Consider the following 52,529-nt stretch of genomic DNA (forward strand, 5'->3'; position numbering starts at 1 on the left):
CGACCTTGAATTTGGTGATACCGGGCAATTCGCCGATCGAATCGTTGCCAAGCCGGAAGCTGACATTCAGGAATTTGCCGAGGGGATTGTCCGGCAGGGTGGCGGTCACGTTGAAGCGCAGCTTGTGGTCTTTCAGTTGAATATGGACCGCACTTTTCCAGTACCGATTCAGCAGGTAATTGGCGGCCAGATTCAGATCGCTTTCGGTTAATTCGATGGTATCGAGCTCGTCCGGTTTGACTTGCGCACCTTCGTGCAGAATCTTTTTCGCGCGCGCAATGTCGTTATGGGTCAGCTCCCAGCCGAGTCCGATCACGTCGGGTTTATTGCCGACGCCGAACAGCACGATCGCCACGCACAACGCCAGGACCGTGAAGAGGCTATAAACGGCCAGGCGCAGTATGAGCTTCATGAGGCTTCAGGAAAAATCCAGTTTGAAACCGCTCTGTTTCAGAAAATCGGCTTCCTGCATCAGATCGGCATGCGTTAATGGGGATTCGTTCAGCCAGTTTTTCGGAAAGGTCAGCCGGATTTTGGTCTTTTCGATCGCAATCTCGAATTCCGGCAGGTCTGCATCGAAGCGGTTGCGGCGCAGCAGGACCGCAAGCCGCAAAATGATGCTCAGGTAAGGCGCCAGATCTTTCCAAGGGGCCGGCAGGGCGGCGAATAAGGAGCGGACGAACTTGCGCCGGTGCGTTCTGACCAGGATGGCCAACAGAATTTGATCCTGCCTTGAGAATCCGGCCAGATCGCCGTTCTCGATGATGTAGGCGCTGTGTTTGTGATAGCCGCTGTGTGCGATGTCGCGGCCGATTTCGTGCAAATCGGCGGCCCAGTTCAGGAATTGGGTAATCGTATCGTTGTCGATCGGATTCTTTTCATTGCTCAATTGCGGCAGCATATAAGCGATCGTTTGCTTGATACGCGCCGCGTGGGGCTTGTCGGTGTGGAAGCGTTCGGCCCAATTTTCCACGGTGGCGGAACGAATATCCTGATCGAATATTCGTCCCATCAGGTCCTGGATCAGTCCTTCCCGCAAGGCGCCCTCGGAGACAACCATTTGATTGATTCCGAGGATTTTGAAAGTCGCATACACGATGGCGACGCCGCCCGGAAAAACCGGCAGGCGGTTAGGGTTCAGGTCGGGCAGCTTCAAGTCGTTGATGTGGCCGCAGTGTCCGATATGCGCGACCAATTGCTCCAACCCTTCCAGGGTAATGCCGTCATGGCTCCAGTTTTTCAGTTTCAGCACTTTGTCGATCGCACGCAATGTTCCCGAGGCGCCGATCGCCTTGTCCCATTTGTTCCGGCGGAATGTCTGCTGAAACGGTTCCAGTTGCTGCTCGGCGAACAACACCGCTTGGCCAAAGGCGCTTTTGGAGAGTTTTCCGTTTTTGAAGAATTGATCGCTGAGCGTTACGCAGCCCATGTGCAAGCTTTCTTTTTCGCAGGGAGAATCGCCTGTTCCAAGGATATACTCGGTGCTGCCGCCGCCGATATCCATCACCAGTCGGGTGTCGCCGTCGCTTCCCAGGCTGTAGGAAACCCCCAAATAGATCAGGCGGGCTTCTTCGATTCCGGAAATGATGTCGATCGGGTGGTTGAGCGCCTTTTCCGCTTTGCTCAGGAACTCCTGTGCATTATTCGCAATCCGCAACGTATTCGTGCCGACCGCGCGCACGCTGCCGGGCGGAAAATGACGTACCCGTTGGCCGAACCGTTCGAGGCAGGCGAGCGCTCGGGCTTGGGTTTCGGCATCGATCTCATCGTTTTTGTCCAAACCGGAGGCCAATCTGACCATTTCGCGTATCCGGTCCTGAATTTGCAGTTTGCCGTCTTTGAGAGTGCAGACGATCATATGAAAGCTGTTGGAGCCGAGATCGACGGCGGCAACGACTTCGGGTAATTTTTTTGGCACGGTTGATCCGGTTAAGGCAACAGAATGGTTTTAATTCTGATAAAATTGGACGGTTTTTTGCTTGTGGTTTTGTTCGGTTGAAATTGTTCCACCGCTTAATTTAACTGATTTGAAGGATTTCGTTAAGTAAATAGTTTCTTATGAATGCATTATCTCTACGCAATCTTCGGAAAACCTACAGCAACGGGTTCGAGGCCCTGAAAGGCATTGATCTGGACGTCGAAGCGGGCGATTTTTTTGCGCTGCTGGGGCCGAACGGCGCAGGCAAGTCCACCGCAATCGGGATCATCTGTTCGCTGGTTAATGCAAGCAGCGGAACGGTGACGGTCTTCGGGCACGATTTGCGGAGGGAGAGGGACAAGGCGAAAAACTGCATCGGCGTGGTGCCTCAGGAAATCAATTTCAACCAGTTCGAAACGGTCAGCAGCATTCTGCTCAATCAGGCCGGTTATTACGGGGTGCCGCGCAAACTGGCGCTGCAGCGATCGGAAAAATGCCTGACGCAGATGGAGCTTTGGGACATGCGCAATACCGTATCGCGGCGTCTCTCCGGCGGCATGAAGCGTCGGGTGATGATCGCGCGGGCGATGATGCATGAGCCGAAACTGCTGATTCTGGACGAGCCGACAGCCGGCGTCGATATCGAGATTCGCCGTTCGATGTGGAAACTGATGCGTGAGGTCAACGGGCAGGGCACGACGATCATATTGACCACCCACTATCTGGAGGAGGCAGAAAGCCTGTGCCGGAACATTGCAATCATCGATCAGGGCCGAATTGTCGAACATTCCGACATGAAGAGTCTTTTAGCGCGCCTGAACATCGATCATTTTCTGCTCGACCTGGCCGATCCGGTCGCAGCGGCGCCCGTAATCGAGGGGGTGCATATCGAGCGGGCTTCCGATCGGGTTCTGGATGTCAGCGTGCCGAAAACGTTCGGGCTTAACCAGTTGTTCAGCCGGTTGAGCGAGCAGGGGATCAAGGTGATCAGTCTGAGGAACAAATCCAACCGTCTGGAGCAGCTGTTTCTGGACCTGATCGACGCGAAAGCGTCGGGAGCAGCCCGATGAATTCCGGCATTGCTTTTCGTACGATTGCCGTTAAGGAAATCCACCGGTTTTTCCGGATCTGGCCGCAGACGCTGCTGCCGCCGGCAATCACCACCGCCCTGTATTTCCTGATTTTCGGCAAATTGATCGGCGGCAGGATCGGCTCGGTGGGCGGGGCGAGCTATATCGACTACATCGTGCCGGGCATTATCCTGATGTCGGTAATCAGCCATTCGTACTCGAACGTGGTATCGTCCTTTTATTCGACCAAATTTCAACGCCATATCGAAGAACTCCTGGTTGCGCCGGTACCGAACTGGGTGATTCTGGGCGGCTATGTGACCGGGGGGATCGTGCGCGGATTGGCGGTCGGCGGCGTGGTCGCGCTGATTTCGCTGATATTTGCGCCAGTCAGTGTCCATCATGCGGGGATCTGTCTCTCGATCGTGCTATTGACCGCGACACTGTTTTCGCTGGCCGGATTTATCAATGCGGTGTTTGCGGAAAGCTTCGACGATATCTCGATCATCCCGAATTTCATCCTGACGCCGCTCAGTTATCTCGGGGGCGTGTTTTTTTCGGTCGACATGCTGTCCGGCCACTGGCAAACGATCGCGATGGGGAATCCGATTCTTTACATGGTCAATGCCTTCCGTTACGGAATGATCGGAGCAACCGATATCGATGTCGCCCTGGCATTCGGAATTACCGGAGGGTTTGTCATCCTGCTGACTTTATTCAGCCTTTATCTGCTGCACAAAGGGGTGGGCATCAAAAATTGACGGCCGGGCCGTTGGATGAAATCGCGGAGATGAGCAGTTCACTGTTTCACGCGCAGCTGCGGTTAATTTAGGGATTTGCTCATCTTTAATTTGTTTAGAGGCAGGGTTTTAGGGATAATGCAGTCCAAATGACTACAGTTTTTGATATGGGTAAGGCTTTATGGCGGAACTGATGAGCAGCGGTGTCGAATTGATGATTGTCGGCATGGGTATCGTCTTTTTATTTTTAGCATTATTGGTCGTAGCGATCAATACGATGTCTTCGCTGATCCAGCGTTTTTTTCCCGAGCCGCCTAAAGCCGCCAAAACCGTCAAAATCGAAACGGATCAAGCGACCGTCGCGGCAATTACGGCAGCCGTGCACCAATACCGAAGCAAAAACAGGTGAAACGAAGCCCATTTGCTCAATCATTTGCTGATGGCCCGTTGAGGCCATGAAACCAACTTTTTAAGGATTTTGGAGAAAATTTAAGAATGGCGAAAGAGAAGATCAAGCCTTTGGCGATCACAGAAGTCGCGTTGCGTGATGCGCACCAGTCGATTTTTGCGACCCGGATGCGTATCGAAGACATGCTGCCGATTTGCGAAAAACTTGATCAGGTAGGCTATTGGTCGATCGAGTCCTGGGGCGGGGCGACTTTCGACGCCTGCATCCGGTACCTCGGTGAAGACCCGTGGGAAAGATTGCGTTTATTGAAGGCCGCGATGCCGAAAACCCGCCAGCAAATGCTGCTGCGCGGGCAGAACTTGCTCGGTTACCGGCACTTCGCCGATGACGTGGTCGACAAATTCATCGAACGCAGCGCAGTCAACGGGATCGATGTATTCCGGATTTTCGACGCGATGAACGACATGCGCAATATCGAACACGCGGTCAAGGCGGTACTTAGAACCGATGCCCACGCCCAGGGTACCATCTCTTACACGACCAGTCCCGTGCATACCCCGGATTCATGGGTCGATCTCGGCAAGCAGATCGAAGATATGGGCGCCCACTCGATTTGCATCAAGGATATGGCCGGGCTCTTGAAGCCTTATGAAGCGTTCGAACTGGTTTCGCGCCTGAAAAAGAGCACCTCGCTGCCGATCCATCTGCATTGCCATGCAACGACCGGATTGAGCATTCCGAGCTTGGTCAAGGCAGCCGAAGCGGGCGTCGATATGGTCGATACGGCTATTTCGCCGCTCAGCATGACCTACAGCCACAGCCCGACCGAAACGATCGTGGCAAGTCTCGAAGGAACCGATCGGGAAACCGGTCTGGACTTGGCCAAGCTCGAAGAAATCGCCGAGTACTTCCGGGGGATCCGCAAAAAATACGCGCAGTTTGAAGGCAGTTTGAAAGGTGTCGATAGCCGTATTCTGATCGCGCAGGTGCCCGGCGGCATGCTGACCAACATGGAAAACCAGTTGAAAGAACAGGGGGCTGCCGATAAATTCGATGAAGTGATGCACGAAATTCCGCGTGTGCGCGAAGATTTGGGCTTCATTCCGCTGGTCACCCCGACTTCGCAGATTGTCGGTACGCAGGCGGTGCTCAACGTCATCAGCGGCGAACGCTATAAAACGATTACTAAGGAAACGGCCGGCCTTCTGAAAGGCGAATACGGAGAGACTCCGGCGCCGGTTAACAAACAACTGCAGGAACGTGTGCTCGAAGGCGGGGCGCCGATTACCTGCCGGCCGGCCGATCTGATTGCCCCGGAAATGGACAAGTTGGTCGCCGAATTAAAGGAAAAGGCCAGGAAAGAAGGCATTAAGCTGGCACAAAATGTCGAAGAGGACGTTTTGATCAATGCGATGTTCAACCAGGTCGGTTGGAAGTTTCTGGTTAACCGCGGCAATCCTTCCGCATTTGAAGCTCCACCGGCCGGTGAAACGGCTGGAGCGCCCGTAAAAGCGCAGGGACAGGCTACGCAGGCGGTCGAGTCTTATGTGGTCAATGTCGATGGCCGAAACTTCAATGTGGTCGTGGGGCCGGGCGGGGCAGGCCTGACGATCGAGCCTGCCGCCCAGCCGATCGTGGTCCCGCAGCCGGGCACCGGCGGTGCGGTCATCGAAGCGCCGATGGCCGGCAATATTTTGAAGATTCTGGTCGAGCCAGGCAGTGTGGTAGCGGCCGGCGAGGTGGTTGTGATCATGGAAGCGATGAAGATGGAGACCGAAGTGCGCTCCAAATTCGCAGGCGTCGTCAGCGCCGTCCACGTCAAGGAAGGCGGAGGCGTAGCAGGCGGCGATGCCCTGATTACTTTATAAGGCTATTGGCTATACCGCACAAGGGGAGTATTTTGCCGCGGGCAAAAGGACAGTTGCAGTAACATCATCTCATTTCACGATCATCCATGGAAAACGTAATTTCACTTTGGCAGAGCACCGGCCTTTACAATATGAGCAGCGGCCAGGCTTTCATGATGCTGGTCGGCTTCGTGCTATTGTATCTGGCGATCAAAAAAGGATTCGAGCCTTTGCTGCTCTTGCCGATCGGCTTCGGCGCGGTGCTTAGCAATATTCCGGTTGCCGGTATCTCGGAGGAGGGCGGGCTGCTTTACTATCTCTACTTCGGCATTAAAGCCGGCATCTTTCCTTTGTTGATTTTCATGGGCGTCGGCGCGATGACCGATTTCGGGCCGATGATCGCGAATCCGAAAACCCTGCTGCTCGGCGCCGCCGCACAGTTGGGCATCTTCGCGTCTTTGCTGGGCGCCTTGGCGCTGAACGTCGTGCCGGGGCTCGAGTTCTCGCTCCGGGATGCGGCTGCGATCGGGATCATCGGCGGCGCCGACGGACCCACCGCAATTTATGTCGCTTCCCGGCTCGCACCCGACTTGCTCGGGGCGATCGCGGTCGCCGCCTATTCCTATATGGCGCTGGTGCCGCTGATTCAGCCGCCGATCATGCGTGCGCTGACGACCGAGGAAGAACGTAAAATCGAGATGCAGCAATTGCGCGCCGTCAGTAAAACCGAAAAAATCGTGTTTCCGCTGATGTTATTGACGCTTTGTATTCTGGTGCTTCCTTCCGCTGCGCCGTTGGTCGGCATGTTTGCGTTGGGCAATTTGATGAATGCATGCGGCGTGGTCGAGCGCTTGAGCCAGACCGCGCAGAATGAGCTGATCAATATTGTCACGATCTTTTTGGGTCTGTCGGTCGGATCGAAGCTCAGCGCGGAAGCTTTCCTGCAATATAAAACGCTCGGCATTCTGGCGCTGGGGGCGGCCGCGTTCGCGATCGGTACAGCCGGCGGCGTGATTATGGCGAAGATCATGAACCGGTTCAGCAGCACCCAGATCAATCCATTGATCGGGGCTGCCGGAGTTTCCGCAGTACCGATGGCCGCCCGCGTTGCGAATAAATTGGGCCTCGAAAGCAATCCCCACAATTTCCTGCTGATGCATGCGATGGGACCGAACGTAGCCGGCGTAATCGGTTCGGCGGTGGCGGCGGGTGTGTTGTTGAGCCTGGTCAAATAACCTCCGTGATAGCTGTTCACAGAGACAATCAAGGCGGTAGCCGGCTGGGCTACCCCTGCTAAGTTATTGAAATAAGAGAATTATCTCATAGTCTTGTGATGGTCGCCTCTAAGGCGGCCGGTAAACCACGGCCCGAATACTGTTGCCCGAAGGCAGATGGCTGCCTCAGCTTTGTCTGTTTCTCTGCGCCCGTTCCGTTTCAGGGGTACTTCCAGTCTTTCCTTACTGCCTGATAGTCCGCGTTTGTCCGGTCCGAGAGGCGCCGGTTCCTATTCCGTCAGGCACTGCCCCTAAGGCTTGTTTTTTGCTAACCATTACCCGGGCGGGGCGTTTGCGCCTATCTGTTCGCGTAAGCTGGTTTGCGGCAGACAGTACTTGAGTAAAAATCGGGGGCGATAAAAAAAGCCGCTCCGGTTTTCCCAGTTGTGGGGAATGGCCGGAGCGGCCTTGGGGGTGCGCAATACCGGACGGATCGAAGTGTCCGTCCGGAGTCGCGAAGAACGCCGGGTTCTAGCGGATAACCTTCAGTTCGACGCGGCGGTTGTTCGCGCGGCCTTCTTCGGTATCGTTGGTATCGATAGGGTGAGTCAGGCCGTAACCGACCGGCGTTAATGCTGCGTTGCTGCCGACATGCTTGCTCAGGTAATTGGCCACTGCTGTCGCACGCCGTTCGGAAAGTTTTTGGTTGTACTCGGCCGAGGCGGTATTGCTGGTATGGCCTTGTACTTCGATCGTCACGCCCGGATTATTGTTGATGACCTGAGCCGCCCTGTCCAGTTCTTCGTGGTACTCAGGCTTGATATTGCTTTTGTCATTGTCGAATTTGACGTCGACAATCCAGCAGCCGAATTGATTGACATGAGCACCTTTCAGCGTATCGGGGCAGCGGTCGTTGCAATCGTTGACGCCGTCGCCGTCGCTGTCGAGCGATTCACAGCCGGGAGCGGCCGCGGGAGCCGCCGGCTTCAGGAAAACATTCTTGACGAATTCCGCCATGCCGTCCGGCGTTGCGATGTTTTCCGCATCGGCGCGGAAACCGCAGCCGGCGATATCGGACAAGCTGTTCAGCAATAATTTGCCGTTCTCTTCGTGTTTGTTGCCGACCCAGACCGAGTAAACGCAAAGCCGGTCGCCGTATTGCTGCTTCAGGGCCTGCACGGCGGGAACCGGGCTGGCCTGGAGCTCGTATCCATCGCTGAGGATCAGCAAGGCGATACGGCCCGAGGTTCCGGAAAGGTCGGAAGCTGCGGCCTCGACCGCTGCGTGCATTGGAGATCCGCCGCTTGCGCAGGCCAGGGCATCGATCCCCGTGTTGAAGGCGGATTTGGAATAAGCGGTCAGCGGCAGATTATAAAGTGTGCTTTCCCATCCGCTGCAAGGGCCGAAACCGAAGCTGCGGATGCCGGAGGTCAATTTCAGGTCGGGAATGGTCTGGTTTACTCGGGAAAGAATGGCTTTTTCAACCGAAAGTTTTGCGGGTGCATGGCCGGACGAGAAACCGGAGCCGAGATACTCTTCGCTCATCGAAGAGGAAGAATCGTTAATTACATAAAAGTTATCGGTTTTTTGTTGATACTGCCCGGAGGTCAGCAATTCGTTCAGATCCCTGGCCGAAAAAGGCTCGGTCGTGCTTATGGGAGTCGATGCGCAACCGGAAAGGAATAAGGCCCCCAGCGACGCGGCGGCAATGAGTGATTTATTCATTGAAAATCTCCTTGTTACAAAACGATGAGATAAAGTTATTGCACAGTATCAGCAACAGTCCCGGATTCTAACATTGTCGATATGTTTTGAGTAGTTTATTTTGAGGCGGGTTGAACTTTTAAGATATTTTTCATACAGATTCGCCCTCTGCAGCAAAACGGATAATTCATCGGGTTCGGGAGCCGAAAAAAGAAGGTTTTCCGGGAATTGTAGCCAATGCCCGATAAAGGCTAAAATAACAGGTTAAATACCTTCATTTCACCATGGAATTCAATGACAATTACTACACGTTTTGCCCCGAGTCCCACCGGATACCTCCATATCGGCGGTGCCCGTACCGCGCTTTTTTCCTGGCTTTATGCCCGTAAACACGGCGGCGACTTTATCTTGCGCATCGAAGATACGGACCTCGAACGATCAACGCAGGAGTCGGTCAACGCGATTCTCGAAGGCATGACCTGGCTTGGTCTTGAATACGATAAAGGACCGTTCTATCAAACGCATCATTTCGATCGTTACAAGGAGATTATTCAGCAACTACTGGCTCAGGGTGATGCTTATTATTGTTGCTGCAGCAAGGAAGAGCTGGAAGCGGTGCGTAACGAGCAGATGGCCAATAAAGAAAAACCCCGTTACAACGGCAAATGCCGGGATAAAGGCTATAAAGGCGACGACGGACGCGATTACGTGGTCCGTTTTAAAAATCCGCTCGACGGCGTCGTTACGATCAACGATGTGGTCAAAGGCGAGATTGTGGTTGCCAATAAGGAATTGGATGATCTGGTGATTGCGCGGACGGACGGTTCGCCCACTTACAATCTGACTGTCGTGGTCGACGACATGGATATGAAAGTTACACACGTGATCCGCGGCGACGACCATATCAACAATACCCCCCGGCAGATGAACATTCTGGAAGCGTTGGGAGCTCCTTTGCCGTTATATGCGCATTTGCCGATGATTCTCGGTCCGGACGGCGCGCGGCTGTCCAAGCGGCATGGTGCGGTTAGCGTGATGCAATTCCGCGACGACGGTTATTTGCCGGAAGCCCTGCTGAACTATCTGGTGCGCCTCGGCTGGTCGCACGGCGATCAGGAGGTTTTTTCGGTCGACGAGATGGTCGAATATTTTGAACTGGAGAACGTGAATGTTTCCGCTTCGACGTTCAATACTAAAAAGCTGCTGTGGCTGAACCATCACTACATCATGAACAGTGACCCGGCGCATATCGCACGCCATTTGAGCTGGCATATCGGTCAACTGGGCATCGATCCTTCGGAGGGACCGGCCTTGGTCGAAGTAGTAAAAGCACAAAGGGAGCGCAGCCAGACTTTGGTTGAGATGGCGCGGGCGAGTGCTTTTTTCTACCGCGATTTTGAGGGGTACGATGAAAAAGCGGTTAAAAAGAACTTCAGCGCCGAAGCCGGGGAGGTCTTGGCCGCATTGTATGACCGGTTTGCCGAAACCGACGACTGGCAGAAAGAGGCGCTGCATCAGGTAATCGTCGATCTGGCTGAAGCGAAAGCATTGGGCATGGGCAAGGTGGCGCAGCCGCTGCGCGTGGCGGTGACCGGTACGGCAGTATCGCCGGCGATCGACGTGACCCTGGCGCTGCTCGGCAAGGGTAAGACCTTGTCCAGAATACGAAAAGCGATCGAGATGATAAAAAGTTTAAATTAAAGTTGGACAGAAGCAGTAATTACTGTATAATGGCCTTTCTTAACTGATGGGGCCATAGCTCAGCTGGGAGAGCGCTTGCATGGCATGCAAGAGGTCAGCGGTTCGATCCCGCTTGGCTCCACCAAATCAGTCGGATTGAAGCTTAATTTGTTGTCCCCATCGTCTAGCGGCCTAGGACACTGCCCTTTCACGGCGGTAACAGGGGTTCGAACCCCCTTGGGGACGCCATTAAACACTAGATCGCCTATTGTTTAATGTTAGACACTGATTAGGTGGATATCAGGCCGGCATTTTAGCTTGTTTGATAGCATGATGCCAGACAGATCCAATTCTGTCCCCATCGTCTAGCGGCCTAGGACACTGCCCTTTCACGGCGGTAACAGGGGTTCGAACCCCCTTGGGGACGCCATCTTTGAAGGGCTATCCGAATGAGGATAGCCCTTTTTTATTGCCTGCGATTTAGTGATGTTGACATTTCGTCGCAATCCTACAAAACCTAGTCCATTTTGAGTGAAGACGTTCTGCAGAACGGGATTGAGTGATGAGTACTGAAAACTGCTTTGAGCCCTTCTGCTATAACATGAACGCGTTGATGGGGCTTCCATAGATGCTGAACCGGCAGCAGCTTACCATGACGTTGATTGCCGGTCGGATATTCCGGCAATAGCCTATCTGCTGATCCTATTTTTTAATCGACTATGAAAATCGGCATTCAAACCTGGGGTTCCAACGGTGACGTCCGGCCCATGCTGGCGCTGGCCGATGGCCTGCGGAAAGCCGGCCATCAGGTCACGTTGGCGGTCAGCAGTATCGACAATCAAAGTTACCGATCGATCTGCGAGCAGATGCGGATTGGCTACCGGCAAATACCCGAGCGTTTCGCTTTCGATATGGAAGATTTTGCCGAGCGCTCGTTTCGGATGAATCCTTTGCAGTGGCTGAAGGCATTGCTGGATGAAGCCTTCTTTCCGGTCGAACCGTTAATCTATCAAGCCGCGCAGTCATTAGTGGCAGAAAACGATTGCGTGATCGGTCATCACTTTCTTTACCCGTTAAAACTGGCGGCGACGCTGCAAGATAAGCCATTTTTCAGCGTAACGCTCTGTCATGCGGCCGTTCCTGCTTCCGCTTTGCCGCCGTTCGGATTTCCGGATTTAGGCAAGCACCTCAATCCGATCAGTTGGAAACTGTTGGATGCGATTTTCAACTGGGCTTTGAAGCAACCTTTGACCCGGCTATGGCGAGAGGCCGGTCTGATGCCGCCCGCCCATATGCTCAGCGAACTCCTGACTTCGCAGCAGTTGAACCTGGTGGCGGTCGATCCGGTGTTTTGCCAGGGCAGAGAGGATTGGCCCGCATTTCATCAAGCTTGCGGATTTCTCAACTTGACCGAAGATACCCGGCGCTGGCAGTGGCCTGAATCGTTGCTGGCTTTTCTGGAAACAGGGCCGGCACCGGCGTACATGACCTTCGGCAGTCTGCAGCAGGCGGTCCCGGAATGGAGTATGGAGCTATTTTTACAGGCGGCGGAAAAATCCGGCTGCCGAGCTATCGTCCAGAGCAGTTCCCCGCGTTATCCGGCGGGCAGCCAACAAGGCAATGTCTATTTTATCGGCAAACATCCCCATCAGCCGGTCTTTGGCCGTTGTGCGGCGGTCGTGCATCACGGCGGCGCGGGCACGACGCAGGCGGCGACGCGCGCCGGCTGCCCTTCCGTGGCGGTACCGTTCATGGAAGAGCAGCTATTTTGGGCAACGCAGCTTCAGAGAATGGGGTTGGCGGGCAAACCGCTGCCGGCGAAAAGGGTTAACGCCGATGCGTTGGCGCAGGCCGTTGCGAACATTATCTCGGACCCTGGATATGGCAGCCGCGCCCAACGCATCGGCGAACAAATGCGAGCGCACGATGGCGTTGCCGAAGCCGTCGAGTTACTGACGGTAAAATTTCGATCCGTTATTTAAGAAAGGAGCATAAAGTGAATATTCTGTTTGACGCGCTCAAAGTCGGCGACCTCGAGTTGCCCAACCGCATCGTGATGGCGCCATTGACCCGCTGCCGCGCCGGCGTAGGCAGAGTGCCCAATGCGCTGATGGCGGAGTATTATGCGCAACGAGCCACTGCCGGATTGATTTTAAGCGAGGCGACCTGTGTTTCCCCGCACGGCGTCGGCTATCCCGACACGCCGGGTATCTGGTCGCACGAACAAGTCGAGGGCTGGAAACAAGTCACTCGAGCTGTGCATGACGCAGGCGGGAGGATTTTCTTACAGTTATGGCATGTCGGCAGGGTCTCGCATCCGGATTTCCTGAACGGAGAATTGCCCGTGGCGCCGAGCGCGATTGCGCCTGCGGGTCAGGTGAGCTTGTTGCGTCCCCAGCGCGAGTTTGTGACGCCGAGGGCATTGGAAGCGGCTGAAATTCCCGGCATCGTCGAAGCCTACCGGAAAGGCGCAGAAAATGCCGAACGGGCCGGGTTCGACGGGGTGGAAATCCACGGTGCTAACGGTTATCTGCTCGACCAGTTCCTGCAGGACAGCACCAACCATCGCGAAGACGAGTATGGCGGCTCCATAGAAAATCGGGCCCGACTGCTGCTGCAAGTTACCGATGCGGCTATCTCCGTCTGGGGCAGGGGCCGGGTCGGAGTCCATCTTGCGCCCCGAGGCGATGCGCATTCGATGGGCGATTCGCAGCCTTTGCAGACGTTCGGTTATGTCGCAGAGCAACTGGGCAGGCGCGGCATCGCCTTTATATTTACGCGGGAGTCTCTGGGAGCCGACCGCATCAGCCCGGCATTGAAAAAACGTTTCGGCGGTGTTTTGATTGCGAATGAAGGATTCAACCGCGATACGGCCGAGCAAGTGATCGTTGCAGGCGAAGCGGATGCCGTTTCGTTTGGCAAAGACTTCATTGCCAATTCTGATTTGGTGCGCCGTCTGCAACTGAATGTGGCGTTAAACCCTTACGATACTGCGACATTCTACGGCTACGGGCTGCCCGATTCGAAAGTCGGCTATACGGATTATCCTTGTTGGGACTCGGCCAAAGGGGCAGAAAAGATCAGCTAATAGATTGCTAAAGCATCGAAGCTTCCCACTGCTACACACTCTTTCTTTTGGAGCCAAATGGGGCTATCGGGATGCAATGGCGATAGGCATGAAATTCCGCTTTTTGCGCCTAATTCAGCCGAATCGCATTTTGACCGAGACTCGGCCTTAAACTAATCGATAATTCCTTGGCCAATTGTTCGAGGCCGGATCTCGCGATGAATATCAGCCGGCCACATCGGTCTTGATCGGCGCGTATCGGTAGATTGACCGGCGGATATAAACGGCCTGCTGCGGCATGAATGGCCCAGGCTTCGGTCGGCTCCGGCGAATAGACGATGCCTTTGATTCTGAGTAACTCGTCCGGATACCGAGCGAGTAATGCCTGCAATACGGATTGTAAGTGAGGCAGGTTGGGCGCATGGTCCAGGTAAAGCGATAAGCTTCGGAAGTTGTGCTCCGGCGATGACGCTTCGCTGGGCAGCCGGCGCAAGGGAAGCGGTCCAACGCTTAGCAAGCCTGCTGCATCGAAGGAGTCGAGCGTCGCAACCATTGTCGGCGTTGTCGGAGCAAGGGTTTTCAAATGCGTGGAGAGTTCTGCAATTTGCGAATCCTCGGCCCAATCGGCATGGGTCAACAGCAGCGCATCTGCCCAAGCGACTTGAGCCCGCGCCTCGGCGTGGCGGTCGAGTTGGGTACAAGCCGATGGAATGGCCAGCGTTGCTATGGTCTGCTGTAAGGCGTAGCGCTTGGCGATCCAGGGTTCGCGCAGCAGCGTATCCAGGAGCGGTTCCGGGCTGGCGACGCCGCTGGCCTCGATAATCAGGCGCGCGAAGGGTTTTTCCGCCGCACCGTTCCAGGCCATCCACAAATTCTTCAAGGTGGGTGCCAAGGTGCCTTTGATTTGGCAACACAAACACCCGCCCGACAACACCGTCATCGGGATGGACTGGTCCTTCAATAAATCCTGATCAACCGGCGTGCTGCCGAATTCGTTGATAATGACGGCCGTTTTGATGCCGTCCGTCAGCAATCGATTCAGCAGCGTGGTCTTGCCGCTGCCCAGGAAGCCGGTCAGGACGATGATTGGGATTCTGCTCGGGGTTATCATTTTTTCAGGCCCTGACGGCTCGTCATTGAAAAAATCGTATGATCGGGCTGACGTCGAATTAACGGGGCAGATTGATATTACACGTCATTCACACGTTGAAAACGAAATTTCATCGCTCGTTTTCTTTATCTTACTGGTAACGTCTTGCCATCTCGCGCAAGGGCACGACTTTGATTTTGCCGGCATGCCCTGCCGAGCCGAAGGCCTCGTAACGGGCCTGACACAATGCTTGCATCGCCTCTCTGGCCGCTTGGTAAATCTTGCGGGCATCCAGGTCGGGTGCATGTTCAGGCTGGGCGACATAGCGCCGGATGGCTCCGGTCGACGCCATACGTAAATCGGTATCGATATTGACTTTACGGACCCCGTATTTAATCCCTTCGACAATTTCAGCCACCGGCACGCCATAGGTTTGCGGAATGTCGCCGCCGTACTCATTGATGATTTCCAGCCAATCCTGCGGGACTGAACTGGAGCCGTGCATCACGAAGTGGGTATTCGGCAAACGTTGCTGCAAGGTTTTCAAGCGGCTGATCACCAGCACTTCGCCGGTCGGCGGCTTGCTGAATTTATAAGCGCCGTGGCTGGTGCCGATCGCGACGGCCAACGCATCGATTTGCGTTTGCCTGACAAATTCAACCGCTTCGTCCGGGTCGGTCAGCAATCGGCTGTGGTCCGGGTGGCCTGGCGACTTTGGGTTTGCCGCATCGCCTTGGGTTTCCAGCGAGCCTAGGCAGCCGATTTCGCCCTCCACGGAGACCCCGCAGGCATGGGCCATGTTGACTACGGTACGCGTGACTTCGACGTTATACTCGAAAGAGGCCGGGGTTTTCATGTCTTCCAAGAGCGATCCGTCCATCATCACCGAGCTGAAGCCGGATTGAACGGCTTGCGCGCAGATAGCTGGAGTAGGCGCATGATCCCGGTGCATCACGACCGGAATATGCGGATATTGCTCGACCGCGGCCAGAATCAAATGGCGCAAAAACACCTCGCCTGCATAGCGGTTAGCGCCGGCCGAGCCTTGCATGATCACCGGGCTGTCGCAGGCATCCGCTGCCTGCATGATGGCCTGAACCTGTTCCATGTTGCTGACGTTGAAGGCGGGAACGGCAAAGCCATGCTCCGCCGCATAATCCAAAACTTGTCGCAATGACGCTAAAGCCATGCTCGGCGCTCCTTACTGGGTTTGATTTTTTGGTTTTACTATCACCTGAGGATCACCTTGGGCAGGTGATGGGTGAGGAAAGGGGAGTAGTATGTTGGGTTATGATGCGATGTGCAATATAGAAACGTATTCCTGCGCCGCAGGGTCATCATGAGTCTGAATGACTTATTTAGCGAAGCGTTTACAGGAATAAAAGCGGATGCTGACCTATGGGGCGGCGTTACAGCAAACCAAAGATTGCTGACCAACATTCCCATCAACAACTTTCGAGAGAATTCGGAAAAGCTACTTTACTGGGAAAATTGAAGACGCTTCGCAATTTTTCAACCTCCGCTCAAAATTTCCCCCCCCTTTCTTGGTTGGGCGATAGCCGTAACCGAGCATTTTTTAGCCTCGATATGCCGGGTTACGGTGCGTCAATTCATACGAAAGGTGTAAAACGATAAGGGCTTAAACTGTGCAGAGGCAGGAGACGTACGGAAAAATCATTCCTCGATACCGAGTTCCTTGATTTTCCGGGTCAGGGTGTTTCGGCCGTAGCCCAGCAAGATGGCCGCTTCGTGGCGTTTGCCGTGAGTATGGTTCAATGCGGCCTTGATCAAAATCGTTTCGACGGCGGGGATCGTCTGTTTGGCGACTTCGTGTTCCTTGGTCATCAGTTGGCGGTCGATCCAGCTTCTGAGCATCGTTTCCCAGCTTCCGCTCTCCGTTTCGCGTTCGTGCGGTTTGTTCAGGAGTTCCGGCGGCAGGTCGTGCAGATGGATTTCGCGTCCGGAAGCCATGACGGTCAGCCAGCGGCAGCAGTTTTCGAGCTGGCGGACGTTACCGGGCCAGTCGAGGCTGCTCAGATAACTTTCCGCGTCGGGCCTTAGGGTTTTGACTTCGGTATTCAGTTCCTGCGCGGCCTGGGTCAGAAAGTGGCGGAGCAAGAGCGGAATGTCCTGTTTGCGGTCGCGCAGCGGCGGAATGTGTATTCGTATTACGTTCAGGCGATGGAACAGGTCTTCACGGAAGCGGCCTTGTTCGACCAATGCTTCGAGATTTTGATGGGTCGCGGCGATGATGCGCACGTCGACCTTGACCGAGAGATGGGCGCCGACCGGATAAAATTCACCGTCTGCAAGTACGCGTAACAGGCGCGTTTGTAGTTCGGCCGGCATGTCGCCGATCTCGTCGAGGAACAGCGTGCCGCCGTTGGCCTGTTCGAAGCGGCCCGCCCGACGGGCTTGGGCACCGGTAAAAGCGCCTTTTTCATGGCCGAACAGTTCCGATTCCATCAGGTCTTTCGGAATCGCGGCCATGTTCAGTGCGATGAACGGATTTTTGGCACGCGGGCTGTGTTTATGCAGAGCTTTCGCGACCAGTTCCTTGCCGGTGCCGGATTCGCCGTTGATCAGTACGGTGATGTTGGAGCGGGCCAGACGGCCGATCGCGCGGAACACTTCCTGCATTGCCGGTGCGGCGCCGATGATTTCGGGCGGCGATTCGAGCGCGGAGGCTTCTTTCTGGCTCTCCTGCTGCCGGCGGCTGTGCGTGCAGGCGCGGTGGGCCAGTTCGACCACTTCGTTGATGTCGAACGGTTTGGGCAGGTATTCGAAGGCGCCGCCGTGAAAAGCCGAGACCGCGCTTTCGAGATCCGAATGCGCGGTCATGATGATCACCGGCAGTCCCGGATAATTTTTTTGCACGCGGTCCAACAGCTCAAAGCCGTCCATGCCGGGCATCCGGATGTCGGTCAGGAGCGCGTCGGGGACCTCGTGCTGCAACGCATTCAGGAGTTCTTTCGCGTTTGCAAAAGTCATCGTTTGCATTTTGGCTTTTTGCAAGGCTTTTTCGACGACCCAACGGATCGATTTGTCGTCGTCTACGATCCAGACGGTTTCAGGTTTAGTCATTGCCAGATTCTATCGGTAGCAGAATGGTGAAAGTGGTATTGCCGGGTTCGCTCTGGCATTCGATCAGGCCGTTATGCTGGCTGATCAGGGAATGCGCGATCGACAGCCCGAGGCCGGTGCCTTCCGGGCGGCCGGTTATCATCGGGTAAAAAATCTGGTTCATCATCTCCGCGTCGATGCCGGGGCCGTTGTCGGTAATGTCGATTTTGACTGTCAATTTGTGGCATTTGCGCCCAATTGTGACATTCCGCTTGATCCGCGTCTTCAGTCGGATCACGCCAGCGTCATCAAGGGCCTGAACCGCGTTGCGCACGATGTTCAATACGGCCTGAATCAGCTGGTCCTTGTCCGCCCTCAAGTCGGGAATGCTCGGATCGTAGTCGCACAGGATCAAGATATTGCCGTTGGCCTCGGCTTCGACCAGTTGCCTGACCCGTTCCAGCACCTCATGAATATTCAACGGTTTTTTGTTCGGCAGTTTGTTCGGGCCCAGCATCTTGTCCATCAACCCTTGCAGCCGGTCCGATTCGGCAATGATGATGCCGGTATATTCTTTCAAATCGGGATCGACCAGTTCCAGGTCCAGAAGCTGCGCTGCCCCGCGGAGCCCGCCTAGCGGATTTTTGATTTCGTGCGCGAGCCCTCTCACCAGCAGCCTTGCGGTATTTTGCTGCGACAGCAGCTGTTCTTCTTTCGATATGCGCAGGTGATTGTCGACCTGCAGCAATTCGACCAGGACTTCGGGCTGGCCTTTTTCATTGATAAGAGGCGTGGCGCTGAAAGTGATCGTAATGCTCTGGCCGATCCGGTTCAAAGTGAGCGCGCGATCGAGCAGGGGCTCGGCCATTGCCAGCGATAGTTTCAAATTGGCGAGCAGTGCCGGTTCTGAGGTCTTGAACAATTCAGAGGCATTCATGCCGAGCAATTGATTGGCGCTGTCCGCCAGCAACACTTCACCGGAGGTATTGATATAGGCCAGGTTCAAGTCCCGGTCGAACAGTAAAATCGCGGAATTTAGGTGATCCAGTATCCTTTTATGCATGGCTGCCTTTAAAATCTAACTCATATTCTATGAGCGTTATTGTTAGCAATTTACAGACCAATGCACAAAAATGTGCGAAAAAATGCGGGGTTAGACGAAGTTGAGCATTTGAAGGGAATTATTATAGGGCAGAGCGAAAAAAAACGCCCCAAAATGGGGCGTTTTTGTGGAGCAAGGAAGCGATGTAAAAAATTTTACAAGCTGTAGTACATGTCGTATTCGACAGGGTGGGTGCTCATGCGCAGACGGGTGACCTCGGCCATCTTCAGATCGATGTAGCCGTCGATTACGTCGTCGGTGAAGACGCCGCCGCGGGTCAGGAACTCGCGGTCTTTATCGAGTGCTTCCAGCGCCTGGTCGAATGCATGGCAGACTTGCGGAATGCTTTTCGCTTCTTCTGCAGGCAGGTCGTACAGGTCCTTGTCCATCGCATCGCCCGGATGGATTTTGTTTTGAATACCGTCGAGGCCGGCCATCAGCATCGCCGAGAACGCCAGGTATGGGTTCGCGGTGGAATCCGGGAAGCGGACTTCGATGCGGCGGGCTTTCGGGTTGTTTACGAAAGGAATACGGATCGAAGCGGAACGGTTGCGTGCGGAGTAAGCCAGCATGACCGGTGCTTCGAAGCCTGGAACCAGACGCTTGTAGCTGTTTGTGGATGCGTTGGTGAACGCGTTCAGGGCTCTCGCGTGCTTGATGATGCCCCCGATGTAGTAGAGTGCAAGCTCAGACAGGCCGCCGTACTGGTCGCCGGTGAACAGGTTTACGCCGCCTTTCGAGAGAGACTGGTGAACGTGCATACCGCTGCCGTTGTCGCCGACCATCGGTTTCGGCATGAAGGTGGCGGTTTTGCCGTACGCGTGCGCGATATTCGCGACGACGTATTTCAGTTCCAGCACTTCATCGGCTTTTTTAACCAGCGTGTTGAATTTTACGCCGATTTCGCATTGGCCTGCGGTTGCCACTTCGTGATGGTGCACTTCGGTTCTCATGCCCATTTCGCCCAGAACTTGGCACATCGCGGAACGCATGTCCTGCAGGGAGTCGACCGGTGGCACCGGGAAGTAGCCGCCTTTTACGCTTGGGCGGTGGCCGATGTTGCCGTCAGGATAGACTTTTTCGGAGTTCCAGCCCGCTTCTTCGGAATCGATCTTGAAAAAAGCCCCGCTCATGTCCGCGCCCCAGCGCACGTCGTCGAAAATGAAGAATTCGTTTTCCGGGCCAAACAAAGCGGTATCCGCAATGCCGGTGGACTGCAGATAAGCTTCCGCGCGTTTCGCGATCGAACGCGGGTCGCGCTCGTAGCCTTGCATGTTTTTCGGTTCGATGATGTCGCAACGCAGAATCAGCGTCGCATCGTCATAAAATGGATCCATGACCGCAGTGGCCGGATCGGGCATTAAAATCATGTCCGATTCGTTGATATGCTTCCAGCCGGCGATCGAAGAACCGTCGAACATATTACCTTCTTCGAAAGTATCTTCGCTGATGGTGTGCGCTGGGAAAGTGACGTGTTGTTCCTTGCCGCGGGTATCGCAAAAACGGAAATCGACGAATTTTACGTCGTTATCCTTAATCATTTTTAATACATTTTCTACAGACATCTAATTAGTCTCCTGAGATCGGTTTGTGTCAAATGGTTTAGCCAAACTGGACTACGATAACATTTTTTTTGTCGAATGATCTACAAAAAAAAATTGAACTTATTTTGCTTAAAACTAAAACGGCTGATGAGCGAGGGAATGGATTTCCTTAAAAAAAGCCTAGTTATGGTGCGAGTAAAAGAAAAATGCACAAATGTGGTGCGTAATATTTTGCCTTCTTTAGACTGCGGGACTGGTTCATGCATACCAATATCATGAATTTATGTTGTATTTTGGCAAAAAATATTGCTGCAAAGCAACTGGCATTAATATTGCTTATACATTTTCAGGTGCATCACGCGCTAATGATTGGTCCCAATGCTGGGCAATCGGATTGTTTAGCCGTAATGTTCATTGACAGACCAAGATAATCTAATGCAGGGCTATCACCATGAAAAAATATCAAAGCAATGATCGCGCCAGTTTTAAACCTTTGGCGTTAGGAATGGCACTTTACTCGGCCGTGGGCGCGATCAACGCCGCTACATTGACCGAGGCGGAACGGCTCCTGGAAGCAGCAGGCGATCCGAATGGCAGTTCCTTCATGAAAAAGTACGGGCTTACGGTAGGCGGTTGGGCGAATGCCGGCATTACTTATAATTCGATCAGTCCGGAAAACAATTTTAACGGGCCGGTGACGTTCGGTGACCGCTCGGGGGAATTTCAATTGAATCAGTTGAATTTATTCCTCCAACGCGCAGTTGCGACAGAAGGCGACAGCTTTGATTTGGGTTTTCGTTTCGACGTGATGTTCGGCACCGACGCGATCTTTACCCAGGCCTACGGTGTGCCGGCATTCGACGTAAATTCCGGGCTGCCTTTGAACAGAAACCACTGGGATTTGAATTTAATCAACAGCAATGACAACCGCTTCTACGATCTGGCATTTCCGCAAGCTTACCTGGAAGCGTATCTGCCGATCGGCAACGGCTTGAATATTAAGGCAGGCCACTTCTACACTCCGATCGGCTATGAAACGGTGCCGGCGCCGGATAACTTTTTCTACACGCACGCTTACACGATGCAGTACGGCGAGCCGTTTACCCATACCGGTATTCTCGGCAGCTATACGATCGACGATCATTGGTCCGTGGTCGGCGGCGCGGTGACCGGCAGCGCGACCGGCGGCTGGGACGGCGGCTGGGACAAGCATTTGGGTAACTGGGCGGGCATTGCCGGCGCAACCTGGACCAACGCGGATTCGGGAACCTCTTTGAATGTGACCGGTACCTATGGCGGAACGTCGGAACAAAGCAGCAAGGGCTGGGGCATGTACAGCGTGGTGTTGAAGCAGGATATCGGCGACAAGACCCACTGGGTGCTGCAGCACGATCACGGATACGCCAACGGCGTCTTAACCGCGAAGGGTGTGGAAGATGCGGAATGGTACGGCATCAACACGCATTTGTACTATGACATCAGCGATACCTTGACTGCGGGCATTCGCGGCGAATGGTTTCGCGATCAGAACGGATTTAGAGTCTTTTCTCCTGGACGGGTAGGGGCGGCAACCGACGGCAGCGGCAACAGTTTCGCAGCAGCAGGCAATTTCCTGTCGACCAGCGCGCCTTCCAGTTATTATGCCGTGACGGCAGGCATCAACTGGAAACCGCTCAAATGGCTGAATTTGCGTCCGAACGTGCGTTACGACTGGGCCGATGGTGCCCGGCCTTTCGGCGATACCGGCGCAACGACCGGCAAACTGGATCAGTTCCTATTTTCAACGGATTTTACGATCAGCTTCTAGCCATACGCAATTTAAAAGCTAAACCAAGATGCGCCTAAGGGCGCATTTTGTTTTGGGGATAAGTAACTGAACACGCTTTTTTCTAAATTTCCTGTGCGTTGGAAACTGTATATATCCCGGATTAAAAATGCACCAGGATGAATGGCACAGATTCTCCCTGTGCTAAAAATAAAGATTTAGGTACATTTTGCGGACTTAATAGGTACATGATTTATCCATTAAGTTCTTTATAAGCACCAATATGGGGCGTTTAAGGATGAAACGGACGGAAACGGTGCGCTAATTTTTGGTAGCCGGTCTTGGTATCGGAAATGAAGACCGCCTTTTCCCTTGGCTATTCGTAATAGGGCGAGCCAAGTTAGGGATCATAAGCCTTCTGTTGATGGTCATGCAGGAGGCGATATCCATTGTAGAAGATGGGCAAAGAGGGGCTGACTTTTCGGTCCCTACTTAATGAGAACTGTGCCTGATCAGCCCGCTGTCCGGAGGAACTGCCGACGTATCGGCTTACGATCATCAGATATTGGCATAATCATTGCTTTGGATTGATGCGGAATCATTTTTTTATTCAGCAAGAGGCAATTTATGAAACTGATCACAGCAATCGTTAAACCCTTCAAACTGGACGACGTCCGCGAGGCGCTTTCAGAGATCGGGGTTACCGGCGTCACCGTCACTGAAGTCAAAGGGTTCGGTCGCCAGAAAGGGCATACCGAGTTGTATCGCGGCGCTGAATATGTCGTAGACTTTTTGCCGAAAACCAAAGTGGAAGTGGCGGTTTCCGCTGCGCTGCTCGATCAGGCACTCGAAGCGATCACCAAAGCGGCGGGAACCGGCAAGATTGGCGACGGCAAGATTTTCGTGACGGAGTTGGAACAGGTTATTCGAATCCGTACCGGCGAAACGGGCGAAGAAGCTCTCTAGAGATTAAAAGCCGATAATTATATAAGGTGGATTTTCTATGAAAAAACTGACACTGATTTTACCCCTGTTACTGCTGCTGGGTTTTGCGGGGATCTCTTTTGCCGAGCCTGCGGCCGACGTCGTGCAAACGACTACTTTGGCCGACCCGGCCCAACCGGTCACCGAAGCGCTGCCTGCGGCCGTGCCTGCCGCAGCGCCCGCAGCCGATAAAGGCGATACCGCCTGGATGATCGTCGCGACCGTGCTGGTCATCCTGATGGTGATTCCGGGGCTGGCGCTTTTTTACGGCGGCATGGTGCGTGCGAAGAACATGCTGTCGATCTTGATGCAGGTATTCGTGATTTTTTCGCTGATGGCGGTGCTCTGGGCGATCTACGGCTACAGCGTCGCGTTTACCGAAGGAAACGCCTTTTTCGGCGGTTTCAGCAAAATGTTCCTGATCGGCATCACGCCCGATTCGCTGGCTGCAACATTCAGCAAAGGCGTATATGTGCCGGAGTTCATTTATGTCGCGTTTCAGCTGACCTTCTCGGCGATTACGCCCGCACTGATTATCGGCGCGCTTGCCGAGCGGGTTAAGTTCTCCGCGGTGCTGCTGTTTGTATTTCTCTGGTTTAGCTTTGCTTATTTGCCGATGGCGCACATGGTCTGGTTCTGGGCCGGTCCCGATGCCTATACCGATGCCAAGGCAGCGGAAGCGGCCGGCGCGACTGCCGGGTTCCTGTTTCAAAAAGGCGCGCTGGATTTCGCCGGCGGTACCGTCGTCCATATCAATTCGGGCATTGCCGGTCTGGTCGGCTGCATTCTGGTGGGTAAACGTATTGGCCTCAGGAAAGAATTTGTGGGCCCGCACAGCGTGACGATGACGATGATCGGCGCTTCATTGCTGTGGGTGGGCTGGTTCGGTTTCAACGTCGGTTCGAATCTGGAAGCGAACGGTCTGGCTGCGCTGGTCTTCGTGAACACGCTGCTGGCCAGTGCGGCCGCCACGCTGTCATGGATCGCTGCGGAATGGCTGCTGCGCGGTAAAGCCAGCATGTTGGGTGCGGCTTCCGGTTCGATCGCCGGGCTGGTGGCGATTACTCCGGCTTGCGGATGGGCGGGGCCTGTGGGTTCGATTTTTCTCGGCCTGGTTGTTGGCGCGGCCTGCTTCTGGGCGGTGACCGGATTGAAAGCGAAGTTCGGCTATGACGATGCGCTGGATGCATTCGGCGTGCATGGGGTAGGAGGCATTATCGGGGCTTTGGGCACCGCGATTGTCGCTAATCCTGCCATGGGCGGAACTGGTGTTTGGGACTACGTCGCGAACGGTGTCGCCGAATATAGCCTGAGCGGACAGCTGATCAGTCAGCTTTGGGGCGTAGGCGTATGCATTATCTGGTCTGGCCTCGTTTCGTTCATTGCCTTCAAATTCGTGGACATGATTATCGGGCTTCGCGTTACCGAAGAAGTCGAGCGCGTCGGGCTCGATGTGTCGGAGCATGGCGAGACGGCATACCATATATAAGGTAATAGAGTTTTAAGCGTCATTTTCGCAAGCCGCCAGCCGATTCGATCGGCTGGCGGCTTGCGGTTTTTTCATCAGGGGAACAATAACAATAACTTTATCGGAGGTCGGCCCGCGAAATGATAAAAATGGCTTCTGGTCTGGGGAAGCTGAACAATGCCCCTTTTTGTGTTACGGCCCTCTTCAGGGCTGTTTGTATTAGGGAGGAATTGTAAATCAAAAAGGATTGTGTATGATTGCAAAATTTCCGAAGTCAATTTTTCGTTACTTGTGACAGAGAGACATTATGAAATTAATAACAGCAATAATTAAACCGTTCAAACTCGATGATGTCAGGGAAGCCCTGTCCGAGATCGGCGTCGCGGGTGTCACCGCGACAGAGGTAAAAGGTTTTGGCCGGCAGAAAGGTCACACCGAGTTGTATCGGGGTGCGGAATATGTGGTCGATTTTTTACCGAAGGTGAAGCTCGAAATCGCGGTGTCGGACGACGTACTCGACAAAGCGGTCGAAACGATCGTGAAGGCGGCGAATACGGGCAAGATCGGCGACGGTAAAATTTTTGTGACCAATCTAGAACAAATCATCCGAATAAGAACCGGCGAAACCGGCGAGGATGCCATTTAAATAGTGAAGAGAATGCAACCCAAACGACTCTTTTTTAGCTTACTCTTGTTACCGTTCGCGGCGGAGGCGGACCCGATCAACCAGGCCAATACGGCATGGATTCTAACCTCGACCGGCCTGGTTTTGTTTATGACGCTGCCGGGCTTGTCGCTGTTTTATGCGGGCCTGGTGCGCAGCAAAAACGTGCTGTCGGTGCTGATGCAGTGCTTTGCGATTACCTGCCTGGTTTCGATCTTGTGGCTGGCCGGCGTGTACAGTTTGATTTTCGCCAACGGCGGCGATTATCAGAAGCTGATCGGCGGTTTCTCGAAAGCGTTTTTGCCCGGAATCAGCACCGCTTCGCAAGTCGGCGATTTGCCCGAAACCGTTTACTTCATGTTTCAGATGACCTTTGCGATCATTACCCCGGCACTGATCGTGGGCAGTTTCGCCGAAAGGATGAAATTCTCGGCGATGCTCTGGTTCAGTGGCCTGTGGCTGTGCCTGGTCTATGTCCCGATTTGCCACTGGATCTGGGGCGGCGGCTGGCTGGCGGAGCTGGGCGTTCTCGATTTTGCCGGAGGTATCGTGATTCATGTAAACGCCGGCGTCGCTTCGTTGGTCGCGGCGCTGGTCATCGGTCGCCGGCGCGGTTTTCCGACCACGGCGATGCCGCCGCACAACATGACCATGGCGGTGACCGGCGCGGGTATGCTTTGGGTCGGCTGGTTCGGTTTTAATGCAGGCAGCGCGCTGACCGCGGACGGCCGTGCCGGCATGGCGCTGCTGGTAACCCATGTCGGTGCGGCTGCCGGGGCGTTGACCTGGATGGTGATCGAATGGCGGCGTTTCGGCAAGCCGAGCGTATTGGGCATCGTGACCGGGATGGTCGCAGGTCTCGGTACGATCACGCCGGCTTCGGGCTACGTCGGCCCTTTCGGTGCGCTGGTGATCGGCGTCGTGGCTGGCGCGGTCTGTTTCTTTGCGACGCAGTATGTCAAACGCACGTTGAAGATCGACGATTCATTGGACGTATTTCCGGTACATGGCGTCGGCGGGATCACGGGGTCCTTGCTGACCGGCGTTTTTGCTTCCGGCAGTTTTGGCGGCTTGGGACTGGCCGAAGGCGTCACGATCGGCAGCCAGGTCGGCGTGCAGGCGCTGGCGATTTTAGTAACGATGGCCTGGAGCGCGTTTTTCAGTTTTCTGTTGTTGAAATTGATCGACAAATTCGTCGGCTTGCGCGTAACCGCCGATGAAGAAGTGCAGGGCCTCGATCAAGTGTTGCACGAAGAAACCGGCTACGTGAATTTATAGTCCGGAGACGTTTCGATAAAGTAAAAAGGCGGCTTACGAGTCGCCTTTTTTATTGGCAAGGGCTATGCTAATCTACGAAAAATTGAAGGACTCGTATGAAGGCTCGAACCTTGTTGACCAAGATTTTAAAAGGATTGGCTATTGCTGCAAGCATCGTGCTTTTATATGCGCTGGCCGGCTTTTATGCGGTGCCTTATCTGGTTAAGTCCAAGGCGCCGACAATGATCAAGGAGTTGACCGGCCGGGGGGCATCGATCGCGAAGGTCGAGCTGAATCCTTTTTCATTCCGGATGTCCGTTCAGGGTTTCGCGCTGCAGGAAAAGAACGGCCAGTTGTTTGCGGGTTTCGAACGCTTCGCCGCCAACCTCGAACTCTGGCGTTCTCTAAAGGAATCTGCGCTCACGATCGACGATGTGCAATTGCTCAAACCCTCCGTCCGTTTGGCCCGGTTTAAAAACGGCCAATTCAATTTCGCCGATTTATTGGCCGACAAAGAAGAACCCCAGCCCAAGAGCGAACGCGCTTTGTTTCCCGTACAGATCGGCCGTTTGGTGGTGGCGGACGGTAAATTGCTCTGGGAAGACGAGCAGTCCGGTAAACCGGTTAAAGAAGAAGTCGTGCCGATCGGCTTGACTGTGGAACAGTTTTCGCTGGCGCAGAATCAGCCTTTTTCTTTGCATTTAAAGATGGCGTTGAAGTCGGGCGGAACCCTGGACTGGCAAGGCGAAGCGGGCATTGAACCATTATTCTCGAAAGGCCGTCTCACGCTGGACCAGCTCAAGCTGCAGAATCTGACCGGAATTGCGTTGCCGCAGACGGTAAGCTTTACTCTGCAGGGCGATGAAGTGCTGGAGGCTGAATACCGTGTCAATTATTCGGCGGCGAAGGGACTGGCGCTCGAAATTCCGAAGAGCCGATTCGAACTGAAAGATTTCGCCTATGCGTCTGCCGAAACACCGGGGCTGGCAGCCAAATCCTCCACTATTTCGCTGGAGGCCGGCTATAAAATCATTTATACCGGCCGGCAATGGCAGGTTGCGGCTGAAAAAGCGGAAGCCAAACTGCGTGATGTGGTCTTGACCGGTTTTGCGCCGGCAAAGGCTGCGTTGAAAATTCCCGAAATCGTGATGGCTGCGGCATGCGATATCGGTAATGAGAAAAACGGTTTCAATGTGATCGTTCGGAATGGGCAAGCGGCGCTTCGCGGCAGTGAATTTTCCGAAAATCCCCAAGACCAGCCCTTGGTCAAAATAGGCAGCCTGGCCGGCGAGGGAATCGATTTGAACCTGCTCCAGCGCGCGGTTTCGATAAATACGATCAAATCGGAAAATGCCGACATACAAGCCTGGCTGACTAGAGAAGGAAAACTCAATTATCTGGCCCTGCGGCCGGAGAACGGCAAGCCGGCAACCGCCGAAAAGCCGGTTCCCCCGCCTGAAAAACACATTCAGCCCTGGAAGATTGCGCTGAAGTCGGCCGCATTGACCGGTTTCGGCGTCAATTTCGAAGACAGGACAGGAAGCAAGCCGGTCGCGGTGCAAGTCAAGCCGATCGATTTGACGCTGCGCGATTTCACCAATGCCGAAGGCGCTAAATTGCCCGTGCAGTTGAGCGCCGGTTTCAACCAGCACGGACGCATCAAGCTGGACGGCGATGTCGTGATCAGTCCTTTCATCGCGAGCTTGAACGTAGCGGTCGCGGATATTGCGCTCGACAGATTCCAGGCCTATGTCGACCGGTTTGCCCGCCTCGATGTAATCGACGGCGGTTTTTTTGCGGAGGGCAAGCTGGACATCCAGTTCAGGGAGCAGCCCGACGTCAAATTTCGGGGACTTGCAGGGGTAGAGGAATTGGTGACACGCGACCAGTTGCAGAATAAGGACTTCATCAAGTGGCGGAAGCTGACCCTGAACGGGATCGATGCGGATCTATCGGCTAATCGCTATACCGCCAAGCGCCTGTTGATCGAGAAACCTTATGCGCGGGTCGTGATTAGAAAGAATAAGACGGTCAACGTGAATGAGGTGTTATCGACCGGGCATGACGGCAGCAAGTCTGCCGCGTCCGCAACGCCCAAGCAGCAGGATGCCGGGCGCAAGCCGTATTTCCGGCTTGACCAGGCGCTGGTGCATGACGGCTCGTCCGATTTCGCCGATCTTTCGTTGATTCTGCCTTTCGCTGCCGAAATCAAGGAATTGAACGGCGGCGCGTCAGGATTTTCTTCCGAAAAGAAATCCAATGTCAAAGTGTCGCTGAAAGGCAATGCTTACGATCTGGCGCCGGTCGACGTGCAAGGTGAGGTAAGCCCCTATCGCGGCGAATACGATGTGGAATTGAGCTTCCACGGCTTGCCGATGCCGCTGATCAGCCCTTACATGGTGCAGTTTGCCGGTTATAAAGTCGAAAAAGGCAAATTGAACCTGGATTTGAAGTACCGGGTCGAGAAGGGGGCCCTGACCGCGTCCAACAATATTTTGATCGATCAGTTCGAGCTTGGCGAAAAAGTCGAAAATCCCAATGCGGTGTCGTTGCCGCTGGATTTGGCGGTTGCTCTGCTGAAGGACAGCGATAACCGGATCAAGCTGGACGTGCCGATTACCGGCAGCCTGGAAGATCCGAAATTCAGCATTCGGGCGCTCGTCGCCGATGCACTGGTGAATGCGCTGAAAAAGGTAATTGCCTCGCCGTTCAAAGCGGTTGCTTCGCTGTTTAAGGATGGGGAAAATCTGGATCATATCGACTTTAAAGCCGGCAAGGCCGAATTGGATCAGGCTCAACTGGCCAAACTCGACAATTTGGCGAAGGCGCTGAAAGAGCGGCCTGCGTTGAATCTCGAAATCAAGGGCGCCGCCTATGTGGAACAGGACTGGCCGGCCTTGAAGGACGCGGCGCTGTATGACCGGTTAAAGAGCTTGAAAGCGGCCGAGCTCGCGAAAAAAGGCAAAAAAGTCCGGGTAGAATATATCGAATTGTCTGACGACGAGTATAAGGATTATCTGGCGCAGATGTTCATCGAAAAATTTCCGTTGCTTGCGGAGCGTTCGTTGTTCGGCAAGCCGCGTCTGGTCGATGAGAAGGCCGGCGATTTTTACGAGGTGGCGAAACAAAAACTGTTCACGATCATCAAGCCGGAAGTCGAGCGTTTGAAAGATTTGGCTGCGAAACGCGCCCAGGCTATCGCCAAACATGTCGTTCAACAGGGCGGTATTCCGCCCGAGCGGGTGTTCATTCTCGACACGGCGATCAATCCGGAACGGGAAGGGCAGGGAATCGTTACGCGGTTATCGTTGAAAGCGCATTGATCGGTTTGGTGTAGGGTACGCTGAGCGTACCGGGCCTCTGATTCTCCGATTATACCGGGGCCGCAATTTCCGCATCGGTCAAATAGCAACCCGGATCTTCGGCCCAGAAGTTGCCGGTGGTCTGCGCGGCGCGGACGCGGGTATTGCCGTTGCAGATCGCCTGATAATGGCAGGTGGCGCAACGGCCTTCGAGCGGGCGCGGCGACCGCTTCAGGCCGTCCATCAACGGATCGCTGCGATCCATCCAGATTTCCGAAAACGGGCGCTGTCTGACATTGCCCAAGGCGTAATGCCACCAGAACGTATCCGGATGCACAGTGCCGAGATTGTCGATGTTCGCGACGTTGACGCCGGAGGCATTGCCGCCCCATTGTTCGAGCCTGGCACGGATGTGTTCGGCTTGTTCCGGAAAACGCTGTCTGACCCAATGCAGGAAGTACACCCCATCGGCGTCGTTGTTGCCGGTCACGAACTCGCGCTCCTTGCCTTCCTTCAACCACCGGTAGCAGGTGTCGAACAAGAGGTCCATCGCCTCGCGCGTCATCCGGTAATGCGCATCGTCCTTACGGTTGCGGTTGCCGCGGCCGCCGTAATTCAGGTGCGACAGATAGAACTTGTCGATGCCGTAATCATCCATCAATTGCAACAAGGCCGGAAAATCCTGTGCGTTGTCCCGGGTCAGCGTAAAGCGGATCCCGACCTTGATACCTTTGCTCAGGCATAATTCAACGCCATGCAGCGCTTCGTCGAACGAACCGGACATGCGGCGAAAGTTGTCGTGCGTTTCCTGAATCCCGTCCAGGCTGACGCCGATGTACTGGTAATCGATGTCGGCGATCTCGTCGATGTTCCGTTCCGAAATCCGGGTACCGTTGCTGGACAGGGCGACATAAAAACCCATCGCTTTCGCGCGCCGGGAAATGTCGAAAATATCGGGGCGCAGCAGCGGCTCGCCGCCGGACAGGATCAGTACTGGGACTTTGAACCCTTTCAAATCGTCCATGACGGTGTAGACTTCCTGCGTGCTCAGCTCTCCCGGAAAATCGACATCGGCCGAGGTCGTGTAACAATGCTTGCAGGCCAGGTTGCAGCGGCGGATCAAATTCCAGATGACGACCGGCGCGGCCGGTTTACGGGCGGGTTTCAAGGGCTGGGGATCCAGCAGTTCCCGCATGAAATGGCTTAATCTGAACATGGAGGTTATCAATTAAAATGTAGGGTACGCTGCGCGTACCATTTTGGCGTTATTCCGCCGGGGTAGGCTTAAGGTACGCGCAGCGTACCCTACACCGTGACCTCATTTATTACCGGCTGCGAAATCCGGTCTTTTTCAAAATCCGGGTACTGTAGAGTACCTCCGAGCCCAGATTGTCGTCGCCCAGAATCTCCGCAATTTGTTCGATCTGCCGGTCGACGGCTTCCTGGCTCTTGCCGTGTACCATCGCGAACAGGTTGTAAGGCCATAACGGCAAATGTCGGGGACGATGATAACAATGGCTGACGAAATCGAGCCGGCCGATTTTTTGTCCAAGCGCATCGATTTTTTCCTCCGGCACATTCCAGACCGTCATGCCGTTGAACCGGTAGCCCAACTTGTAATGATTCGGCACCGCGCCGATCCTGCGGATCACGCTGAATTCCTGTAGCCGGCGCATCCGTTCGATCACTTCCACGGCGGATAATTCCAGTTGCTCCGCAACGGCGTGGTAGGGCCGCGCTGTCAACGGCAGGCCGGCCTGCGTGGCACGCATTATTTTCAGGTCGGTTTCATCCAGGTTCGGCATCAGGCTTCCAGTTTCAGGCCGACGAAATATTCGGTGATTTTCGGCATGTCGTACACGGTCAGGCCCGTCCGGCGTTCGATCTCGTCCAGGGCATCCCGCAATTGTTGGGGGGTTTCGGTCGCGAGCACAAACCACATGTTCAGCGTGTGGCGACGGGCATAATTATGCGCGACTTCCTGGAATCCGTTCACGATTTCGGCGACCTCTTCGAAGCGTTCTTCAGGCACCTGCATTGCAGCCAGCGTCAAGGCGCCGCCCATCGCTTCGGCGTCGTACAAGGGGCCGAAGCGGGATAAGGTTTGTTCTTGTAACAGTTTTCCGAGGCGTTCAAGCAGTTCCTGTTCGCTGAGCCCCAAAGCCTGCGCAGCTTCCAGGTAAGGCCTTTCCGAGATCGGAAACCCGGCCTGCAGCGCATTGATGATGCGGCGGTCTATCTCATCCATGCGCTAACTCGGCCGGAGCGGCGGGTTCCGGTGTTCGGTAGACGGCGCCGCGCTGTTTGAAGCAGCGCCGGCTGAAAAGGATTTGCCGGTCGAACCGGTCCAGATTGCAGTCCGTGCCGAGCTGTTCGAGCTGCTTGAGTACGGTATCGCGGTTCTTGCCGTGAATCATGCAATACAGGTTGTAAGGCCATTCCGGCGTACGCGGGCGCTGGTAGCAGAGCGTTACAAAAGATGCCTGGCTGATGCGGCTGCCGATCTCTTTGACGAACGCGTCCGGAATATTCCAGACGATCATCGCATTGGCCCGGTAACCCAATTGGCGATGCTTGACGATCACCCCGAGCCGCTTGATCAGGCCGATCCGTTTCAGAACGGTCAGCCGCGCGATCACTTCGGTTTCGGCCATGCCGAGCGCAAGGCCGATGTCGTGGTAAGGCCGCGGGCTGATCGGCAGGCCCAGCTGGATTGCGGCCAGCAGTTCAAAATCGCGCGTATCAAGCATGGCTCAGATCCAGGCGGAATCCCAAATCGATGAAAAAATCGTTGACCAACGGCAGACGCTGGGTCAGGTAACCGGTTTCCCGTTCGATCGAGTCGAGCACCCGGGCCAGATGGTCCGTCGTGGAAGCGACCGCGACGAACCAGAGATTGAAACGGTGTTCGCGTTCGTAGTTGTGATTGACTTCGGGAAAACGGCTGACGATATCGGCGATCCGTTGCAATTCCGGTTCCGGGACCGCCATCGCGACCAGCATGCTGGCGCCGATCTGGTTCGGGGGAATGACCGGGCCGACACGGCTGATCAACCGGTTGTCGCGCAATTCGGCGAGCGCGGACAGTACCTCGTCTTCGCTGACGCCGAGCCTGTTCGCAATTTCGAGATACGGGCGTTCGACCAGCGGAAAATCGCGTTGAAAATCGTTCAATAGTTGTTTATGCAGATCGGTCAGCATGGCTATAAGCCGATTCTATGGGCGCGCCCAGTGAAAAATATTCCGTTCGGTTTTTGTGCCGGGAGGCGCGAAACCTCTTCCAGCGTGGCGGTATCGTAAACAACCACCTGATTGTCGTCGCGCAGCGCGACCCAGACCTGTTCGCCGCGCGGCGTGAATTCCATGTGCAGTACGCCTTTTCCCGGCGTCAGCAGTTTCGTCAATGACATGTCTTTGGTATCGATTACCAGCAGTTGATTGTTATCCGGAAAGGCGAAATTAACCCAGACCTGCCGCGCATCGGGCCTCGCCATCACGAACACCGGCTGGCCCGGTACCGGAATGGCCTTGACCAGCTGCCAGGATTTTTTATCGATCACCAGCACTTCATGCCGGCCGATCGCGGGCGCGAGCAAATAATCGCCGGCGACCGCCCAGCCTTCGAGGTGAGGCATCTTGTAGACCGGCAGTTTTTCGTCGTGCTTGCCGTAATCGGGCAGAATGCGTTTGACGCCCTGCTCCGGCTGCCATAAATCGAGCAACGCCAGGCCGGGCTCGCCGAACAGGCCCGCAATATAATAGTGTCCATCCGGTGCCATCAGCGCATCGTAGGGTTCCTTGCCGATGTTCGGATATTTTTGGATCACCGGTTTTTGCGGATTTTTGACATCTACGGTCCAGATTTCGCCCGCATCCCACAGGCTGAACACGAAGCGCTGTCCGGGCGCATCGGTCAGCCCGACCACCTTCGACAGCTTGCCGTCTGCGTAGCGCGCGGGAATGTCGGCGACCGGTTCCAATGTGTCGGCCGAGAATATCTTTACGCCGCCCGGCGTGTAGTTCGACACCGCGATCAGCTTGCCGTCCTGGGAGATCGCGCCGCCGATGCTGTTGCCGGCCTGCACGATGCGCTTTTCGACCTTGTCCTGAAGCAGGTCGATCTTGCTCAGGCCGCCGTCGCGCCCGAAAACGTAGGCATAGCGCTGATCGCGCGAAAATACCACCGAAGCATGCGACAGGTCGCCGAGGCCTTCGACTTTGGCAAGCGTTTTATGCCGAGTCGTATTGACGATGATTGCGCTGCCGCTTTCGCGTTCGATCACGACGCCGAGGTCGCCGGTGGCGCGGAGTTCGGCGAAGGAGGCCGGTGAAAAAAGGCAAGTGAGTATAAGCAAGCACAGTGTCGTTTCTGTCATTAAGCGTCCCCTGAAGGGAATTAATAAGCATGACAAAGAAACAATTTTTTTCATGAGCAGATCAATAAATAATTAAATTGGCCGATAAACCATTTTTGTAGGATAGGTACGGCTACATAGATGCAGAGCGTAGGATGGGTAGAGGCGCCAGCCGAAACCCATCGCAGAAGGACTCATAATGGGTTTCGATCGATGGGTTTCGCTGCGCTCTACCCATCCTACACAGCTTAATTTGGTTTTGTCCGTAATATTCCAATTAGCCATAGGGCTTCGTCCCGATTCATGAACGGCTGCCAAGGCGGCATCGCGGTGCCTGGGCGCCCGTTCAAAATCGTATCGGCCAGAAAGTCGTCCGATTTGCCGGCCAGCGTTTCCGGCAAGAGCGCAGGCCCCATGCCGCCTTTTAAAGTCAGGCCGTGGCACGCCCCGCAATCCTGTTTCAACAGGTCGCGGAGCGCCTGCTGCCGTTCGGCGGAAATTTCGCCGCCGGCTGCCGGCAAGGCGACCAGCAGCAGCGGCAGCAGTTTTCCGGTCATGGATTTATTGCTTGTTGGGCATAATAAGCCGCAACATCCGCGATATCGTCGTCGGACAGCGATCCTGCGATCGCGTTCATGATGTCCGATTTACGGGTCTTGTCGCGGTATTCCTTTAACGCTTTCTGCAAATATTCCACGTCCCGTCCGGCCAGCGGCGGAAACGGCGCGTCCGCCGACGGTGTTCGGACGCCATGGCAATGCGAGCAGACTTGAGCCGCTTGCGTCTGGCCCGCGTAAATGCTTGCCGCATCCGCCGATGTTGCAGCCAAAATTCCCGCCATCAACGCGCCGGAGATGAACAGTACTTTCATTGATGCGCTCCCTTCGACTCTTCAGGCGACAGCCCGCGCGTGATGTATTTGACGCGTCCGTGCGAGAAGATGCCGGCCGGGCTTTCCATCGGAACCGCGGCGACTTTTTCGAGCGAAGTCGAGTCGAACACCGCCACCTCGTCGCCATTGTACCCGGCGCTTACGTAAAGATATTTGCCGTCCGCGCTGTATTCGGGGAAGTAGGCATGGCCGCCGACATCCAGCGTCTTGACCACTTCCAGCGATTTTTTATCGATCAGCTGCACGGTGCGGGCGCGGCGGTCTTTGGAAATGATGTCCACCGCGACATAAGGCGCGTTTTGATGCGCGGCCGGCGATTCGGTGCCGCCGGCGACAGGCACTTGCTTGACGACTTCCATTTTGTCCAGATCCCAGACGCTGACGACTGTCTTGCTGCAGTCGCCGAAGTTGGTGCCGAAGCCCAGTGTGCGGCCGTCGACTTGAACCGCCGCGCCGCCGCCGACATGCGGCACGCAGCCTGCGTCCAGCTTCTTGATGATCTTGCGCTCTTTCAGGTCGATCGCGGTTACGATGCTGTCGTCATAGGAAGCGACCATCAGCTTGGTGCCGTTGTGGGTCAGGAACGCATCGTGCAAATGGCGGCCGACATTTTCGATTTTGGTGACCGGAAAATCGTCCTTCAGGTCGACGACCCAGACCTGGCCCGCATTTTCCAGCGCGACGACGAGAACATCGGCGTACGGCGTGCCGATTACCATGCCCGAATCGGAAGAAACCAGATTGCCGTCCGGATCGACGCCTTCGAGTTCGAACGTTTTCAACGGTTCCAGGGTATCGGCATTCAGGATTACCGCATTGTGCGGCACGTAAGAGCCGGCCATCAGGTATTTGCCGTCGCGCGAGACGCCGAGGCCCGGTCCGTTGAAGCCGGTTTTGATGCTGCGCACGACCTGCATCGAATACAGGTCGACCTTGAAAATTTCGGCGGTGTCGTTCTTCACGTAAGCCCAGCGCGGATTGGCCGGGTTGTAGTCGATGATGTGGGCGGCCGCGTTGGTGGGGATTTCGCCGACTTTCTGATGGGTCTTGCTGTTGATGAACACCGCTTTCGAGCCTTCGCCGCGGCCGTATTTACCGCGCGCCGCAACGCCGATGATGTCGTCCATGTCGTCGATGGCGTAGGCCGGTTTTTCCGGCAGTTTGCTTTCGTCCGAGATATACACTTTCAGCGAGGCTTTCATATCGTCGATCGTCCAGGCCGGATTGTCCAGCTTCGGCGTCGATTGCAGATGCTTGACCAGGCCGCGAATGTCGTCATCGGATAAGCGGCCGTAGAACGGCGGCATCAGCGTATCGAAGCTGCCGGTCATCACGATCGTGCGCAAAGCGGTCGGGCTGCGGCCTTTCAGTGTTTCGTTGTTCAATGCAGGCGCCAGAAATCCGCCATGATCCGAACCATGACAGCTCGCGCAATTTTCTTCATAGAGCCGGTGGTATTTTTGGGCATCATCCGAAACGGCCTGTGCGCCGTAAGGGAAAAGAAACGCCGCCATGCCGAGGGCGAGGGTATTGGATAGAAGCGATTTAGCGGTTTTCATTCGTGGTCGATCTCCATAATAGTTTTGAATCGATATTAGCATCAATGGAAGGTAAGTTCAAGCCGGATATCGTTCACGGGGGACGAAGCGGTGCGGCATCAACTGCAGCGAATCGGACAGGACGGTTCTTCGGCCGGAAAAGCTGCGTATAGCCGGTTCGGCGCAGCATTATAAGGAATCGGGCCGAGTCAAGTCTATGCGGACGGGGGGCGTAAGCTTACTGTTCCGTTGGAATAGCGCATCGGACGGGCCCGATAAACGGATCGCTCCGGGCAGGCCGGCAAGCCGCCTGCGAAGCCGTCGTCGCGGTTGCCAGGCCGACATCTGCAAGCGGCAGTGTCAGGCGACGGAGCGTCCGGCTGCTCTCTTAGGGGGACTGAAAAACCTCCGGGACGTATCCTAGCAGCGACACCTGCCGGCATTCCGCCGGCGGTATGCCGAGGTTTTGCGGCAGGTGCGTGAGTATAGGCAGGTGCCGGGAGGACACCATCGGCATCGATGGGAAGCATGAACAGGGTGCGCGGCTTTCTTTAATGCAAGACCTATGCCTGGTCGGCAGCACCGGGCGGGAAGTGTTAGGACAAGAGTATCCGGCGTCTATCCGCGAGTTAGGTCCGGATTGCCCTGCGAGCTACTGCCGACCGGCAGCTTTTTTATCCACGACGCCGGGAAGGGAACGGGTCGGTCTTGAAAATTTGCCTTTCAAGGCGTCGACGCCGGACTGCGGCTTGGCCAGATCACTCAAATCGGCGCGTTCCTGCCGCTCCTCGCGGGTACTGAAATCCATCCGTTGATCCCGCTGCTCGACCAAGCCGGGCAGGGCCTCACCATCGCGGTTAAATGACCATTCCAGCGTCGGCTTGCCTAACGGCATCTTGTCCCCGGTTTGTCCGAACGGGGCCGAGTTCCAAACATGCCAGGTCTTGCCGTAGCTGTTCATCTTGCCTTTCATTAATTCTTTTTCGGCTATATCCGGAATACCGGGGGCGATGAGCTGTCCGGACAGGATTTCGAAATTATGCGGGTGCCAATATTGTTTCTCTTTTTCGGGCAGGGAGTTGAACAGCAGCTCCGAAATGATGTATTCGATGCCGATCAGGTTCGCCTGGCGGGTATTGCCGTCGAACAGCACGCACTGGGCGAAATCCTGATTGACTTGGCGGCAGAAATGATGGGCTTCCGTTTGATGCGCCGGGTTTTCCTTGGAGGCATGGAAACCATCCAGATAAACGTTCATGGGCTGCAAGGGCGAGTCGCTTTGTAACATGGCGGCTCCCGTCTCAAGTACCTCGGTTTTCATGGTCTTATCCCGGCCGGCCGGTTGCAGCGGGGCTTTTGCTGCCGAGTTACAGGCTTGCAGTAATCCTGCAAAGATCAAGATAAACATCAGACGAGCGGCAGAATGGCGATTCGATGGCATGGGTCCCTCCTTTTTCGGTATGCAGAATTGGATTGCGCTTTCAGTTACATCTTGAATGGATGTATTCCCTCTCTAAATAGGCCTGTTTACAGCCAAGTTATAACATTAGCGGTTTCCGGCAATTCGGTATATTCGATAGGCCCTGCCTGCGGTAGTTCCTTGATAGCTCGGGATGCACCGGCTGCGGTGAGAATAACCGATGCGTTATTTGCGCATGCTTCGGAAAGACGCGTCGCTGCAGAGTGTTTGCAGGTCCTATTCTGGCGTTGAACTCGCGAGTTATTGAGATGAAACCGATGCTGTTTCCGTTCTGCTCCGATTGGCGATGCCGAACGGAATGTGCACCATCGGGATGTCCTTGCCGTTCGTCGAAAGATGGCTCTTCTGGTCGTCGAAAAAAATATGCGGCTTGAAGACGGTAAGGATACGTTCCTTGCTCATTCCGCCCAGGAAGAACGTTTCGTTCGCGCTGACCCCCCAGCTTTCGAGCGTGGTAATCACTCTTTCGTGCGCCGGCGCGTTGCGGGCGGTGATGATCGCAGTGCGCAGGATGCGTTTATAGTTCCGGTCCTGTTCGATCGCCCGGTCTTCGAGTTGTTGCATGATGGCCAGTTTCCTGAACAGGTCGGCCAGCGGCCCCGGATTATGGGGAATGTGCGAGCGGTCTTGCTCATGCTGGTGAAATTGCTGTAATTGGCCGTTGCGGTAAACCGTTTCCGCTTCGTCGTCGGCCAGCACGCCGTCGAAATCGAAGGCGACGCGCAATTCCTCGTCGTCGGGGTCGTCGAAAACGGCCGAAGGCAACACGGCGCCTGCCGGATAGCAGGCGGCAATCGCTTTCTGCACGTCGTTTTCGTTGGCCGACAAAAACAGGGAAGCATTGAACGCCGGAATGTAGGGGTAGGGCGATTTGCCCTCGGTAAAGGCGGCGCGACTGATGTCGAGGCCGTGGTGCCTGATCGAGCGGAACACCCGCTGGCCGGTGGCGGCCGAGTTCCGGGACAGCAGCACGACTTCGACGGGCTGTTCGGCGCCGAAGCGCGCGTTGATGTTCAGGAAACGGCGGATGAACGGAAAGGCGACGCCTTTGCCGAGCACCTCGTTCCGGTTCTGTTCCTGGTAAGATTTGTAGGCGACGGGGCCCTGTTCGCGGAATACGCGGTCGGATTCGCCGAGGTCGAACAATGCGCTCGACGAGACGGCAATCACGAATTTTTTATCGATCGGGTAGGGCATGATTTATCCGGAGGCGAGGTGCGCCTCAGCGGTACAGCACCTGATCGCACCGCGCCGGTAAAATCAGGGCTTTCGGCGGCGGCTGCTTTTTGGCGGGCGCCTTCGCTTCGGCCGAAAACCACCAGTCCAGCGATGCATTACAGCCGTCGCCCGCGGGCAGGCTTTCCTGGCCTGCGCAGTAGCGGCTGTCCTTCGGGCATTTCAGGCGGACATGAAAGTGATCGTCATGTTTCCACCAGGGGCGGATTTTGCGCAGCCAGCTTCGGCCGGCGTGCGTCCGGCACAGCTCCCGCTTGATGCCGGCATTCACGAAGATTCTTTCGACTTCCGGCATTTCCGCCGCGATTTGAAGTATCTGCTCGTTCGCTTGGGACCATTGGCGGCTGTCGATCAGGTCGGAATGATCGCGTAGCACCGAAGGCGCGCTCCACTGTTCCCGTTCGTTATCGGCGAGCGTCCGGGTTTCGGCCTGTTTCGACAGCAGGAACCAGATGTCGACGTCCAGGCCGTTCTGGTGGCTGCGATGGCCGTTCGGCGTCGGGCCGCCGCGCGGTTGTCCCATGTCGCCGATCAGCAAAACGCCGAGCTGCCGGTTTGCCGCGCTCCGTCCCAGGGTTTCGATAAAATTTTTCAGATCGGGGTGGCCGTAATAGCGGTGCCGGGACAGGCGCATCACCTGATAGCCGGTACCGTTCGGCGGCAGTTGGACCGCCCCGCTCAGGCAGCCGGCCGTGTAGGAACCGATGCTTTCGGCGGCGGGGCCGAGGACGGCAGGCGCGGTGACGCGCGCCCAGGAAGGGGTGCCGGCTTGTACGGAATCGTGGCAAGACAGCGCCATAAAAAATAGCAACGCGGAGACTCTTTTCATAACGGACGGGGACAAAGTGGCGCGCCCGGGAACGGCGCGGAGCATGCGGGTATTGTACAGATTTTCCGGCGCAGCTGCGTTGAAGTCTTCCGTTTTTTAAGGTTAATCGAATGCTAATCGGCTCCCGGTAAAATGCCGTCGTTCGGATAGCCGGCCTGAACGATTTCCATCCGTTGACCATCCGTTCATCGCAGGTTCATGGTGAACAATGTCTAATCGTTCGTTGTCCGACGGCGTATTATCATCCTCCGCGCTTGCGGCGCCTTCGCCTGATTTTGTTACGGAATATTCCAGCCCATGACTCCTCGATTGCTTTCCTCAGCCGCCATTCTGTTCGCTGCAATGACCCAGCCCGGATGGGCCGAGTCGTTCAGTCTTCCTTTATCTGCGGACTACAGCCTGATCAAAAATACCCTGGTTTCGCAGCTTTTTACCGGCCCCGGCACCAGCGCCAATGTCTGGAAAGACCGCCAGGGCTGCAGTTTCGTGCAGCTCTCCAATCCGCAGCTGGACGGGCAGAATGGCCAGGTGCATCTGACGAATAACGTGCATGTCCGTTTTGGTTCGGGGATGAACGGCCAGTGCCTGCCGCTTTTGGAATGGAGCGGATTGCTCGAAACCTGGCAGCAGCCGACGATCAATCCGCAGCAAACGGTGCTCAGCCTGCCGGTTACCCAGGCACGGGCATACGACCGGTCCGGCGTGCCTTTGAATATCGACCAGCTGCAGGACTTATTGCGGCGCTATGCCGAGCCGCAACTGGCGAGCCTGAAAATCGATCTGAACCAATCGCGCGGCGACATCGAACGCAAACTGGCCGAATACTTGCCGAAGGAAAATGAGGCGGAACTGCATCAGATCATCAGTACGCTGAAATTTACCGGCGCGGCTGCCAAAGACGAGGGAATATCGGTGACTCTCGGTTTCGACGCGCCGGTCAAACCTTTGACGAGCGCGCCGGCCGGCCCCTTGTCGGCTGCCGAACAGCAGCAATGGCAGGAAGCCTGGCAGGAGTGGGACGCGTTTCTCAGCAAAGCGGTCCAGCAGGCGTCCTTCGATTCCAACTCCGAGCAGATGCGCGATACGCTGACCGAAATTCTGCTCGAAGCCCGCAGCGCCTTCCAGGCTGCGATCAAAGGGCAACAGACGGGAGGTAAGGATCCGGTCCGGGTATTTTTTACCGACACCTGGGAACGGCTTGCGCCCGAACTGCATAATCTGGCGAAACAGTTGCCCGAAATTCAGGGGCTGCGCTATATGACTTTCATTGCGGCGACCGATGTGATCTATCAGCTCGAAAGCATCGGAAGTCCGTTAGGTCTGGAAATCTCGTCCGAAGGCCTGCGCAAGCTGGCGCGCATTTTGATCAAAGGCCAGCAGGAACGCGCCTTGTCATCCCCATCGGATACACCGCAGGCGCAGGCTGGCTTCCAGTCCGGTCAAAGCAAGGATGTGCGGTTCTGAACCCAATCCAGCGGTACGGCATTAATGCCAAAAATGGCATTAATGCCAACCTGTACGTTTATCTGGGAGTTGTTTATAAGTCTTCAATTTTCATAGAAAACCGCTTTCATCAATCAGGAATTTTTGTGAACTTCGCGATATTCTTCTATCCTATACGGATCGATATCTAAAAATCACGCGAAGATATTCATTCCTATAACGCTTCGAGGAGGATAACCATGGGAATTTCCCTGAGCAAAGGCGGTAATATCAGCTTGTCCAAGACCGACCCTACGTTAAAGAACGTGCTGGTCGGCCTCGGCTGGGACGTGCGGGCGACTGACGGTGCCGACTATGACCTGGATGCAAGCGCGTTCATGGTCAAGGAAGACGGCAAGGTCCGTTCCGACAGCGATTTCATCTTCTACAATCAAACCAGGTCGGCCTGCGGTTCGGTCGAACATACCGGCGACAACCGCACCGGCGCCGGTGACGGCGACGACGAGTCAATCCTGGTACTGCTCGACAAGATACCGGCCGATATCCAGAAGGTCGCTTTTACGGTAACCATCCATGACGCGGAGGCCCGCAAGCAGAATTTCGGCCAGGTGGCTCGCGCTTATGTCCGGATCGTGAACAAGGATACCAATAATGAAGTGGCGCGCTACGATTTGAGCGAAGACGCCTCGATCGAGACCGCGATGATCTTCGGCGAAATCTACCGCCACGGCAGCGAATGGAAATTCCGCGCCGTGGGCCAGGGCTACGCGGGCGGCTTGGCCGCTCTGGCCCGGCAGTACGGCATCAACATATAACCTGCAAACTTTAGAACAACACCAATAAGCAAGAGGAGCATGAGCATGGCGATTTCATTGAGCAAAGGCGGTAACGTCAATTTGAGTAAGGAAGCCCCCGGATTGAATAAAATCCTGGTGGGTTTGGGTTGGGACGCGCGCGCGACCGACGGCGCGGCATTCGACCTCGACGCCAGCGCTTTCCTGGTCAAAATGGACGGCAAAGTCCGTTCCGACAACGATTTTTGCTTCTACAACAATAAATCGGTCGCCGATGGTGCGGTGGCGCACGCCGGCGACAATCTGACCGGCGCCGGCGAGGGCGACGATGAAGTCATTAAGGTGGAACTGAGCCGTATTCCGGCCGATCTGGACAAAGTCGTTTTCGCGGTGACGATCCACGAGGCCGAGTCGCGCAGGCAGAATTTCGGCCAGGTCAGCCGCGCTTATATCCGCATCGTGAGCGAAGAAGGCGGCCAGGAAATCGCCCGCTACGATTTGAGCGAAGACGCCTCGATCGAGACCGCGATGATTTTCGGCGAAATCTACCGGGTTGGCACCGACTGGAAATTCAAGGCGGTCGGCCAAGGTTATGCCGGAGGCCTCGGGCCGTTGGCGTCTTCATTCGGCGTCAACGTCTGACGCTGCCTGATTAAGCGGCATGGACATTTCCAAAGGGCAGCGGTTGCCGTTGTCCTTGCTGTTTGCCGGCGCCTCGCAAACCGTGCAAGTCGGTCTCAACATCAGCGGCCTTGAGGCGGCCGTCGATTTCGCCTGTTTCGGATTGGACACACAGCAAAAGTTGTCCGACGACCGCTACATGGTTTTCTACAATCAGCCGAAAACGCCTTGCGGCGGCGTCGAGCTGGCCGTTCCGGCCGGCGATCGGACGGGGTTTCTGTGCCGGCTCGACAGCTTGCCGGCTTCGATCGACCGGCTGGTTTTTACCGCCGCCATCGACGGTAACGGGACGATGAGGCAGATCCGGTCCGGTCATCTGCGCTTTTTGCAGAATGGGCAGGAAGGTGCGCGTTTTGCCTTTACGGGGCCGGATTTTCAGGACGAAAAAGCCCTGATGCTCGGCGAGCTGTACCGGAAGGATGGGGCATGGCGGTTTTGCGCCACCGGCCAAGGCTTTAACGGTGGCCTGGCGGCGCTGGTGCGGCATTTCGGCGGCGAGGTGGCGGAGGATGTGCCTGCAGCGCCTCCCGTACCGCCCGCTCAAACCTTGTCGCTTGAAAAGAAAATGGCGGCCGGTTCGCCCAAATTGGTCGAGCTGGCCAAAAAGGCGACCGTTTCGCTGGCAAAATACCGTCTGGATGCCACGATTGCCCGGGTCGGCCTGGTCCTGGATGCGTCAGGCTCGATGAGCGGGCAATACAGCAAAGGCCGGGTGCAGGAAGTAATCGAGCGGCTGCTGCCGTTGGCGGTCCATTTCGACGACGACGGCGAACTGGACGTTTGGGCGTTTTCGCGCAAAGTGCTGGCACTACCGCCCGCTACGCTCGCCAATTATGCCGATTATGTCAACAGCGCGGAGCGAGGCTGGCGTAACTGGGGCATGATGAGCATCAATAACGAACCGGCCGTAATCGAACAGGTGATCGAACATTACCGCGGCACGCGCCTGCCGGTTCTGGTGATCTTCGTCAGCGACGGCGGCGTGAGCCGAAACAAGGAAATCAAAGACTTGCTGATCCATGCCGCATCGCTGCCGATCTTCTGGCAATTTGTCGGAATCGGCGGCAGACAATACGGCATTCTCGAAAAACTCGATACGATGGCCGGGCGTATTGTCGACAACTGCGGATTTTTTGCGCTGGATGATCTTCACAGCATCAGCGAACAAGCGTTGTATGACCGTCTGCTGGGCGAATTTCCTCAATGGCTCGAAGCAGCCAAAATTAAAGGCATCGTTCATTAAAGCGTCAGAATCCACAACAATCATAAAGAATCTCTAAATAAAATCGGAGAGCAATACAATGAGTATCAGTTTACAAAAAGGCCAGAAAATCTCGCTGAACAAAGAAGCGGGCGGTGCGCTGAGCAAGGTCATCATGGGGCTCGGCTGGGACGCGAAAAAATCCGGCGGCGGCTTGTTGAAAGGAATGTTTGGCGGCGGCGGTGGCGGCGGTTCGATCGACCTTGACGCTTCGTGCGTGATGTTCGACGAACAAAAGAAGATCGTCGATACGGTCTGGTTCCGGCAATTGAAAAGCAAGGACGGCAGCGTCGTGCATACCGGAGACAACCGGACCGGCGCGGGCGACGGCGACGACGAACAGATCGTCGTGGACTTGAGCAAGGTGCCGGCCAACGTCAAATCACTGGTATTCACGGTCAATTCATTCACCAACCAGACTTTCGATCAGGTCGAGAATGCGTATTGCCGCTTGGTCGACGGCGGTACCAACAAGGAAATCGCCCGCTATACGCTCAGCGCGCAAGGTTCGCATACCGCGCAGATCATGGCGAAGGTGTACCGCCACGAAGGCGAATGGAAAATGCATGCGATCGGCGAAAACGGCCACGGCCGGACGATCGACAGCCTGCTGCCGCAAATCACCGCGAATTTGTAAAGCGGCATGCGGATCTGGTTCAACAAGACTTTTTCGACGATTGGCGCGGTGTTCCGCCAACTGAAGGCCGGCTATTCGGACGACGGGACTACCCTCGTTTGCACGCATACGCACCGCACCGCGACTGCCTTCCTGGCGGCCGACGAAGCCTATCTGGAGCCTTCCGAACTGCACGGACAGGAATATATCGACTGGTGCCTCGACTTTTGCCTCGAGCACCGGATCGAGCTTTTCTGGCCCGGCAAGGAATCCGCGCTGGCTTGTAAAAATCGGGCGCAATTCGAGTCCGCAGGCATCAGTCTGATGGCGGCGGCCGACTACCCCACGCTGTCGCTGCTGCACAACAAGGCGCATTTTTACGCCGATTTGCCGGAAGAGGTTGCGCTGGCGATGGATTTCGTGGCGGTCAACGATGCCGAGGCTTTCGACCGGGCGGTAGAAAGGCTTGCTTCGAAGCATAAGCGCCTGTGCGTCAAGCCGGCCGTTTCGGTCTACGGTCTCGGTTTCCGGATTCTGGACCGGGAACGCGACAGCATCAGCCACCTGCTGAAAGGCGTCGAATACCAGATTCCGCTGCAGGAGCTGCGGGACGGGATGGAGCATACGCCGCATTTCGATACGCTGCTGGTGATGGAGCATCTGGGCGGTCCCGAATGGAGCGTTGATTGCGCGGCCCGGCACGGCGAACTCTTGTGCGCGGTGCAGCGCAAAAAATCGCCGCTGGCAGGGCACGGCCAGTTGATCGATGACAATTCCGCGATCGCCGGCATGACCGAGCGCTTGATCCGCCATTACCGTCTGAACGGCCTGGTGAATATCCAGTTCAAGGAAGGCGAGTCCGGCCCGCGCCTGCTCGAAATCAATCCGCGTCCGTCCGGCGGCTTCGGCATGGCGTGCCTTGCCGGCGCGAATCTGGCAAAGATTGCGCTCGAAGGTTTTAAAGGCGAAACGCCGGAGATTCCGCCGTTGCGTTACGGGCTTAAAATCAGCGAAATCAATACGCCGGTGGTGTTAATGGATGAGGCATGGGTAGCCTGACCGCATTTGCCCCATTAATCTGTCACATGGCTTCGATAAACTTCCGGTTCTGTTTCAGCTGACTGTAACGTCTAAGGCTGCCTTTCGCAGGATGGCCGCGCGCGTTCTCCGCATACGAAATTTTCATGACAACAACCCTTTCCATTCCACTCGATAGCGGCGTTCTGCATCTTGATCTCGAGCCGGGCCGCGTACCGATCCGCCGCTTGCTCGGTTTTGCCTCGCGCATCGGCAGCAAGCGCAAATTCCTGTTGGTCAGCAAGGTGCTCGGCAAGCATTATCCGGTCAGCCCGCTGATGATGAGCTGGACCTATCGGGCATTGGCGCGATCGGTGCTGGACAGCGGGGCAGGGCAGCGCGCGCTTTGGATCGGGATGGCCGAAACTGCGACCGGCCTCGGCTACGGCGTGTTCGATGCGGCTTGCCGGGAAGGTGCCGGAGACGGGCTGTTCATGCAGACTACGCGCTATCATCTGGAAGGCCTGCCGCGCCTCGAATTCGACGAGGCGCACAGCCATGCGACCGATTTTTTCCTATATTATCCGGCCGAGGTACAGGCGCTGGAGCTATTCCGCAGCGTGGAAATCCTGGTGCTGATCGACGATGAAATCAGCACCGGACGCACGTTTTTGCGGCTGATTCAGGCGTATCAGGCGATCAATCCCGGTTTGCGCAAAGTGTATATCGTCAGCTTGGTCAATTTTGCGAAGACGGAAGACCGGGCGAAGCTCGAAGCGCAGGCCGGCGTGCCGGTCGAATGGGTCGCGCTGCGCGAGGGCAATATGCATTTCGAGGAGAACGGAGACGAGGGTTTGCCGCCGGCAGCAGCAGTCAACGTGATCGGCAACGGCCGCTGCAAGAAGTATTTACTGGCCTGGCCCGGGCGTTTGGGGATCAAGGCTCCGATCGGACTGGCCGATAATGATATTCTTACTCTGCAAAGTCTGCTGGCTCCTGCCGATTCCGGTCCGTTGCTGGTGCTGGGCACCGGCGAATGCAATGCGCCGGCCTATCTGCTCGGCCGTGAATTGGAGCGCCGGGGCTATCGGGTCAAGGTGCAGAGCACGACCCGGTCGCCGATCCGTCCGGGCAACGACATCGCCTCAGTCTGTCGCTTCAAGGACAACTACGATGACGGCATCGATAATTTTATTTACAATCTGAATCCCGACGCTTATCGATCGATCCTGCTTTGCCACGAAACCCCGCTGAACGAGTCTCTGCAGGAACGCCTCGATGCCTGGCGCGCGATCGGCGTCCGCATCGCCATCGATTCATCCACCGGACATGCAAAATTACATTTTTCTCGATTTGGATGACACGCTGTTCCAGACCTTGCGTAAGTGCGAGCACGGGCCGGACGATCCGGCGCTGGCAGTGCGCGCGTTTTTGCCCGACGGCACCCCGAATTCGTTTGCGACGCGCAAGCAGCAATGGCTGTGGCAATGGTTTCAGAAGGATTTCAAGATCGTGCCTGTCACCGCGCGCGACGCGGGGGCTTTCGGGCGCGTGAACCTACCGTTCCGCGAAGAGGCCGTTCTGAATCACGGTGCGGTGATTTTGGACCGGCAGCGCCGCATCGATAAGCCCTGGATGGAAAGAATGCAGGATCTCTTGCCCGGCTATTATGAAAAGCTGCTGGAAGTCTGGGCAGAGGTGCAGGTTTTCGCCGGACGTAGCGAAGGCTACAAGTTACGCCTGGTCCGCGATTTCGGGATCGACTGGTTCGGGGTCGTGAAGCACCGGTCGGCCCTTGAAGCGCCTTTGCGGACATTGCTCGAAGAGGCCGTCAAACCGCATCCGGCGTTTCGGGATGGCAGCCTGTACGCGCATTTGAACGGCAACAACCTGGCGATTTTGCCGAAACTCATCAATAAGGAGGACGCGGTGCGGTATTTGCTCGATCGTTACCGCCGCCGTCATCCCGAGATTCTGACATTCGGCGCTGGCGACAGCCGGACCGATGCGCCGTTTCTGGCGCTCTGCGACTATGCACTGATTCCGAAAAATACCCAGTTGTTCCAAACCCTTGCCGCGGTGCAATGAAATGACGGTTCCGTTTACCGGCAGTTATTCGGCGGACGATGTCGAATTTTTACTGACCCCGATCGAGATGGAAGATACTCCGGTGCTGGTCAAGGAAGCCCTGATCCAGTCAGGGCGTCGGCATTATTCGGAAATGCTGACGCGAGAATCGTTGCCGTCCGATGTTTATGTGCAATTGTTCCATGATGCCTTGGCGTTGAACGGCCGGCGCATGGCCGGGCATCTTTTGGCACTTGCCGAACGGATCGTCAGGCTGCGCAAGACACAGATCGCGCTGGTTTCGCTGGCGCGTGCCGGCACGCCGGTCGGGGTGCTTTTGAAGCACGTGCTGCAGCGCCATTTCGGCCGGAAGGCTGCGCACTATTCGCTTTCGATCCTGCGCGACAAGGGTATCGATCGAAATGCATTGCGCCATATTTTACAGCGTCATTCCCCGGACTCTCTGGTGTTTGTGGACGGCTGGACCGGAAAGGGCGTGATTGCGAGTGAATTGGCGACGAGCCTGGATGATTTCGCCGCTTCCGACGGTATCCGCATACCGGCCGATTTATTCGTGTTGGCGGACTTGTCCGGTTCAGCCGCGGTCGCGGCCTCAAACGAGGATTACCTGATACCGTCCTGCGTATTAAATTCGACCGTATCCGGCTTGATCAGCCGTTCCGTTTGGCGGCAAGGCAGAGTCGACCCGGCGGCTTTTCACGGTTGTCTATACTATAAGGAATTCGAGCCGTACGACTTGTCCCGCTTCTTTGTCGATGCGATGCTGGACTATGCGGAAGAGGTCTATCGACAATTCGGAGTGCCGGTGCCTGAAGCGCAGTACGATTCGAAGCGGCTGAAGGGGGTCTCGCTCGATTTTTTGAAAGCTGTTGCTCAACAATATCGCATAAGCCATTATAATTACATCAAACCGGGAATCGGCGAAGCGACCCGCGTACTGTTGAGGCGCGAAGCCGGGCGCTTGCTGCTCAGGAATCCGGATTCGGAAGCCACTCGGCATTTGCTTTGGCTGGCCGAGTCGAAATCGATCCCGATCGAAGTGCGTCGAAATATGCCTTACCGCGCGGCTGCCTTAATCAAAGAGGTTAAATGAATCAGATCACCGCTGTTTCCGAACAAGACCGGCCGTTTTCACCGTGGCAACTGGGGGCACCGCTGTATATGCCCGCTCACCGGCTCGATCTCCGCGACATTGCGAACGGGGACAAGCTGCCCCAGCTGCGTTCGATGATTTTTTGCACCGAAGACGCGGTATTGAAGTACGAGGTGGAAAGCTGCATTCGCCATCTGGGCTTGTGCATGCAGGGCTTTCGAGAAACCCGGCAGCGTTTCCGGTTCATTCGCGCGCGTAATCCCGAGATTCTTTCGCGGCTGCTGGATTTGCCGCACATCGAACGCATCGACGGCTTTGTGCTGCCTAAATTCACGATCGACAATTTTTCCGCCTACCTGGACCAGCTATCCGGCACTTCTTTCAAAGTGATGCCGACGCTCGAAACCCGCGAAGTGTTCGATCCGCAGGCGATGCAAGAACTCCGCCAGGCTCTCCTTCAAGAGGTGGACGCAGAGCGCATCCTGATGCTCAGAATCGGCGGCAATGACTTGATGAATCTGCTGGGAATCCGCCGGCCCCGGCATATGACGCTTTACCAAACGCCTTTGGGCCATGTCGTGGCGCAACTGGTGACCCTGTTCAAGCCTTACGGATTCTCGTTGTCGTCACCCGTTTTCGAATATCTGGACGATTACGATATCCTGCAGCAGGAGATTCGCCAGGACTTGGCGCACGGCCTGACCGGAAAGACCGCCATCCATCCCGATCAGGTGCCGGCGATCGAAAATGCCTATCGCGTCGAGCGCTCCGACTACGAAATGGCCTTGTCGATGCACGACAGTGCCGCGCCGGCGGTGTTCAGAATGCACGATGCGATGTGCGAAGTCGCGACGCACCGGCAGTGGAGCGATGAGATCGTCACCCGGCACGCGTGCTACGGAAGCCGAGAGCTGGTATCGTTGCCGGATTACAAGGAGGTCCATAGTTAATTATCCACCTATTACCGTTGGAGGACTTACCGATGTATAACCGGATCGATATGGTCGCCGGGCAGAATTGCCTGTTGCCCGTGCCGGCGCTGCATGTCACCGTTATGACGGGCCGCAAAATCTCCGGACCCGATCTGGATATAAGCGCCTTTCTGTTAAATGCGCAGGGCAAGGTGTCCCTGGACGAGGATTTCGTTTTTTACAACCAGCCCGTTCGCGCCGATCAGGGTATCGAGCTTGAGCCCGAGCAGAACCGTTTGACGCTGCATCTGGACCGCACCCAGCCGTCCGTGCAAAAAATCGCGTTGACGATGACGATTACCGACGGGCAGGTGAAAGGCCAGAGTTTTACGGAAATTCAGCATGTGACCGTGCTGGTCAAGGATTTCCTCACCGGATTCGAGATTGCTAGTTTTGTGCTCGATACGACTAAAAACCAGGAAACCGCATTGATTCTGGTCGAGTTTTACCGGCATCAGGACAATTGGAAGCTACGCGCGGTCGGTCAGGGTTTTGTCGGAGGCCTGCAGCCTTTGGCCGAATTTTACGGGGTCGATGTAAGCGAAGGCGAATCGAGCCCTGCGCCCTTGCCGGAGTCGTCGCCCCAGAAGCTCAATTTAAGCAAGATCACCCTCGATAAGCGCGGCCAGTCGATCTCGCTGGAAAAAAATCGGAACGGCCTCGGCGAAATTATCGTCAATTTGAACTGGAACTCGACCCCGACCAAGTCGCCGGGTCTGTTCAGCAGAAAAGCGGAAGGCATCGATCTCGATCTGGCCTGTCTTTGGGAGTTTCAGGATGGCGCCCGGGGCGCGGTGCAGGCTTTAGGGGGGCACTTCGGCAATTTGCAGCAGTTTCCGTTCATCGAACTGGATCAGGATGATCGGAGCGGCCGTTCGATCGGCGGCGAAACGATGCGTATCAACGGAAATTACTGGCATGAATTCAGCCGAGTGCTGATCTTTGCATTTATTTACGAGGGCGTGCCGAACTGGTCGCATGTCGATGCGGTGATCACGATCAAGTCCCATAATCAGCCGGATATTGAAGTGCGTCTCGATAGCCACCGTAACGATCAGTTCATGTGCGCGATTGCGATGCTGGAAAATGTGAACGGGCAGCTGCGCATCACCAAACTGGTCGATTACTTTTCCGGCCACCAGCAAATGGATTATGCTTACGGCTGGGGTTTAAATTATGTGGCGGGCAGTAAATAAGGTAGCGGTTTCCTGAAGACGGGGTCGTATCGGCGGGCAGGTCCTATAAAACCTTTAGCAGATAAAAAAGCGGGCGTATTTGATTTGCCGTTATTTTAACCATGCCGATGTCTTTTGGAGTATAAACAGGATATTATTTGTCAAATGACTATTAATCGAAAATTGTTTTATTTTATTCAAAAACCCTAATATAAGAAGGAGTTAATCCGTGAGTTTCGAAAGTTTCTTGAGCCAACTGAAAAACAAAGCCAGTGAATTAAAAACCGAAGCGTTGAAATTCAAGAACAAGGATTTTCTGAATGCTGCGATGGCGGGTTCCGCATTGATTGCGATGGCCGACGGCAGTATTAGCGGCGAAGAAAAACAAAAAATGATCAAGTTCATCGAAAGCAACGATGCCCTGTCGATATTCACGACCAGCGACGTGATCAAGGCATTTCAGGACTTCGTCGGCCAGCTCGAATTCGATAAGGATATCGGCGAAGCCAAGGCTTTCCAAGCTCTAGGCAAGCTCAAGTCGAATAACGAGGCGGCTCGTCTGTTGATGCGGATGATTATCGCGATCGCTTCATCCGACGGTAATTTCGATCTGTCCGAGAAAAAAGTGGCGGTCCGGATCGCGAATGAACTCGGCGTGAGTCCGGCGGAATTTGAATTGGCCTAAATATTACACTATGATGAAAATCAGCGAGTATCTCTTCGATTAGATTGAGTCATTTGGCGTACTTCCTACAATAATAATCAACGTCACTTGTAACGCGGCCGACTGATAATCCTTATTTCAGCCGACCGCGAAGCAAAAGGATTTGCAATCCCGGCCATCGTGTTAGGGAGGGGCGGGGTATCATCGGCCGGAACCGGCGGTTCCTCCGATTTGGAAATTCCACCAGGGACGGCACCTACCGGTATTCATCGGGCACCTAAATGCCCGTGATGCTGGTTAACCCATGATTATTGCCCAAGTCGAATATTGGGCGCAGGAGACGTTACCATGAAAGCAACTCTACAAAACCTGCTACTTTGGACAGCCCTTATTGTAGGTTCCCTGCTTATCTTCAATCAGATCAATTCATCCCCTCCGGTATCGGAAGATACTATCGCTTATTCGGATTTCCTCGCCAAGGTCAAGGCGAAGCAGGTCACGCGCGTCG

At 55.4% G+C, this 52,529-nt stretch carries 48 protein-coding genes and 3 tRNA genes (1 of these 51 only partly in view); 31 read left to right on the forward strand and 20 right to left on the reverse strand.

What is annotated here, in order from left to right:
- Together JJL52_RS17395 and ppx are read right to left on the reverse strand one after the other, a co-directional pair.
- On the reverse strand, positions 1 to 412 hold the 5' portion of the coding sequence (locus JJL52_RS17395) for a YfiM family lipoprotein (RefSeq protein WP_202053766.1). 869 nt of this gene lie to the left of the window's left edge; the window shows 412 of its 1,281 coding nt (coding positions 1-412); it begins with the start codon at positions 410 to 412; the stop codon falls past the left edge of the window.
- Positions 413 to 418: 6 nt separating this feature from the next.
- On the reverse strand, positions 419 to 1,918 hold the full coding sequence (gene ppx / locus JJL52_RS17400; protein WP_202053767.1) for an exopolyphosphatase: 1,500 nt from the start codon (positions 1,916 to 1,918) through the stop codon (positions 419 to 421).
- 140 nt (positions 1,919 to 2,058) lie between these two features.
- On the opposite strand from ppx, the gene JJL52_RS17405 reads away from it, so the two are divergent.
- From JJL52_RS17405 to JJL52_RS17425, 5 genes are all read left to right on the forward strand, one after another.
- Positions 2,059 to 2,988, forward strand: a complete 930-nt coding sequence (locus JJL52_RS17405; RefSeq protein ID WP_202053768.1) for an ABC transporter ATP-binding protein — start codon at positions 2,059 to 2,061, stop codon at positions 2,986 to 2,988.
- A complete protein-coding gene (locus JJL52_RS17410) occupies positions 2,985 to 3,749 on the forward strand; it encodes an ABC transporter permease (protein WP_202053769.1) in 765 nt (254 codons plus the stop codon). The genes JJL52_RS17405 and JJL52_RS17410 overlap by 4 nt, the downstream gene beginning before the upstream one ends.
- A gap of 160 nt (positions 3,750 to 3,909) precedes the next feature.
- Complete coding sequence (locus tag JJL52_RS17415) at positions 3,910 to 4,137, forward strand: OadG family protein (protein ID WP_202053770.1); 228 nt, start codon at positions 3,910 to 3,912, stop codon at positions 4,135 to 4,137.
- Between the two features lie 86 nt (positions 4,138 to 4,223).
- On the forward strand, positions 4,224 to 6,005 hold the full coding sequence (gene oadA, locus JJL52_RS17420; protein WP_202053771.1) for a sodium-extruding oxaloacetate decarboxylase subunit alpha: 1,782 nt from the start codon (positions 4,224 to 4,226) through the stop codon (positions 6,003 to 6,005).
- An 86-nt stretch (positions 6,006 to 6,091) separates the two neighbouring features.
- Positions 6,092 to 7,219: a sodium ion-translocating decarboxylase subunit beta gene (locus JJL52_RS17425; protein ID WP_202053772.1), complete on the forward strand. Its 1,128-nt coding sequence runs from the start codon at positions 6,092 to 6,094 to the stop codon at positions 7,217 to 7,219.
- A 510-nt stretch (positions 7,220 to 7,729) separates the two neighbouring features.
- Here the strand turns inward: JJL52_RS17425 and JJL52_RS17430 are convergent.
- Positions 7,730 to 8,923, reverse strand: coding sequence for an OmpA family protein (locus tag JJL52_RS17430; RefSeq protein ID WP_202053773.1), 1,194 nt, complete (start codon positions 8,921 to 8,923; stop codon positions 7,730 to 7,732).
- Positions 8,924 to 9,196: 273 nt separating this feature from the next.
- Here JJL52_RS17430 and gltX point away from each other — a divergent pair, with 273 nt between their 5' ends.
- The 6 genes from gltX to JJL52_RS17460 all read left to right on the forward strand — a co-directional run bounded on the left by gltX (position 9,197) and on the right by JJL52_RS17460 (position 13,670).
- The gene (gene gltX / locus JJL52_RS17435) at positions 9,197 to 10,603 is read left to right on the forward strand and encodes a glutamate--tRNA ligase (protein ID WP_202053774.1); all 1,407 of its coding nucleotides are present in this window, start codon (positions 9,197 to 9,199) and stop codon (positions 10,601 to 10,603) included.
- Between the two features lie 48 nt (positions 10,604 to 10,651).
- A tRNA-Ala gene (locus JJL52_RS17440) sits at positions 10,652 to 10,727 on the forward strand.
- A gap of 28 nt (positions 10,728 to 10,755) precedes the next feature.
- Positions 10,756 to 10,831: transfer RNA gene (locus tag JJL52_RS17445), tRNA-Glu, on the forward strand.
- Positions 10,832 to 10,936: 105 nt separating this feature from the next.
- A tRNA-Glu gene (locus tag JJL52_RS17450) sits at positions 10,937 to 11,012 on the forward strand.
- A 289-nt stretch (positions 11,013 to 11,301) separates the two neighbouring features.
- Entirely contained in the window at positions 11,302 to 12,564 is a 1,263-nt protein-coding gene (locus JJL52_RS17455) for a glycosyltransferase (RefSeq protein ID WP_202053775.1), read from the forward strand.
- A 14-nt stretch (positions 12,565 to 12,578) separates the two neighbouring features.
- Positions 12,579 to 13,670 (forward strand): oxidoreductase, encoded by a 1,092-nt coding sequence (locus tag JJL52_RS17460; protein ID WP_202053776.1) that lies wholly within the window; start codon positions 12,579 to 12,581, stop codon positions 13,668 to 13,670.
- 109 nt (positions 13,671 to 13,779) lie between these two features.
- On the opposite strand, the gene JJL52_RS17465 is transcribed toward JJL52_RS17460, so the two are convergent.
- Both JJL52_RS17465 and fba read right to left on the reverse strand, forming a co-directional pair.
- Entirely contained in the window at positions 13,780 to 14,760 is a 981-nt protein-coding gene (locus JJL52_RS17465; RefSeq protein ID WP_202053777.1) for a CobW family GTP-binding protein, read from the reverse strand.
- A gap of 130 nt (positions 14,761 to 14,890) precedes the next feature.
- The gene (fba, locus tag JJL52_RS17470) at positions 14,891 to 15,928 is read right to left on the reverse strand and encodes a class II fructose-bisphosphate aldolase (protein ID WP_202053778.1); all 1,038 of its coding nucleotides are present in this window, start codon (positions 15,926 to 15,928) and stop codon (positions 14,891 to 14,893) included.
- A 150-nt stretch (positions 15,929 to 16,078) separates the two neighbouring features.
- Between fba and JJL52_RS17475 the strand changes: the two genes are divergently transcribed.
- Positions 16,079 to 16,234: a hypothetical protein gene (locus tag JJL52_RS17475; RefSeq protein ID WP_202053779.1), complete on the forward strand. Its 156-nt coding sequence runs from the start codon at positions 16,079 to 16,081 to the stop codon at positions 16,232 to 16,234.
- Positions 16,235 to 16,413: 179 nt separating this feature from the next.
- Here JJL52_RS17475 and ntrC read toward each other — a convergent pair whose 3' ends face one another.
- The 3 genes from ntrC to glnA form a co-directional block, all read right to left on the reverse strand.
- Entirely contained in the window at positions 16,414 to 17,823 is a 1,410-nt protein-coding gene (ntrC, locus tag JJL52_RS17480) for a nitrogen regulation protein NR(I) (protein WP_202053780.1), read from the reverse strand.
- Positions 17,816 to 18,865 carry a nitrogen regulation protein NR(II) gene (gene glnL, locus JJL52_RS17485; RefSeq protein ID WP_202053781.1) on the reverse strand — a complete coding sequence of 350 codons (1,050 nt, stop codon included), beginning with the start codon at positions 18,863 to 18,865 and terminating at the stop codon, positions 17,816 to 17,818. Before glnL ends, ntrC begins: the two co-directional genes overlap by 8 nt.
- Positions 18,866 to 19,059: 194 nt before the next feature.
- The gene (gene glnA, locus JJL52_RS17490) at positions 19,060 to 20,469 is read right to left on the reverse strand and encodes a glutamate--ammonia ligase (RefSeq protein WP_202053782.1); all 1,410 of its coding nucleotides are present in this window, start codon (positions 20,467 to 20,469) and stop codon (positions 19,060 to 19,062) included.
- A gap of 430 nt (positions 20,470 to 20,899) precedes the next feature.
- Here glnA and JJL52_RS17495 point away from each other — a divergent pair, with 430 nt between their 5' ends.
- The 6 genes from JJL52_RS17495 (at position 20,900) to JJL52_RS17520 (ending at position 29,909) form a co-directional block, all read left to right on the forward strand.
- On the forward strand, positions 20,900 to 22,255 hold the full coding sequence (locus JJL52_RS17495) for a porin (protein WP_202053783.1): 1,356 nt from the start codon (positions 20,900 to 20,902) through the stop codon (positions 22,253 to 22,255).
- Positions 22,256 to 22,840: 585 nt separating this feature from the next.
- Positions 22,841 to 23,179: a P-II family nitrogen regulator gene (locus JJL52_RS17500; RefSeq protein WP_202053784.1), complete on the forward strand. Its 339-nt coding sequence runs from the start codon at positions 22,841 to 22,843 to the stop codon at positions 23,177 to 23,179.
- Between the two features lie 37 nt (positions 23,180 to 23,216).
- A complete protein-coding gene (locus JJL52_RS17505; RefSeq protein WP_202053785.1) occupies positions 23,217 to 24,686 on the forward strand; it encodes an ammonium transporter in 1,470 nt (489 codons plus the stop codon).
- Positions 24,687 to 24,972: 286 nt separating this feature from the next.
- Positions 24,973 to 25,311, forward strand: a complete 339-nt coding sequence (gene glnK / locus JJL52_RS17510) for a P-II family nitrogen regulator (protein WP_202053786.1) — start codon at positions 24,973 to 24,975, stop codon at positions 25,309 to 25,311.
- A gap of 12 nt (positions 25,312 to 25,323) precedes the next feature.
- Positions 25,324 to 26,607, forward strand: coding sequence for an ammonium transporter (locus JJL52_RS17515; RefSeq protein ID WP_202053787.1), 1,284 nt, complete (start codon positions 25,324 to 25,326; stop codon positions 26,605 to 26,607).
- A 95-nt stretch (positions 26,608 to 26,702) separates the two neighbouring features.
- Positions 26,703 to 29,909 (forward strand): DUF748 domain-containing protein, encoded by a 3,207-nt coding sequence (locus JJL52_RS17520; RefSeq protein ID WP_202053788.1) that lies wholly within the window; start codon positions 26,703 to 26,705, stop codon positions 29,907 to 29,909.
- 49 nt (positions 29,910 to 29,958) lie between these two features.
- On the opposite strand, the gene nirJ is transcribed toward JJL52_RS17520, so the two are convergent.
- From nirJ to mepA, 12 genes are all read right to left on the reverse strand, one after another.
- Positions 29,959 to 31,104, reverse strand: coding sequence for a heme d1 biosynthesis radical SAM protein NirJ (nirJ, locus tag JJL52_RS17525; RefSeq protein ID WP_202053789.1), 1,146 nt, complete (start codon positions 31,102 to 31,104; stop codon positions 29,959 to 29,961).
- 109 nt (positions 31,105 to 31,213) lie between these two features.
- The gene (gene ahbB, locus JJL52_RS17530; RefSeq protein WP_202053790.1) at positions 31,214 to 31,693 is read right to left on the reverse strand and encodes a siroheme decarboxylase subunit beta; all 480 of its coding nucleotides are present in this window, start codon (positions 31,691 to 31,693) and stop codon (positions 31,214 to 31,216) included.
- Positions 31,693 to 32,136, reverse strand: a complete 444-nt coding sequence (locus tag JJL52_RS17535) for an Lrp/AsnC family transcriptional regulator (RefSeq protein ID WP_202053791.1) — start codon at positions 32,134 to 32,136, stop codon at positions 31,693 to 31,695. Before JJL52_RS17535 ends, ahbB (JJL52_RS17530) begins: the two co-directional genes overlap by 1 nt.
- Positions 32,129 to 32,638, reverse strand: a complete 510-nt coding sequence (gene ahbB, locus JJL52_RS17540; protein ID WP_202053792.1) for a siroheme decarboxylase subunit beta — start codon at positions 32,636 to 32,638, stop codon at positions 32,129 to 32,131. Before ahbB (JJL52_RS17540) ends, JJL52_RS17535 begins: the two co-directional genes overlap by 8 nt.
- A complete protein-coding gene (locus JJL52_RS17545) occupies positions 32,631 to 33,089 on the reverse strand; it encodes an Lrp/AsnC family transcriptional regulator (RefSeq protein ID WP_202053793.1) in 459 nt (152 codons plus the stop codon). Before JJL52_RS17545 ends, ahbB (JJL52_RS17540) begins: the two co-directional genes overlap by 8 nt.
- 2 nt (positions 33,090 to 33,091) lie before the next feature.
- A complete protein-coding gene (locus JJL52_RS17550) occupies positions 33,092 to 34,264 on the reverse strand; it encodes a cytochrome D1 domain-containing protein (RefSeq protein WP_202053794.1) in 1,173 nt (390 codons plus the stop codon).
- 227 nt (positions 34,265 to 34,491) lie between these two features.
- Complete coding sequence (locus JJL52_RS17555; protein ID WP_202053795.1) at positions 34,492 to 34,800, reverse strand: c-type cytochrome; 309 nt, start codon at positions 34,798 to 34,800, stop codon at positions 34,492 to 34,494.
- A complete protein-coding gene (locus JJL52_RS17560) occupies positions 34,797 to 35,114 on the reverse strand; it encodes a c-type cytochrome (protein ID WP_202053796.1) in 318 nt (105 codons plus the stop codon). The genes JJL52_RS17555 and JJL52_RS17560 overlap by 4 nt, the downstream gene beginning before the upstream one ends.
- Complete coding sequence (locus JJL52_RS17565; RefSeq protein WP_202053797.1) at positions 35,111 to 36,694, reverse strand: nitrite reductase; 1,584 nt, start codon at positions 36,692 to 36,694, stop codon at positions 35,111 to 35,113. Before JJL52_RS17565 ends, JJL52_RS17560 begins: the two co-directional genes overlap by 4 nt.
- A 631-nt stretch (positions 36,695 to 37,325) precedes the next feature.
- The gene (locus JJL52_RS17570; protein WP_236994334.1) at positions 37,326 to 37,961 is read right to left on the reverse strand and encodes an OBAP family protein; all 636 of its coding nucleotides are present in this window, start codon (positions 37,959 to 37,961) and stop codon (positions 37,326 to 37,328) included.
- Between the two features lie 432 nt (positions 37,962 to 38,393).
- Positions 38,394 to 39,350, reverse strand: coding sequence for a 5'-nucleotidase (locus JJL52_RS17575; RefSeq protein ID WP_202053798.1), 957 nt, complete (start codon positions 39,348 to 39,350; stop codon positions 38,394 to 38,396).
- Positions 39,351 to 39,375: 25 nt separating this feature from the next.
- A complete protein-coding gene (gene mepA / locus JJL52_RS17580) occupies positions 39,376 to 40,218 on the reverse strand; it encodes a penicillin-insensitive murein endopeptidase (RefSeq protein ID WP_202053799.1) in 843 nt (280 codons plus the stop codon).
- A gap of 297 nt (positions 40,219 to 40,515) precedes the next feature.
- Here mepA and JJL52_RS17585 point away from each other — a divergent pair, with 297 nt between their 5' ends.
- The 13 genes from JJL52_RS17585 to JJL52_RS17645 form a co-directional block, all read left to right on the forward strand.
- The gene (locus tag JJL52_RS17585) at positions 40,516 to 41,682 is read left to right on the forward strand and encodes a hypothetical protein (RefSeq protein WP_202053800.1); all 1,167 of its coding nucleotides are present in this window, start codon (positions 40,516 to 40,518) and stop codon (positions 41,680 to 41,682) included.
- 218 nt (positions 41,683 to 41,900) lie between these two features.
- Complete coding sequence (locus JJL52_RS17590; RefSeq protein ID WP_202053801.1) at positions 41,901 to 42,476, forward strand: TerD family protein; 576 nt, start codon at positions 41,901 to 41,903, stop codon at positions 42,474 to 42,476.
- Between the two features lie 45 nt (positions 42,477 to 42,521).
- The gene (locus tag JJL52_RS17595; protein WP_202053802.1) at positions 42,522 to 43,097 is read left to right on the forward strand and encodes a TerD family protein; all 576 of its coding nucleotides are present in this window, start codon (positions 42,522 to 42,524) and stop codon (positions 43,095 to 43,097) included.
- Between the two features lie 19 nt (positions 43,098 to 43,116).
- Positions 43,117 to 44,379, forward strand: a complete 1,263-nt coding sequence (locus JJL52_RS17600; RefSeq protein WP_202053803.1) for a VWA domain-containing protein — start codon at positions 43,117 to 43,119, stop codon at positions 44,377 to 44,379.
- Between the two features lie 58 nt (positions 44,380 to 44,437).
- Entirely contained in the window at positions 44,438 to 45,034 is a 597-nt protein-coding gene (locus JJL52_RS17605) for a TerD family protein (protein ID WP_202053804.1), read from the forward strand.
- Positions 45,035 to 45,040: 6 nt separating this feature from the next.
- The gene (locus tag JJL52_RS17610) at positions 45,041 to 46,072 is read left to right on the forward strand and encodes an ATP-grasp domain-containing protein (RefSeq protein ID WP_202053805.1); all 1,032 of its coding nucleotides are present in this window, start codon (positions 45,041 to 45,043) and stop codon (positions 46,070 to 46,072) included.
- A gap of 125 nt (positions 46,073 to 46,197) precedes the next feature.
- Positions 46,198 to 47,391, forward strand: a complete 1,194-nt coding sequence (locus JJL52_RS17615; protein WP_202053806.1) for a phosphoribosyltransferase domain-containing protein — start codon at positions 46,198 to 46,200, stop codon at positions 47,389 to 47,391.
- Entirely contained in the window at positions 47,360 to 48,118 is a 759-nt protein-coding gene (locus tag JJL52_RS17620; RefSeq protein ID WP_202053807.1) for an HAD family hydrolase, read from the forward strand. Before JJL52_RS17615 ends, JJL52_RS17620 begins: the two co-directional genes overlap by 32 nt.
- 1 nt (position 48,119) lies before the next feature.
- On the forward strand, positions 48,120 to 49,211 hold the full coding sequence (locus tag JJL52_RS17625) for a cysteine protease StiP family protein (protein WP_202053808.1): 1,092 nt from the start codon (positions 48,120 to 48,122) through the stop codon (positions 49,209 to 49,211).
- Complete coding sequence (locus JJL52_RS17630; protein ID WP_202053809.1) at positions 49,208 to 50,161, forward strand: HpcH/HpaI aldolase/citrate lyase family protein; 954 nt, start codon at positions 49,208 to 49,210, stop codon at positions 50,159 to 50,161. Before JJL52_RS17625 ends, JJL52_RS17630 begins: the two co-directional genes overlap by 4 nt.
- A gap of 32 nt (positions 50,162 to 50,193) precedes the next feature.
- The gene (locus JJL52_RS17635; protein WP_202053810.1) at positions 50,194 to 51,378 is read left to right on the forward strand and encodes a TerD family protein; all 1,185 of its coding nucleotides are present in this window, start codon (positions 50,194 to 50,196) and stop codon (positions 51,376 to 51,378) included.
- 208 nt (positions 51,379 to 51,586) lie between these two features.
- Entirely contained in the window at positions 51,587 to 52,042 is a 456-nt protein-coding gene (locus JJL52_RS17640) for a TerB family tellurite resistance protein (protein WP_202053811.1), read from the forward strand.
- 327 nt (positions 52,043 to 52,369) lie between these two features.
- Positions 52,370 to 52,529 (forward strand): ATP-dependent metallopeptidase FtsH/Yme1/Tma family protein (locus JJL52_RS17645; protein WP_202053812.1); only part of this gene is annotated, 160 nt, incomplete at its 3' end.

The sequence above is a fragment of the Candidatus Methylomicrobium oryzae genome, assembly GCF_016745425.1.
In the GTDB taxonomy this organism is placed as follows: Bacteria; Pseudomonadota; Gammaproteobacteria; order Methylococcales; family Methylomonadaceae; genus Methylomicrobium; species Methylomicrobium oryzae.

Coding starts and splice junctions, on each gene's coding strand:
- JJL52_RS17405 (WP_202053768.1), top strand. CDS start 2,059: ATGAATGCATTATCTCTACGCAATCTTCGGAAAACCTACAGCAACGGG.
- JJL52_RS17410 (WP_202053769.1), top strand. CDS start 2,985: ATGAATTCCGGCATTGCTTTTCGTACGATTGCCGTTAAGGAAATCCAC.
- JJL52_RS17415 (WP_202053770.1), top strand. CDS start 3,910: ATGGCGGAACTGATGAGCAGCGGTGTCGAATTGATGATTGTCGGCATG.
- oadA (WP_202053771.1), top strand. CDS start 4,224: ATGGCGAAAGAGAAGATCAAGCCTTTGGCGATCACAGAAGTCGCGTTG.
- JJL52_RS17425 (WP_202053772.1), top strand. CDS start 6,092: ATGGAAAACGTAATTTCACTTTGGCAGAGCACCGGCCTTTACAATATG.
- JJL52_RS17430 (WP_202053773.1), bottom strand. CDS start 8,923: ATGAATAAATCACTCATTGCCGCCGCGTCGCTGGGGGCCTTATTCCTT.
- gltX (WP_202053774.1), top strand. CDS start 9,197: ATGACAATTACTACACGTTTTGCCCCGAGTCCCACCGGATACCTCCAT.
- JJL52_RS17455 (WP_202053775.1), top strand. CDS start 11,302: ATGAAAATCGGCATTCAAACCTGGGGTTCCAACGGTGACGTCCGGCCC.
- JJL52_RS17465 (WP_202053777.1), bottom strand. CDS start 14,760: ATGATAACCCCGAGCAGAATCCCAATCATCGTCCTGACCGGCTTCCTG.
- fba (WP_202053778.1), bottom strand. CDS start 15,928: ATGGCTTTAGCGTCATTGCGACAAGTTTTGGATTATGCGGCGGAGCAT.
- JJL52_RS17475 (WP_202053779.1), top strand. CDS start 16,079: ATGAGTCTGAATGACTTATTTAGCGAAGCGTTTACAGGAATAAAAGCG.
- ntrC (WP_202053780.1), bottom strand. CDS start 17,823: ATGACTAAACCTGAAACCGTCTGGATCGTAGACGACGACAAATCGATC.
- glnL (WP_202053781.1), bottom strand. CDS start 18,865: ATGCATAAAAGGATACTGGATCACCTAAATTCCGCGATTTTACTGTTC.
- glnA (WP_202053782.1), bottom strand. CDS start 20,469: ATGTCTGTAGAAAATGTATTAAAAATGATTAAGGATAACGACGTAAAA.
- JJL52_RS17495 (WP_202053783.1), top strand. CDS start 20,900: ATGAAAAAATATCAAAGCAATGATCGCGCCAGTTTTAAACCTTTGGCG.
- JJL52_RS17500 (WP_202053784.1), top strand. CDS start 22,841: ATGAAACTGATCACAGCAATCGTTAAACCCTTCAAACTGGACGACGTC.
- JJL52_RS17505 (WP_202053785.1), top strand. CDS start 23,217: ATGAAAAAACTGACACTGATTTTACCCCTGTTACTGCTGCTGGGTTTT.
- glnK (WP_202053786.1), top strand. CDS start 24,973: ATGAAATTAATAACAGCAATAATTAAACCGTTCAAACTCGATGATGTC.
- JJL52_RS17515 (WP_202053787.1), top strand. CDS start 25,324: ATGCAACCCAAACGACTCTTTTTTAGCTTACTCTTGTTACCGTTCGCG.
- JJL52_RS17520 (WP_202053788.1), top strand. CDS start 26,703: ATGAAGGCTCGAACCTTGTTGACCAAGATTTTAAAAGGATTGGCTATT.
- nirJ (WP_202053789.1), bottom strand. CDS start 31,104: ATGTTCAGATTAAGCCATTTCATGCGGGAACTGCTGGATCCCCAGCCC.
- ahbB (WP_202053790.1), bottom strand. CDS start 31,693: ATGCCGAACCTGGATGAAACCGACCTGAAAATAATGCGTGCCACGCAG.
- JJL52_RS17535 (WP_202053791.1), bottom strand. CDS start 32,136: ATGGATGAGATAGACCGCCGCATCATCAATGCGCTGCAGGCCGGGTTT.
- ahbB (WP_202053792.1), bottom strand. CDS start 32,638: ATGCTTGATACGCGCGATTTTGAACTGCTGGCCGCAATCCAGCTGGGC.
- JJL52_RS17545 (WP_202053793.1), bottom strand. CDS start 33,089: ATGCTGACCGATCTGCATAAACAACTATTGAACGATTTTCAACGCGAT.
- JJL52_RS17550 (WP_202053794.1), bottom strand. CDS start 34,264: ATGACAGAAACGACACTGTGCTTGCTTATACTCACTTGCCTTTTTTCA.
- JJL52_RS17555 (WP_202053795.1), bottom strand. CDS start 34,800: ATGACCGGAAAACTGCTGCCGCTGCTGCTGGTCGCCTTGCCGGCAGCC.
- JJL52_RS17560 (WP_202053796.1), bottom strand. CDS start 35,114: ATGAAAGTACTGTTCATCTCCGGCGCGTTGATGGCGGGAATTTTGGCT.
- JJL52_RS17565 (WP_202053797.1), bottom strand. CDS start 36,694: ATGAAAACCGCTAAATCGCTTCTATCCAATACCCTCGCCCTCGGCATG.
- JJL52_RS17570 (WP_236994334.1), bottom strand. CDS start 37,961: ATGTTACAAAGCGACTCGCCCTTGCAGCCCATGAACGTTTATCTGGAT.
- JJL52_RS17575 (WP_202053798.1), bottom strand. CDS start 39,350: ATGCCCTACCCGATCGATAAAAAATTCGTGATTGCCGTCTCGTCGAGC.
- mepA (WP_202053799.1), bottom strand. CDS start 40,218: ATGAAAAGAGTCTCCGCGTTGCTATTTTTTATGGCGCTGTCTTGCCAC.
- JJL52_RS17585 (WP_202053800.1), top strand. CDS start 40,516: ATGACTCCTCGATTGCTTTCCTCAGCCGCCATTCTGTTCGCTGCAATG.
- JJL52_RS17590 (WP_202053801.1), top strand. CDS start 41,901: ATGGGAATTTCCCTGAGCAAAGGCGGTAATATCAGCTTGTCCAAGACC.
- JJL52_RS17595 (WP_202053802.1), top strand. CDS start 42,522: ATGGCGATTTCATTGAGCAAAGGCGGTAACGTCAATTTGAGTAAGGAA.
- JJL52_RS17600 (WP_202053803.1), top strand. CDS start 43,117: ATGGACATTTCCAAAGGGCAGCGGTTGCCGTTGTCCTTGCTGTTTGCC.
- JJL52_RS17605 (WP_202053804.1), top strand. CDS start 44,438: ATGAGTATCAGTTTACAAAAAGGCCAGAAAATCTCGCTGAACAAAGAA.
- JJL52_RS17610 (WP_202053805.1), top strand. CDS start 45,041: ATGCGGATCTGGTTCAACAAGACTTTTTCGACGATTGGCGCGGTGTTC.
- JJL52_RS17615 (WP_202053806.1), top strand. CDS start 46,198: ATGACAACAACCCTTTCCATTCCACTCGATAGCGGCGTTCTGCATCTT.
- JJL52_RS17620 (WP_202053807.1), top strand. CDS start 47,360: ATGCAAAATTACATTTTTCTCGATTTGGATGACACGCTGTTCCAGACC.
- JJL52_RS17625 (WP_202053808.1), top strand. CDS start 48,120: ATGACGGTTCCGTTTACCGGCAGTTATTCGGCGGACGATGTCGAATTT.
- JJL52_RS17630 (WP_202053809.1), top strand. CDS start 49,208: ATGAATCAGATCACCGCTGTTTCCGAACAAGACCGGCCGTTTTCACCG.
- JJL52_RS17635 (WP_202053810.1), top strand. CDS start 50,194: ATGTATAACCGGATCGATATGGTCGCCGGGCAGAATTGCCTGTTGCCC.